The sequence below is a fragment of the Nostoc sp. genome (assembly GCF_036919575.1).
In the GTDB taxonomy this organism is placed as follows: domain Bacteria; phylum Cyanobacteriota; class Cyanobacteriia; order Cyanobacteriales; family Nostocaceae; genus Nostoc.
The window spans coordinates 1-57671 of record NZ_JBALBY010000065.1 but is presented as its reverse complement, the minus strand read 5'-3'; the positions used below and the strand labels follow the sequence as shown (position 1 = coordinate 57671).

At 42.1% G+C, this 57671-nt stretch carries 46 protein-coding genes (1 of these 46 running past the window's edge); 17 read left to right on the top strand and 29 right to left on the bottom strand.

Going from position 1 to position 57671, the window contains the following annotated elements:
• The 5 genes in view from brxL to V7K27_RS17705 are tightly spaced (at most 32 nt apart) and all read right to left on the bottom strand, a layout consistent with a single transcriptional unit that may run on beyond the window.
• Window positions 1-719: the start of a BREX system Lon protease-like protein BrxL gene (brxL, locus tag V7K27_RS17725; protein WP_334949404.1), read on the bottom strand. It extends 730 nt beyond the left edge of the window; the window shows 719 of its 1449 coding nt (coding positions 1-719); it begins with the start codon at window positions 717-719; its stop codon lies beyond the left edge, outside the window.
• Window positions 691-2898, bottom strand: a complete 2208-nt coding sequence (locus V7K27_RS17720) for a hypothetical protein (RefSeq protein WP_334949403.1) — start codon at window positions 2896-2898, stop codon at window positions 691-693. Before V7K27_RS17720 ends, brxL begins: the two co-directional genes overlap by 29 nt.
• Window positions 2899-2903: 5 nt before the next feature.
• Window positions 2904-7223 (bottom strand): hypothetical protein, encoded by a 4320-nt coding sequence (locus V7K27_RS17715; RefSeq protein ID WP_334949402.1) that lies wholly within the window; start codon window positions 7221-7223, stop codon window positions 2904-2906.
• Between the two features lie 32 nt (window positions 7224-7255).
• Entirely contained in the window at window positions 7256-7696 is a 441-nt protein-coding gene (locus V7K27_RS17710) for a hypothetical protein (protein WP_334949401.1), read from the bottom strand.
• Window positions 7686-8510 carry a DUF4007 family protein gene (locus tag V7K27_RS17705; RefSeq protein WP_334949400.1) on the bottom strand — a complete coding sequence of 275 codons (825 nt, stop codon included), beginning with the start codon at window positions 8508-8510 and terminating at the stop codon, window positions 7686-7688. The genes V7K27_RS17710 and V7K27_RS17705 overlap by 11 nt, the downstream gene beginning before the upstream one ends.
• A 447-nt stretch (window positions 8511-8957) precedes the next feature.
• Between V7K27_RS17705 and dndE the strand changes: the two genes are divergently transcribed.
• From dndE to V7K27_RS17670, 7 genes are all read left to right on the top strand, one after another.
• On the top strand, window positions 8958-9344 hold the full coding sequence (gene dndE, locus V7K27_RS17700) for a DNA sulfur modification protein DndE (protein WP_334791110.1): 387 nt from the start codon (window positions 8958-8960) through the stop codon (window positions 9342-9344).
• Between the two features lie 191 nt (window positions 9345-9535).
• Entirely contained in the window at window positions 9536-11014 is a 1479-nt protein-coding gene (locus tag V7K27_RS17695; RefSeq protein ID WP_334949399.1) for a DNA phosphorothioation-associated putative methyltransferase, read from the top strand.
• A gap of 188 nt (window positions 11015-11202) precedes the next feature.
• Window positions 11203-12495, top strand: coding sequence for an AmpG family muropeptide MFS transporter (locus V7K27_RS17690; protein ID WP_334949398.1), 1293 nt, complete (start codon window positions 11203-11205; stop codon window positions 12493-12495).
• Window positions 12480-12887, top strand: coding sequence for an ABC transporter permease (locus V7K27_RS17685; protein ID WP_334949397.1), 408 nt, complete (start codon window positions 12480-12482; stop codon window positions 12885-12887). The genes V7K27_RS17690 and V7K27_RS17685 overlap by 16 nt, the downstream gene beginning before the upstream one ends.
• 237 nt (window positions 12888-13124) lie before the next feature.
• Window positions 13125-13316 (top strand): hypothetical protein, encoded by a 192-nt coding sequence (locus V7K27_RS17680; protein WP_334949396.1) that lies wholly within the window; start codon window positions 13125-13127, stop codon window positions 13314-13316.
• Between the two features lie 18 nt (window positions 13317-13334).
• A complete protein-coding gene (locus V7K27_RS17675; RefSeq protein ID WP_334949395.1) occupies window positions 13335-13871 on the top strand; it encodes a GNAT family N-acetyltransferase in 537 nt (178 codons plus the stop codon).
• A 417-nt stretch (window positions 13872-14288) separates the two neighbouring features.
• Entirely contained in the window at window positions 14289-15047 is a 759-nt protein-coding gene (locus tag V7K27_RS17670; protein WP_334949394.1) for a HEAT repeat domain-containing protein, read from the top strand.
• 192 nt (window positions 15048-15239) lie between these two features.
• Here V7K27_RS17670 and V7K27_RS17665 read toward each other — a convergent pair whose 3' ends face one another.
• Together V7K27_RS17665 and V7K27_RS17660 are read right to left on the bottom strand one after the other, a co-directional pair.
• Entirely contained in the window at window positions 15240-15647 is a 408-nt protein-coding gene (locus V7K27_RS17665; RefSeq protein ID WP_334949393.1) for a phosphomannose isomerase type II C-terminal cupin domain, read from the bottom strand.
• A gap of 163 nt (window positions 15648-15810) precedes the next feature.
• Window positions 15811-17154 carry a PQQ-dependent sugar dehydrogenase gene (locus V7K27_RS17660; protein WP_334949409.1) on the bottom strand — a complete coding sequence of 448 codons (1344 nt, stop codon included), beginning with the start codon at window positions 17152-17154 and terminating at the stop codon, window positions 15811-15813.
• Window positions 17155-17291: 137 nt separating this feature from the next.
• Between V7K27_RS17660 and V7K27_RS17655 the strand changes: the two genes are divergently transcribed.
• The gene (locus tag V7K27_RS17655; RefSeq protein ID WP_334949392.1) at window positions 17292-17477 is read left to right on the top strand and encodes a hypothetical protein; all 186 of its coding nucleotides are present in this window, start codon (window positions 17292-17294) and stop codon (window positions 17475-17477) included.
• A gap of 187 nt (window positions 17478-17664) precedes the next feature.
• Here V7K27_RS17655 and V7K27_RS17650 read toward each other — a convergent pair whose 3' ends face one another.
• The 4 genes from V7K27_RS17650 to V7K27_RS17635 all read right to left on the bottom strand — a co-directional run bounded on the left by V7K27_RS17650 (window position 17665) and on the right by V7K27_RS17635 (window position 25361).
• Window positions 17665-18852: an EAL domain-containing response regulator gene (locus tag V7K27_RS17650; protein WP_334949390.1), complete on the bottom strand. Its 1188-nt coding sequence runs from the start codon at window positions 18850-18852 to the stop codon at window positions 17665-17667.
• Window positions 18853-19824: 972 nt separating this feature from the next.
• A complete protein-coding gene (locus tag V7K27_RS17645; protein WP_334949388.1) occupies window positions 19825-22626 on the bottom strand; it encodes a family 10 glycosylhydrolase in 2802 nt (933 codons plus the stop codon).
• Between the two features lie 311 nt (window positions 22627-22937).
• Window positions 22938-24296, bottom strand: a complete 1359-nt coding sequence (locus tag V7K27_RS17640; protein WP_442947624.1) for a TIGR03279 family radical SAM protein — start codon at window positions 24294-24296, stop codon at window positions 22938-22940.
• Between the two features lie 240 nt (window positions 24297-24536).
• Complete coding sequence (locus V7K27_RS17635) at window positions 24537-25361, bottom strand: undecaprenyl-diphosphate phosphatase (RefSeq protein WP_334949387.1); 825 nt, start codon at window positions 25359-25361, stop codon at window positions 24537-24539.
• Window positions 25362-25963: 602 nt separating this feature from the next.
• Between V7K27_RS17635 and V7K27_RS17630 the strand changes: the two genes are divergently transcribed.
• From V7K27_RS17630 to nadB, 3 genes are all read left to right on the top strand, one after another.
• Entirely contained in the window at window positions 25964-26743 is a 780-nt protein-coding gene (locus tag V7K27_RS17630) for a DUF3120 domain-containing protein (protein WP_334949385.1), read from the top strand.
• Window positions 26744-27224: 481 nt separating this feature from the next.
• Window positions 27225-27653, top strand: a complete 429-nt coding sequence (gene psbU, locus V7K27_RS17625) for a photosystem II complex extrinsic protein PsbU (RefSeq protein ID WP_334949383.1) — start codon at window positions 27225-27227, stop codon at window positions 27651-27653.
• 181 nt (window positions 27654-27834) lie between these two features.
• Window positions 27835-29511: an L-aspartate oxidase gene (gene nadB, locus V7K27_RS17620; protein WP_334949381.1), complete on the top strand. Its 1677-nt coding sequence runs from the start codon at window positions 27835-27837 to the stop codon at window positions 29509-29511.
• A gap of 77 nt (window positions 29512-29588) precedes the next feature.
• On the opposite strand, the gene V7K27_RS17615 is transcribed toward nadB, so the two are convergent.
• From V7K27_RS17615 to btpA, 5 genes are all read right to left on the bottom strand, one after another.
• Window positions 29589-29828 carry a hypothetical protein gene (locus V7K27_RS17615; protein WP_334949379.1) on the bottom strand — a complete coding sequence of 80 codons (240 nt, stop codon included), beginning with the start codon at window positions 29826-29828 and terminating at the stop codon, window positions 29589-29591.
• Window positions 29829-30669: 841 nt separating this feature from the next.
• A complete protein-coding gene (locus tag V7K27_RS17610) occupies window positions 30670-32874 on the bottom strand; it encodes a CHASE2 domain-containing protein (RefSeq protein ID WP_334949377.1) in 2205 nt (734 codons plus the stop codon).
• Window positions 32875-33338: 464 nt separating this feature from the next.
• Entirely contained in the window at window positions 33339-33581 is a 243-nt protein-coding gene (locus V7K27_RS17605) for a hypothetical protein (RefSeq protein ID WP_334949375.1), read from the bottom strand.
• A gap of 192 nt (window positions 33582-33773) precedes the next feature.
• Window positions 33774-34757, bottom strand: a complete 984-nt coding sequence (locus V7K27_RS17600) for a vitamin K epoxide reductase family protein (RefSeq protein WP_334949373.1) — start codon at window positions 34755-34757, stop codon at window positions 33774-33776.
• Window positions 34758-34910: 153 nt separating this feature from the next.
• Window positions 34911-35759, bottom strand: coding sequence for a photosystem I biogenesis protein BtpA (gene btpA, locus V7K27_RS17595; protein WP_334949407.1), 849 nt, complete (start codon window positions 35757-35759; stop codon window positions 34911-34913).
• Between the two features lie 725 nt (window positions 35760-36484).
• Between btpA and rimO the strand changes: the two genes are divergently transcribed.
• Window positions 36485-37804 carry a 30S ribosomal protein S12 methylthiotransferase RimO gene (gene rimO / locus V7K27_RS17590; RefSeq protein WP_334949371.1) on the top strand — a complete coding sequence of 440 codons (1320 nt, stop codon included), beginning with the start codon at window positions 36485-36487 and terminating at the stop codon, window positions 37802-37804.
• Between the two features lie 241 nt (window positions 37805-38045).
• Window positions 38046-39578, top strand: coding sequence for a DEAD/DEAH box helicase (locus V7K27_RS17585; protein WP_334949406.1), 1533 nt, complete (start codon window positions 38046-38048; stop codon window positions 39576-39578).
• Window positions 39579-39889: 311 nt separating this feature from the next.
• Here V7K27_RS17585 and V7K27_RS17580 read toward each other — a convergent pair whose 3' ends face one another.
• From V7K27_RS17580 to dpdE, 8 genes are all read right to left on the bottom strand, one after another.
• Window positions 39890-40837: an aldo/keto reductase gene (locus V7K27_RS17580; RefSeq protein WP_334949369.1), complete on the bottom strand. Its 948-nt coding sequence runs from the start codon at window positions 40835-40837 to the stop codon at window positions 39890-39892.
• A 337-nt stretch (window positions 40838-41174) separates the two neighbouring features.
• The gene (locus tag V7K27_RS17575) at window positions 41175-41399 is read right to left on the bottom strand and encodes a hypothetical protein (protein WP_334949367.1); all 225 of its coding nucleotides are present in this window, start codon (window positions 41397-41399) and stop codon (window positions 41175-41177) included.
• Window positions 41400-42113: 714 nt separating this feature from the next.
• Window positions 42114-43064, bottom strand: a complete 951-nt coding sequence (locus V7K27_RS17570) for an AAA family ATPase (protein ID WP_334949365.1) — start codon at window positions 43062-43064, stop codon at window positions 42114-42116.
• A 304-nt stretch (window positions 43065-43368) separates the two neighbouring features.
• Window positions 43369-44463 carry a DUF4350 domain-containing protein gene (locus V7K27_RS17565; protein WP_334949363.1) on the bottom strand — a complete coding sequence of 365 codons (1095 nt, stop codon included), beginning with the start codon at window positions 44461-44463 and terminating at the stop codon, window positions 43369-43371.
• A 22-nt stretch (window positions 44464-44485) separates the two neighbouring features.
• Entirely contained in the window at window positions 44486-45037 is a 552-nt protein-coding gene (locus tag V7K27_RS17560) for an ATP-binding protein (protein ID WP_334949361.1), read from the bottom strand.
• A gap of 138 nt (window positions 45038-45175) precedes the next feature.
• Window positions 45176-45676 carry a DUF3850 domain-containing protein gene (locus V7K27_RS17555; protein WP_334949359.1) on the bottom strand — a complete coding sequence of 167 codons (501 nt, stop codon included), beginning with the start codon at window positions 45674-45676 and terminating at the stop codon, window positions 45176-45178.
• The gene (locus tag V7K27_RS17550) at window positions 45666-47183 is read right to left on the bottom strand and encodes a GNAT family N-acetyltransferase (protein WP_334949357.1); all 1518 of its coding nucleotides are present in this window, start codon (window positions 47181-47183) and stop codon (window positions 45666-45668) included. Before V7K27_RS17550 ends, V7K27_RS17555 begins: the two co-directional genes overlap by 11 nt.
• A gap of 325 nt (window positions 47184-47508) precedes the next feature.
• Window positions 47509-50811 carry a protein DpdE gene (gene dpdE / locus V7K27_RS17545; RefSeq protein ID WP_334949355.1) on the bottom strand — a complete coding sequence of 1101 codons (3303 nt, stop codon included), beginning with the start codon at window positions 50809-50811 and terminating at the stop codon, window positions 47509-47511.
• 383 nt (window positions 50812-51194) lie between these two features.
• On the opposite strand from dpdE, the gene V7K27_RS17540 reads away from it, so the two are divergent.
• The 3 genes from V7K27_RS17540 to V7K27_RS17530 all read left to right on the top strand — a co-directional run bounded on the left by V7K27_RS17540 (window position 51195) and on the right by V7K27_RS17530 (window position 52397).
• Window positions 51195-51449: an RNA-binding S4 domain-containing protein gene (locus V7K27_RS17540; protein WP_334949353.1), complete on the top strand. Its 255-nt coding sequence runs from the start codon at window positions 51195-51197 to the stop codon at window positions 51447-51449.
• Between the two features lie 47 nt (window positions 51450-51496).
• The gene (gene arfB / locus V7K27_RS17535; RefSeq protein ID WP_334949351.1) at window positions 51497-51913 is read left to right on the top strand and encodes an alternative ribosome rescue aminoacyl-tRNA hydrolase ArfB; all 417 of its coding nucleotides are present in this window, start codon (window positions 51497-51499) and stop codon (window positions 51911-51913) included.
• A gap of 307 nt (window positions 51914-52220) precedes the next feature.
• Window positions 52221-52397: a hypothetical protein gene (locus V7K27_RS17530; protein WP_334949349.1), complete on the top strand. Its 177-nt coding sequence runs from the start codon at window positions 52221-52223 to the stop codon at window positions 52395-52397.
• A gap of 183 nt (window positions 52398-52580) precedes the next feature.
• Here V7K27_RS17530 and V7K27_RS17525 read toward each other — a convergent pair whose 3' ends face one another.
• The 5 genes from V7K27_RS17525 to V7K27_RS17505 all read right to left on the bottom strand — a co-directional run bounded on the left by V7K27_RS17525 (window position 52581) and on the right by V7K27_RS17505 (window position 57109).
• Complete coding sequence (locus tag V7K27_RS17525) at window positions 52581-53135, bottom strand: pyridoxamine 5'-phosphate oxidase family protein (protein ID WP_334949347.1); 555 nt, start codon at window positions 53133-53135, stop codon at window positions 52581-52583.
• Window positions 53136-53236: 101 nt separating this feature from the next.
• Window positions 53237-53758, bottom strand: coding sequence for a DUF937 domain-containing protein (locus V7K27_RS17520; RefSeq protein WP_334949345.1), 522 nt, complete (start codon window positions 53756-53758; stop codon window positions 53237-53239).
• Between the two features lie 166 nt (window positions 53759-53924).
• Entirely contained in the window at window positions 53925-55172 is a 1248-nt protein-coding gene (locus tag V7K27_RS17515) for a bifunctional sterol desaturase/short chain dehydrogenase (RefSeq protein ID WP_334949343.1), read from the bottom strand.
• A gap of 120 nt (window positions 55173-55292) precedes the next feature.
• Window positions 55293-56240 (bottom strand): fatty acid desaturase family protein, encoded by a 948-nt coding sequence (locus V7K27_RS17510; RefSeq protein ID WP_334949341.1) that lies wholly within the window; start codon window positions 56238-56240, stop codon window positions 55293-55295.
• Between the two features lie 245 nt (window positions 56241-56485).
• Window positions 56486-57109, bottom strand: coding sequence for a Uma2 family endonuclease (locus V7K27_RS17505; protein ID WP_334949339.1), 624 nt, complete (start codon window positions 57107-57109; stop codon window positions 56486-56488).
• 72 nt (window positions 57110-57181) lie between these two features.
• On the opposite strand from V7K27_RS17505, the gene V7K27_RS17500 reads away from it, so the two are divergent.
• Window positions 57182-57553, top strand: a complete 372-nt coding sequence (locus V7K27_RS17500; protein ID WP_334949337.1) for a hypothetical protein — start codon at window positions 57182-57184, stop codon at window positions 57551-57553.
• The last annotated feature ends 118 nt before the right edge of the window (window positions 57554-57671 follow it).

Genomic DNA, 57671 nt, shown 5'->3' with positions numbered 1-57671 from the left:
AAGAAGCTTTTTCCAGTACCTTTAGGAGCTAGTTCTATGACATGATAATTAGCTTCCACTAACGATAATAACCTAGCCAAGATCCATGTTTTAGCTTCCGGCTGATAACTGGGATGCTGGGGGTTAAAACCCATTGAGCAAAATATTAAATCCCGCCATTGTTGTGTATTGAATTTTGCCCGACATTCGGCATAGCCTTGTAAATCAACTTGTGAACATTGAAATGGTTCAAAATCCATCACTTCCACTTTACCATCGGGAAGCATAGCCAGAGTAATTTTGCCCCATATTCCTTGGCGTAGCAGTATTTTATAACGTTCAACAATATCAGTCGCAATGCTACATTCAGTCAAATTTAATACAGGAATTTGTGCCAATGGTTCAGGAATTAGTTTTCCTCCCTGTTCTAATTTAATGCGTACCTGCATTAAAGCAATGAGTTTTCGGATTTCTCCTTGAGTGAGGTCAAAAATAATTTCATTCCGGTCATCTTTACGTGGAAAGGCTTTTTTAATAAAGCTATTTATTTTCTCTAATTCTATTGATGTAAGTGTTCCTGAACCGGGTACTATTTTATCTAACAACCATTCAGCCACAAAACTAGGCACGCCAATAGAACTTAGTCCACTAGATGGTAGTCTAGTTTTATCAATACAGAGATTTCCGAAAACCTCACGAACCAAATCGTTATTATAGGTTGTTGCTTCCCAAGAATTCATCTATATCAAATCCACTACTATATATTTGGTTAATAATAATTTTTGAGTCAGGAGTGATGGCAGTGCTTTCAATTTCAGCACAGGCAAATCTAAAAGTTAATTGGCCAATTAAAGATAGGTTATTTCCCGGATAATTTGGGGGCAATGTGGGTACTTCGGGAATTATTATCTGAAAACTGAAGCGCTGATTGGCAGGAATTTCCTCTTCTAATGGTTTTCCCTGCTGAAAATCAGGTAGTTCGTGAATATACAGACAAAGGTCTGTTAGCGGTACTGAGTTAGGATTCTCAATAGTAATTTTCAGTTCTCCTGTCTGTTTGGGTTTGCCTTCACCAAAGCAAAAAACCAGCACAGGAAGACGTTGGATAGATTTTCGGAGAACAGATACGCCAACCACAACTTCTTCGGGAAATAGCCCACCGTGAGAACCGATAATTTTTTTATTGCTAGTGTAGCTAAAAGAACCTAAGCTAGCGGAGCCTTTGACAATACTAATATCGTGAGGAAGACCGTAGCGATCGCCTTCTAAAACCACAAACCTGGTATCATCAGTTTTACCGATCGCCATTCTCCCCTTGGGTTCCAGTTCTGGGGGGCAGTGGGTGATTTTTTCGGAAGTACCCATCATTTGACCATGATCGCTGGCAATAACGATTCTGAGTGCATCTGGATCGGGGTATTGTTGCAAACAGTAATCAATTCTCTTGGCAATGCCTTCTAGGGTTTGGGGACAGTCAAGTTCGTAAAGGCTTTGCCAGTCTTTTTGAGTATGATAAAGACTATCGAATATATCTGTATCCCAACAATACAACTTAGAAGTCTTTTTTCTCAAAGCGCTGTAAAGTTTGTCAACTTGTCTATCTGTATAACGTTTACCCATGCCCATTTTCACAAAAGCTTTGCCAGCATCCGCAACCCAAGCAGAATCACTGGGCAACAATTGAGCATATAGACTCCATTTAGCATATTCTGTTTTAGTGGGCAGGATACTAAATCGAGGCTCAATGGCAGTTTCTACAGCCAGTTTGTAATTCTTCGTGAGTAAAGCCAAAAGTTCTAGATGATCTAACCATCCTAAGCCATCGACCACAACCCAAAAAACAGGACTATCTTGGCAAAGATTTTGCACTGTTGATGCAACGCTGTAATTGAGGTAGGAATTTTCTACTGAGTCTACCTTCATTTGGGGGTAGTGCTGGAGCATCCATTTGACAAAGCTATCCGCCAAACTATCACTAATTTTTGGTGCAACGGCAGGTTGCTTAATAACTTCCCAGCGACGGAAGGGCAGGTAATCTTTTGTTGCCCAAGCTAAAGCTTGCCCAGGAGTAGCATTTAAAGCCAGAGGTTGGGGAGGACGTTGATTAAGACTTAATTCTTGCTTCTGCTGATAGCTAAGATAAGGGGTAACTTTCGCTTCCCTGACTTTATTTATCCAATTAGATTGAGTTCTTAAAACTCTGTAGGCACAATTTGCAATTCGCTCCATACCTACTTGGTTAGCAGGCATTAGGGTATCCAAGACTTTACCTTCGGTGCGGGAGATGAGTTGTTGCCAGTAGCTATCAAACTCTTGTCTGAGTAAGTCGGGAACTGGCAAGGGATACTTGCCAATGTCGTTGAAGACTGGTTCTGCTATACCTAACCAGCGACGTAGGAACAATAATTTATCTTCAGTCTGGTAATAGTTTGCTAACTCATGTTCTTTGAACCGTTGCTGCCAAACTCGCTCTAAGGGTTTGTATTCTTCTGGAACTGGAATTGACAACCAAGCAGCGAGATGTGAAATCGAGGCTTGGGCAAACCATATCTGTTCATTACTGTTAGTGATATTGTCTGCCAAAAAATGAGCAATGGGGTTGTCTTGGGGATAAGAATCTAACTTGGTAGCTAGAATCAGTAGTTGCTCGTCAGTCCAATCATGGGGTAACGGTACATTAGCAAACAATTGCCCTAGTATGTAGCGGGGATGTTGCTTAATCTCCGTGATTTCCTCAGTTCTATTCCACGATCGCAGCCAAGTTTCTGCCCATTGGCATAATCGCTCACCTCTTACCCAGCAAGGATCGGCACTGACACCAAAGAACTGTATCCATTCCACCTCTGTTGTAATTCGGATATAGCCGGAGGGAATATCGTACAATCCAGTCGGGTCTAATATGATCTGTTTATCACTCATCCCTATTACTCCTCCGTCTTTTCTGAGAGAATTTGCCCTAACCTCTCGTACACATTTTGTTGCTCTAAATGGGGAAGTTGCCGTAACAGTACAAAAATTTGATTGGTTATATCTTTCTCCCGTTCCTCAACGCATTGACGTTCTATATTCTCTAATGACTGAGTTTCTGTAACACTAATTAAGTTAATATAATTAGATTTTTCAGATTGAATTTTCTCCAGTAAATTATTTGCTGCTTCAAGTTTCTCCGCATCATCAAACGATTGGTTTATTTGAGTACAACTGTTTTCTAAATCTTTGACCCATTGCTGGGCCGTAGCTTGTTGCTGCTGGAGAATTTGTGATTGTTTTTGTTCATATTCTTGTATTTTATTCCTAAAATTTACTTCTAACTGAGAAATTCTCCCTTGAAAGCGGTCAGCATTATAGATATTCAACTCCCCACTAGCAATTATTCCCAAAGCATCATTACAACTGGTAATAGAATCACTTTGTTGATAACGAGTTTCTAGACTTTGTATTTGCTCTAGGTCATGCTTTAAACTCTGGATTTGTGGTTGTAGTTCTTGATAGTCTTTGTAATCGCCCGAATCTTGAAAAATAACATCAAGCTTGGCATATTCTGTATTAATAACATCTAATTCTGGGAGATTATTTACTGAATGTAATTGAGTGCGGAGATTTGCCAGACTAGAACGATCGCTAGTGATTTTGTTTTGAATTAACTGCACAATTTCAGCAACTTCACGCTGAAATTTATCGGGATAATTGAAGCGAGATTGTAAATTTTCAACTTCTTGAAGTGCTGCTTGAGAAAGATGAATAGTTTTAATTTTCGTTGCAGAATTGCGAATATTCTGCATAATTTGTGTATCTTCAGCTTGCTTTTGTCCTGCTTCTGCCTGCTGCCTAATGTCTGTTAATCTGATGTTGCTGGTACGGAGGGCATTTTGCAAACTCTCAATTAAATGGGGAGGCAAATCTGCAATTTGGGTAATCTGGTCAATAATTCCTTGAATTTCAATTTTATAAGTATTGCAAGCTTGTTCGGTAGATAGTGACTCAGCACGGTTGTTTTCTGCTGCTACAAGTTGGTCAATTTTATTACTGACAGTTTGAAATGCTTGAGAGAAGCGATCGCGTTGTTGTTGTGTTGGTAAAATCGAGGTATCTGGCGATGGCGATCGCAGTTGGGGGTAAAGTAGTAATAGTGCTGCCAATTGTGCCTCATGAGGTAATTTTTCCACAGCTTGCACTGGTTGTAACCACTTGTCAATTTCAGCAACCGCAGCACTAATCTGCTTTCTATTCTTAGTTAACTCTTCTTTTTCTAACTCATCTGGTTCATTAAACTCTAAAAAAGCAGCAACGACCTCTAAATACTCCTGCGCCTGATCATAATAGTTTATTAGCGATGCCGAAATCGACATTTCTGCTTGTTGGCGACGAATCAGTTTAGACTTTTGTTTAATAATCCAGTCGTCAACAAATGCAGTGGGGTTTTGGAGAATATCAGTATTACCCCAGTTTTGCAGAGACTTGTCTTCTGAAGGAATAAACTCTCCCTTTTTAGTAGTAAGTTTGACGCGTCCTCGCAAACAAACTTCTTTGCGATGGATTGCCAACCATCCTGCTAGCAACATAGTAAAGTTATACTCGCTATAACCAAAAGGTGGGGCAGAAAGTACTTGCCAAATTTTTTGTAAGTCAACAATCTTTTGTGGTAATCCTTCTAAGTCAGTTATTTCAGAAATTTCATCCCAGGCAGCACGGATTTTTTCATCAGTTGGTTCTTGAACGATATATTTATCAGATGTTTTCTTGAATAGACCCCATAGCTTGACAAAAATCTGATCAATAACAGTACTGTAAGAACGGTCAGGCAGTGTTTGTTGACTGAGATTATCTTCTATAAAGATTTGTTTGGCAGTCCAGCCGACAATTTTTTTACCTGTGAGATGGCCTGAACGCATTTTATCGATTTCATCCACAGGAGGAACGAAGGGATATAAATCTTGTAAAAGTAAGCTGATTACCCGTTGCGGTTTGCGTTGTTCAGCAGATGGAATTTTCTCGATTTCCACACAATGATAAGTGCAATTATTTAATAACCTCATTAACCGTGTGTTTGCTTCTTCTTCCCAACGCTGAAGCTGTTCTTGATAAGCTTTTCCCGACAATCTTTTATCAGCAGCGTCCGTCTCTTCAAGAGTTTTTATCTGTAAAATTACACGGGCTAAATTTCCGGTTTCTTCTCTAGGAATAGCAACGGCAATGTAATTTTGAATTGGCGATTTAGATAAATAATTAGCTACAGTATTACGAAACTCTTGCAACTCCTCTTGAGTCTCTGTCAGAACATAAGCTAAAATCCCCTTCTCTTTGGTATCTCTCAGAATCCGATTGTTCTCTAGAGCTTTAATGAATTTCTCAATACTGTATATCTTACGCTCAAATCGCCAGTCTTCACTCACTAATTTGTTATCTTTGACAAACTGTGTAGCAGTAATTATATTATTAGATGGATGTTGTCTAAGAATATTAATTTTATCACAATAGGCGACAACATCATTAATAGAGGTTGTTTGAAATCTGATTTTTTCTTCAATTTCTTCTTGAATAACTTTAGGGTTAATTCCTTCCCAGAACCGATAAAGCTTAATTTCTGGTCGGTGGTAAATTAAGTCTCTTTCCTTTTCTAGTTTATCTAGTGCTGTCTGGAGTCTCAATTTAGTTAAACCTGTTAAAGCTACTAAAATCTCTTGATGTTCTTCTTGGTCTGCTTTGGTAAGTTTTTCTCCACTAGCTTCATATAAAAATAAAGCTTTAATAACCATTAATTCATCGTCATTGTCAGAACCTGCAACCAAATCCACAGCTTTTTTATAGTGATTATAAACCGAGGAATTAGAAAAGTTTTCAATAAAGGTATCTACTAAAGCAATGGGATAAATGTAATTAAGTTTTCCAGCCTTTTCTACAGGCTGAGTTGCAATGAAATTTTTGACATAGCCTTTTATAAACTGAATAGCAGTCCGATCTTGGGTAAAATCAAGGTTGCATAGCAGATATGCTGTAAGAGGATGTAGGGGAAAACAACCCTCAGATAAGTGGGTATAAAACTCTTGGAAAGACCAGCCTTTGTGTTTATAAATTTTAATTCTTTCCTCGAAGGCGGTTTCAGCTTCTCTTATCAGCGTGTTATGCCATTGAGAACGAAATGTTTGCCAACTGGAGTTATTTTTTGGCAACAATAAGTTTTCTATTACTAGTTCCAAGCTAGAGGTAGGATTATCGTAGGTGGTGCCATCTTTTGGTGCAAGACGAGTTGCTATCTTTTGGTACTCTGGTATTACATTTGCAGAAATCCCCAATGCCCTACCAGGATGAATTTGGGTGAAACTTAGTAAAGCAATTTTCCCTTTGTAGTTTTCGCAAATGTTAGTAATATTTTGCAGCGCAGTACCTCCAGCACCTATGTCATCTGCTGCCCAAGATTTCAGATAGTAATTTAACTCATCAAATAAAATTAAAATCCCTTGGAAGTGAGTATTTTCACCAGTGCAATGATTTTTTATCAGGTCTTCTAAAATTACTTGGATATTTACATCAGCAGCAAAGTCAGGAGTAAATCCCGTGATTTGAAAGGCAAGTTTTTTAACAGTCGATAGAACACCAGAGTTATTTTCTCTGAGTAAGCGAATGAGAGAATTTAAATCACCATCAGGATTCCCAATACTTTGTAAATATTGTTCTGCTTTTGCCCGATTCTCTATATTCAAATTTTCCAAGTAGCGTCGGGGTTCGCTGCATATATCTTGTGCTAAGGAATCCTGAATACCTGCTTCTTCCAGATTTTTGACGAGTTGTTGCAGAAATTGCTTCCTAATGTCGCCGCCTTGATCTCCACTAAGACAGATAACTAAATGTTGGTGGCGTTGGTTTTGTTTAAAAAGCTTCAATCCTTCAGAAATAGCCTGATTTTTGGCAGATGTCGCCTTTTCTACTTGTGACAAAATCCCTTGCACTTCCTGACTCTGGAAGGGTTTTTTGAAAAAGTTGGCTATAGCGATCGCAAAATGAGACTTCCCCTTACCATATTGTTGAATCATCAAATGGATATTCGGCTGATTTGGACTATGATAGCTACGGCGCACCGCATCCAAAATACCAACCGTCGATAACTCAGGTTTTATTAAGTCGTAGTTAAAGATAAAACTCTCACACAGAGGCAAATTCTTCTCTAAATCATCCAACATGCCAAAGTTCACAGAACTGGCAATACTACCCTTTTCGTTGATTTCAACAAGTTGGTTGAGGAGCATAATCAATTAAAATAGCAAATGCAAAGTGATAATTATCCTGAAGGAATACGCTTAATTCTCTCTGACGACCAATTTTTGGGTGCTAGTAGCTGGGGTAGCAGTATCCACAAAAGTTTTTCTAGCTTGCGAGTCTCTTCCAGTTGCTTCCAGAAAAGGGTAATGTGACTGCCAGATGTCACCTGTAAATAAGTAATCAGACAATCTAACCCTTCCAGTAAAACTACCTGCTTGTTAACCCCAGAACACATTGACTTGATCGCATCCAATTCCAGATCCAGATCGTGATGAAGCGTGAGAAAGTTTTCTCCCGGATGAATCCTTTGTAACAAATTTTTTCGGTAGTTGACCCGTTGAGCATTATTGTCAAAAGCGATACGTACTAGTTCGTTTTCGTCAGGTGTATCCCACAGTAGCAAGTGAATTCTGTCATCGGGCCTGGCATCTCGTAGCAGAAAATCAGCTTTATCCGTCATAGGCTTTTTCCAGCAGTGCCAAGGGTTCATCCCAACGGGGAATCACTTGGAAAGGAGGTACTGCCCGTCGCTGTTCGATGATGCCGTAAGCTTCTAGTGCATTTAGCTGTTCCTGTAGTGCGTCTGCTTTGATACCCAGTACAGCAGCAATTCCCATTTTCTGGTTCAAGATGGCCTCGGTAAGAACAGAACCTTCGCCTTTAAAGTCACGTTCCCACAGCTTTGCTAGGAAATATCCCACCAGGTAAGAGTTAGGTAAGTGGGCATTTCCAGCAACATATTTATCCTCTTCTTGAGTGATAAACTTGCAGGATGCTAAAGCTTGAAACTCAGTGTATGCCCGCAAGATAAATTTGATTCTGTCAGCAATCACTTTGCTTTCTTCTTCAAACTCTGAAGCGATATGATACAATAATTCCTCGCTAGTAAATTTACTATAACGAGGCAAGAACTTATATATAAAGTAAGACCATCCACCCCAATCAGCAGGATTTTCTGGTGTTTGTTGTAGTCCTTTATCACCAAAACTTAAGTAAAAGTGCATCAACCAGTCTGTAATATTTGACTCCAAGCCTGAGTCTAGTCGCAAGACAATTTCCCCTTCCCGACTGGGGCGATTATTCTTAATTAACCCTGCACGTACTGCCCAACTTTTTACTCGTCCTACTTTGCCATTACCTAAACTTGTTTTCTCCATCAAATTAGGCAAGCTATCATTTAAGCCTTTTTCTTGGGCAGAAGCATGAATAAGTCTATTGATTTCGTCTTTTTTAAAGGCAAAAGAGCCATTGAAATGTAATTGCAATTTAGCCATAATATATTATTTTTCAATGCGAAGTTTAATTAAATATATTTTGCTGGTACTAGTTAAATTTACAAAATATGTATGAAATGTTTAATGCCAGGATATAGACAACTATTAAATTGTATCTTATTAACTAGTATATATAGCAATCCTATCTGAGTTGTGAATTTTTTTTTTAACGAACCACTCCAGACGCAGAGGGCACAGAGAGAAACAATAGAGATGTTCACAAATGATTTAGGACTGCTATATGGCATTGATATTAGTGGGCGTAGACTCACGGCAGCAAGCTGCTAGACATCGCTAATTATCTAAACATGATTATTTATCTCTCTAAGTGATAAAAGAAGGAATAATTAAGTAGCTCAAATTAATCAACCTGCTGTTAAGTATTGTTAATTATGTGAAAGGATAATGTATAGGATTCCTTTTACTTTTTCCCTTTTAGCTTTAGTTATGGAATCACCAATCGAACGTATTCGCCTATCCCAAACAGCCAAAGACCAACTGCTCAAACTCAGACGCAGCACCAAAATCGACCAATGGAATATCTTATGCCGTTGGGCGTTTTGTCGCTCTCTCGCAGAACCAACCACACCCTCACCCGTCCCAATTCCCCAAGATAGCAACGTCGAAATGAGTTGGCGCGTCTTTGGCGGCGAAATGTCCGATATTCTCCTTCTCGCCCTCAAGCAACGCTGTCACAATGACGGTTATCCCACCGATAAAGAAACCCTCGCTACCCAATTCCGCCTGCATTTGCATCGCGGTATTGGCTACTTAGCTGGCGATCCAAATATCAAGAAAATTGAAGATTTAATTGAACTGGCCATTAAACCTTGAAACAATATAGTAATCCGCTTTGATTATTGAACTTATTTGCGTAGGCAGGGAGTAGGGAGTAGGGAGTGGGGAGTGGGGAAGAAGCCTTTTCGGGGTGTACTGAGTTTTTTCAAAAATCAAATAGGAGTCCTATATATTAGTTACTGGTGTTTTAATTACGAATTACGAATTACGAATTACGAATTATTCTTATGCCTGAAGCGCTAGAAATTGAGCGTCACAGAGCTGCGATCGCTCGCACTGATTTATCTCGCCCTGTACGATTGGCTATAGAATGGGCAATTCTGAATCAAGACACCACTTTTTTTGACTACGGTTGTGGCTACGGTGGTGATGTGCAGCGAGTAGAAAATTTAGGCTACACCAGCGCAGGCTGGGACCCTTACTACCATCCCGATGTCCCACGCACACCCGCCGATGTAGTCAACTTGGGCTACGTCCTCAATGTCATTGAAGATCCAGAGGAACGCCGTCAAAGCCTAATCCAAGCCTGGGAACTCACTGGAAAAGTTTTAATTGTCGCGGCTCAAATACTGATTAACGCTCCCAGCAAAACCCAACTTGCTTACAATGATGGCATTGTGACGCGCCGCAATACTTTTCAGAAATATTACGAACAAGAAGAACTCAAAACTTATATTGATCAGGTGCTAAATGTCGATGCAATCCCGATCGCGCTAGGCGTATACTTTGTTTTTCGAGATGAGACCCAAAAAGAAAGTTACAAAGCTATCCGCTTCTTTTCTACCTCTTCTACACCGCGAGTCCGCATCCCCATTAAGCGGTTTGAAGACTATCAAGAACAGCTGCAACCACTCATGGCTTTTTTTACCAAGCGCGGTAGACTACCTGTAAAAGGCGAATTGGAAAATGAACAGGAATTACTGAGCGAATTTGGGAACTTTCGCCGCGCCTTTGGTGTAGTTTTGCAAGCTACCGACGAAGCTGAATGGGATGCGATCGCTTACCGTCGTTCTCTAGATATCCAAGTTTATCTCGCCCTGACCCACTTTGATCAACGCCCTGCATGGCAAAAGCTAGCAGCAGAAATGCGTCACGATATCAAAGCCTTTTTTAGTAGCTACGAGGAAGCTTGTCAAGTAGCCGACCAAAAGCTTTTCAGCTTAGGTAAACCTGGGGTGATTCAAACTGCTTGTGAAAAAAGCAAAATTGGTAAACACACGCGCGGTGCGCTTTACGTCCATATTTGGGCACTTGCTGCACTTGACCCCGTGCTGCGAATTTGTGAAGGTTGCGCTAGTCGTACCATTGGGCGTGTAGATGAGGCGACATTAATTAAATATCACACTGATAAGCCGCAAATATCCTATCTGTCTTACCCCGAATTTGACAGTGATCCCCACCCAGCATTAAAAGCCAGTATAGGTATTGATTTAAAAACCCTATTCGTTACTCACCGAGACTATGAAACTAGGGCAAATCCGCCGATTTTGCACCGTAAGGAAACATTTGTTACCAACAACTATCCACGCTACGAAGAATTTGCTAAACTCACCCAACAAGAAGAGGAATTAGGATTGCTTAAACACAAAAGCGACATTGGTACCCGTGAAGGTTGGGAGAAATGCCTCGCCGCACACAGAGTAGAAATCAGGGGACATCAGGTTTATAAGAAGAATTCAGAATTCAGAACTCAGGAGTCAGAATGAGCATATGAATTCTGTACGAGTGGGTGATGAATATTGGTCAAAACCTCGCCCCTGGTGGGCGAAAAAAATTAAAATATTCTCGGCTTAAAACTCTATCCCTTCATGGGTAGAGTATTCTGAATTCTGAATTCTGAATTCTGACTCCTGTTTTATTGAAATTTCCTTAAAAGAGGCAAAAACTTGAAACTATGAGGAAAATTAAATCGCTACTGGGAGTTTTCGGTAGCCGCAAGATGGCGGCTTTATTATTTTTAGGTTTTTCATCGGGTTTACCGTTATTGTTAATCGGTAATACCTTAAAAGCTTGGATGACCGAGGAGAAGGTAAATTTAGCTGCTATTGGTTGGTTTAGCCTCGCTAGTTTGCCTTATTCCTTAAAGTTTTTGTGGGCACCGTTGGTAGACAGATTCACTTTGCCAGTTTTGGGGCGGCGACGGGGTTGGTTAATTTTGACGCAGATTGCTTTGATCATAGCGATCGCAGTCATGGCTTTCCAACAACCCAAACAAGCATTACAGCTACTAGCCATCAACGCCATAGTCATTGCCTTTATCAGTGCGACTCAAGATATCGCCGTTGATGCTTACCGTACCGACGTTTTAGAAAAACTAGAAATGGGGGCTGGTGCAGCAGTTTTTATCTTAGGTTATCGAATAGCCCTATTAGCCGCAGGTGCTTTAGCCTTGATACTTGCTGAAAAACTGCCTTGGTCATCGGTTTACTTGTTTATGGCAGGAACGATGGTAATAGGTATTTTTGCCACCTTGTTTGCACCGGAACCCAAGGAAATTAGCCCTCCAGCTTCTCTAAGTGATGCTGTAATCTTGCCTTTTAGAGAATTTTTTCAGCGTCAAGGGATTATCCAAGCTATTCTAATGCTTGGATTCATTACCCTATATAAGCTAGGTGATGCTTTGTTAAGCAATATGAGCACGCCTTTTTTGCTGCAAACTGGTTTTACCAAAATCGACATTGGGGCAATTCAGGTGGGAATGGGGTTAATTGCTACGATTGTTGGCGCTTTAGTAGGTGGTTCAATTTTGAGTGCTATTGGCCTCAATCGATCACTTTGGGTTTTTGGTATTCTACAAGCAGTAAGTAATTTAGCTTACTTTTTTCTAGCATACATCGGTAAAAACTACCAAGCTATGGTACTTGCTATCAACGTAGAACAATTTTGTGGTGGATTGGGGACAGCAGCCTTTGTTGCCTTTTTGATGAGTCTTTGTAACCAGCGATTTTCTGCAACCCAATATGCTTTGCTCTCCAGCTTAATGGCTGTCAGCCGCGATATTTTAGCGTCCCCTGGAGGCGCGATCGCCCAAAGCACGGGTTGGCCGATATTTTTCTTAATTACCATCGCCGCCGCTATCCCAGGACTACTTCTATTGCCATTATTTGCCCCCTGGAACCCTCAGCCAGTGGCAGTATCCAGACCAGGACTTGAGGACGAAGAAGAGGATATATGGGGAATCAAGTAGTTCTTGCTGTCGGCACATTCATCCTCTTACTCACCGGTTTATTACTTGGCTATGTTCTCTCGCAGTTAGTTCTGGGATATCTAGCATTTAACCTCCTAACTTTTTTCGGAACACTCAGCCTAATTTTAATTTTTGCTACACTTTATTACGTTTTATTTTGGCAGTTGCGAAGAGAACAATCCCGACCATCAACTATAAATGAAGGGATACCAAACCAGGTAGAGGAGGGTTTATCTGATAGCTATCTCAAAAATAGGCTAATCGATAAATTATCCGGTGACGCTGCGGCTGCCGAACGGTTAATTGAACAGGCAAAGGAAACTTATCCTGGGATGCCGGAGAATTGGTATTGCGAAAGAGTGCTTGATGACTTAGAGCGCGATCGCCAATAGTGGGGAGTGGGGAGTGGGGAGTGGGGAGTGGGGAGTGGGGAGTTAGGAGTTAGGAGTTATAAGAATTCTTTCCCCAATGACAAATGACAAATGACAAATGACAAATGACAAATGACAAATGACAAATGACAAATGACAAATGCCCAATGCCTAGAAAATCGCTAAAATCAATTAAGAATACTTCACAAATCTTCAGCTAGATTCTCATAAAGTTGATAGCTCCTTGCAATCTAAAATATGGCTATTTTTCGTCAGTACATCGCTCCCCTGCTCGCGGTATTAGTATTTCTCTTTGCTCTAGTTGCAGTCAGCGCCCGCATCTTTTTACCTTCCGATATGGCAGCACCCGCACCAATTGAAGAGGTACAGGTAAGTTATCAACCTACTGCTGCTGATTTCCCACCAGCAGCATATAACTCAGCTAGCTAACGTCAATAAACATCAGAAGTGTCTGAGCAACTACTACCTGGGTATATTATTCGCCGTGGCTCCGCTTTGGATCGATCGCTGCTGCTTAAATTCATGCAGCGAACTTACCAGGATCTCTTTCCCAATGAGAATTTTTCTCACCTAGAACAAACAGTTAAGCAATACTTTTCTAGTGATACGCCCTTGTGGTGGGTTGATTTTTTGGGTGATGGAGATGAGGGGAGAAATAACCAATGCCCAATGCCCCATGCCCAATGCCCAATGCCCAATGCCCAATGCCCCATCGCCTGCCTCTGGGTGGGCAATGCCATAGATCAAGTGCAGGGAAACCGTCATGCTCATATCTTTATCCTCTACGTTCTGCCAGAACATCGGCGACGGGGTATTGGTAGAGCGTTGATGCGATATGTGGAAAATTGGGCTATTCAAAGAGGCGATCGCCAGATTGGATTACAAGTGTTTCAATCCAACAAACCCGCATTAAATCTTTACAATCAGTTAGGTTATCAAACCCAATCCCTCTGGATGGTAAAATTCCTGAGTACAGAACATTGAAGAAGAATTCAGAATCCAGAATCCAGAATTCACCAATCTTTCAGTCGGGGATTCAGCGCTGCATTGCGGTCTTGGGGTCTCCCCTCTTGTGCAACTTTGTAAGAGAGACCCGCGACTTTCTTGTTGACCACCAAAAATTCTAGTTTTGTGGGGGTGCAAAAACTCCGATTATTCATCCGCTTTTTCGTTCAGAATACCCTTCTTGTATTCTGACGACTGGCGCCAATATTGCTGTTCGATAAACTAAAAGGATAGCGATAACATACTGTAGCGTCTGAGTTATGGAGGTTCTCGTTTGGATAAAACTCAACGAGGGAGCAGTGAAAATGTATAAGAACCCAACTAATATATATAAAGCTTTAACTGATTGGCGTGGGGGATTATGTGTTAATCCCTTTTCGGGATTGAAATGAAATTATGTATGACAAAGACGATCTAAGCCTACTTGATGTTGAGGAGGAGCTAGAAAGCCCCTTAGATAAAATAGAGCCGCTAACTGCCGATTCAGTTGTGGCAAAGCCTGATCCAGAAGTGATGCTAGCCTTGCTGGAAAATCCCCAGCCCCAGCAAAGAATGTTAGCAGCGCGTGCTTTTTGTGATATAGAAGATGCGCGTGCTACCCCCCATCTGATTCGCCTATTAACTGATACCTGTCCCTTAGTGCGGGTGAGTGCAGCCTATGGCATCGGACGCAATCCTAGTTCAGAAGCAGTGAGTCCGTTAATTGCTCAACTAAACAGTGATTGGAATGGCTATGTGCGTAAAGGTATTGTTTGGGCTTTAGGAAACTGTCGCGATCGCCGTTCTTTACCACCCTTAGCAGATGCCTTAAGAACTGACATTTCCGCAGTGCGTTTGTGGGCTGCTAGCGCCTTAGCACAGATGGCAGAAGTGGGTTATGAAGCAGTCATAGGGGCAATACCACCATTAATTGAAGCCTTAGTTCAAGATCCCGTGGCAGCAGTACGGAGTAACAGTGCTTGGGCAATTGGTCAACTGTGCCGCGAACTGCCTTCTAATGTAGTTTATGCCACAGCGATCGACGCCTTAATTCAAGCCTTTGCCGAAGACCAAGATTTGGGAGTACGGGAAGACGCCAAAGCCTCACTGTTAGGAGTGGGTGATCCCCGTGGCTTGCAGTTGATTGAAACCCTGGAACAAGAAGGGTGGTTTTAATTGGGCATTGGGCATTGGGCATTGGAAAAATTCTCCCTTGTCCTAAGCTGTCGCTCATCTAAATTGTACTTTTTGGAGCCTAAAAACCTTGCTGTGAGGTTTTCAGCTTGAAAAATTAAATGCGTCTCAGCTTACTAACTCCTAACTCCTAACTCCCTACTCCCCACTCCCCACTCCCCACTCCCTCATCCCCTACTGACCTTCAGCTACAGGTTTGACCAAATTTAAGTCATAAGGACGCTCAGTATCATCCTCACCTAAATATTCACCATTTTGAATTTCCAGAATAACTAGCGGAATATGTCCAGGATTTTCTACCTTATGTAGGGTTGCTGCGGGGACATAAGTTGATTCGTTTCGATTCAGTAATGTTTCCACATCGCCACAAGTCACCTTCGCCACACCAGAAACTACAACCCAATGTTCATTGCGGTGATAATGAATTTGTGGTTTAATGCCGTGTCTGGGCTTGATTTCAACACGACTAATTCTATAGGTTTCTCCCTCCTCGATCACCTCTACCTCACCCCAATATCGTGTACCGGAATGTGGAGACAATTCGTTGATATTTGACTGAGTATTATTGTCATTCTGAGCCATAACTAATTTTTCAACCAAATGATTATCAGTATTTTTAAGTAATCTAGCGTAAAGGCAACAAACCTGGGAAGGGAATATGGTAAGAGCATTTCTATTGGTACAACTGCTCTAACTTGACCCCAGGTAATGGATTTTACCTCTGAATTTTGGAATTTGGAATTGCCTAACCCCCGGTATACTGAATCCTATAAATACGATTATTGACTTCTTCTGTTACTAAAAGACTACCATCTGGCAGGACAAGTAAACCTACAGGTCGTCCCCAAGTGGTTGGTACAGAAGGATTTAGCAAAAATCCTGTGAGAAAGTCTTCGTAGTAGCCAAGCGATCGCCCTTTAGCATCGAAGGGAACAAATACAATTTTATAACCAGTGCCGCGATCGCGGTTCCAAGAACCACGAAAAGCAGCAAAAGCACCGTTACGGTATTTTTGTGGAAACGTTTTACCATCATAAAACTGCAAACCCAATGCTGCTGAATGCGCCTGGAACAGCACATCTGGCGTTTGGGTACGGGCTACTAAGTCGGGGCGTTTACTTTTGCCATCCGTCTTTTGGCGGGGATCGAGGTTGTTTGGTGTCAGATAAGCATAAGGCCAGCCATAAAATGCCCCTTGTTTAACGCGTGTCAAATAGTCTGGCACCAAGTCATCACCGATTCCATCCCGTTCGTTGACAGTGGCATAAAGTTCCTTAGTTACAGGATGAAAGTCTAAACCAACAGGGTTACGCAAGCCGGAAGCAAAAGTCTGCTGCTGGGAACCATCTAAATTCATCACCTGTATGGAAGCCCGTGGTAGGCGTTCTTCATCCACATTAGATTGTGAACCAACAGAAACGTATAGCTTGTTACTATCGGGTGATACCACTACGTTACGCGTCCAGTGCTGGTTATAGCCACCACCAGGAAGGTCAGCAATTTTTTCACCGGTGCCAGTTAGTCGCCGTTGACCTTTGGTGTAAGGAAACCGTAAAACCGCATCAGTATTACCCAAGAAAAAAGAATTACCTGCAAACGCCATCCCAAAAGGAATATTGAGTCCGTTGTCGCCACTTGCAAAAGTTTCTCGAACGTCGGCTATGCCGTCAGCATTGCTGTCACGCAACAGACGAATCCGATTTTCCTTAGTTTCAGTCACCAGGACATCACCACTGGGGGTTAAAGCTAGCCAGCGTGGGGCATCTAGACCTTCGGCAAAGACGTTAACTGTAAAGCCTGGTGGTACGCGCAGCACCGGGTTTTGCGGAATCGGCACAACCTCTGGTTGCTTAGAGGCACTTTTTGTTGCGAAGGGTGCTGGTAAACTCTTCAGATTGATTCGGATGGGTTTAGGTGAAAGTGCTTCAGTACGCACAATATTTTTTGGCTGTGTACGATTCTGTGTCTGTTGAGCAGAAGGTACAGATGTTTGTGGTGTAGGATTATCTGAGAAAGCGCGAGTCTGGTTACAAGCTGCTGTCAACGTCAGTAAAAAAACTGGCAGCAAGAAACGCGCAGGGACTTTCATGGCGGTAGACACTATACACATTACACATTTTTCCTACTCTAGACTTGAGACTTTATAATTGTCGCCAGTCGAAAGTTTGATTTTTCTTAATTAGTCAACCTAATAAAGTACTATAGGACTAGTATAAGATTAGTGAAATGCACGTAGTAGACCCTCATGGCTTTAATAGTGCATTAGAGGTAGACGTAGGTTGGGTGGAGCGGAGCGCAACCCAACTGATTATCAGGATGTTGGGTTACGCCAAGCCTCCAACGCCACTTGCTACAACGCGGGAAACCCGCGCAACGCAGTGGCTCCCCAACAAAGCAATTTTTTTAGCCTAGACAATCCACTACAAGACTACCGAGATTTTTTCAGAAATCAAATATGATTCTTATATAAAGTACTGGGGACTAAATTCTCTTCCCAATGCCCAATGCCCAGTGCCCAATGCCCAATGCCCAATGCCCAATGCCCAATGCCCAATGCCCAATGTAGTAGAAATATTCACACATATAAGCATTAGTTAGTTCACAAAATATTTTCAAATTCTGCTACTGGCAATGGACGACTAAATAGAAAGCCTTGCATAGAATTACAGTTGTGTTGCCTCAAAAAAGCCAGTTCTGCTTCCGTCTCTACACCTTCAGCAACTACATCTAGATTGAGATTGTGAGCCATTTGAATTAATGCTTTGGTAATGGCTGATTTCTGGGGATCGTTAGCAACATTATGGATAAAATAACGGTCTATTTTTAATGTGTTAATTGGAAAGTTTTTCAGATAAGTTAAAGAAGAGTAGCCCGTACCAAAATCATCGATCGCAATTTTTACACCCAAGGATTGCAATTTGCTCATAGTAGCGATCGCACTATTTACATCTTGCATAATCATACTTTCAGTCAGTTCTATCTCTAAGTAATCTGGTTCCAAATCATTGATAGCTATTAAATTGACTATTTTATCAATCAAATCGGGTTGATTAAATTCAATTACTGACAGATTTACAGTAACAATAAAGGAGTAAATTCCAGCATCACGCCAGCCTTTTATTTGTTGACAGACACTTTTTAATACCCATTTACCAATGGGAACAATTAAACCTGTAGACTCTGCTAACGGAATAAATTCTGTTGGGTAAATCGTCCCCAATTCTGGACTTTTCCACCGCAATAAACTTTCAGCAGCTACTATTTTCCCAGAATCAATATCGACTATTGGTTGATAATAAATTTCAAATTCTTGAAAATTATGTTGTTTGATAGCCCGGTGTAAGCTAATTTGTAATAACTGCATTTTCGGAGACAAATTATTAATTACAGTCTGAGGAGATAAATACCTTTTTAAAGTAGCGTACTTTTCTAACCTATTCATGATGGCGCTTAATAACTCAGACCGAGTGAATGGCTTAGTTATATAGTCATCAGCACCCATATCCATACCTTGACGGAAGTCAGATTTGGCAGATTTTGCAGTAAGAAAAATGAAGGGAATTGTTGCCGTTGAAGTATCTTCGCGTAATGCTTTTAGCACACCATAACCGTCAAGTTCTGGCATCATAATATCACAGAGAATTAAATCGGGAACTTCGGAGATCGCCAAATGTATCCCGATTCTGCCATTAGCCGCAGCAAGAGTTTGAAAACCCTCAGCTTCTAGTAAGTCTAAAATGTTTTCACGAACTGCTTCTTCATCTTCTATTATTAGAATTTTCGGCATAATTTACCTCAATTTATGTTTTATTATTTAATGACAAAATGACAACAAACTTTGTATTAAATCCCAATGTAGTTGTGATAAATGCTTCACCTTGGTAGATATCTATACACTTTTTTAAAATGTACTATCCACACAAACTCCAATGAGGCAACTTGGTTTGTCGTGTCTGTCAGTACCAGATGACAACACCAACAACTTGATCTTGGTTATCTACAACTGTCTAAACATATAACTACTGCTGCTACAACAGTGATAGTACTGAGATTACACTTAGAAACTATCATACTTTTAATGTCATTACCGAGGTATGCATAACTTCAGAAATATTGGCTGTTTGCAAGCTAGCTCCTGAAGCTACAAGCAGTACCATATCATACTTGGTGAAACACGCCACTACCTGCAAATAGGAAGAAACTTAAGATACTCTTACCTCGTACTGTCATCAGTGCGTAGGTGTAGCCCATCGTAGACATCCTATCTAATAGGAGTATTAGTAGTGTTTCCGGCACAACGATCCGTAGCGAATGGTCAATTATTCACTCTAAGCTTTGTGCCTTATAAGTTGAGTAAGGGCTGCATAGATTTTTACGATCGCTATTCTTAAAAAAGACTTATCTCAAGCTTATTACTTAAGTATTTTTCCATATTTTGACACCAAACAAGTAGTAATATTTGGATTATAAAAAATATTAAGAAAGTGTGTTAAGAATTACAAACTAGCTTATATCCAGCTAGTTGAAAATTCGGCATGGGGAACAGACAAGGAAGAAACTTGTTCAATGAAAATCGGCGGGAATCCCATCCCAACAAGAGGCGTGGGAGGAATAGCCCCCCGCCGATTTAGTCATTTGTCATTGGTTATTGGTACTAATGACAAATGACTAATGACTAATGACTTCCATTTTCCCCCGGTTTCAAGCCGGGGGATGAGTTAATAATTCTCCCTAGTCCCCCTGCTCCCTTGCTCCCTCACTAAGGACGCAACTGCCCCCGCCGTTCGCCGTAACGTAATAGCCTTTCTATAGTTACAAGCCGATTTTCCCAAACCTTAACTTGATAGGAATTTGACTTAAGCTCTTGGCTCATCAATACCCGAAATTGAGACTGGAACCGAGTTAGAGAGGCTCTCGCCACTATTAACTTACTCCCAGAAGGGGAAGCAGCAAGCTGATTTAAAGCACTGCCTAAAACTTCTGCCTGGTTGTTAAAATCTGATATTGTCTGAGCAGGTCTTTGTAGTTGGTCATTTTGGAAAACAAACTTCCATTCCCGTTGCAGCGCGGTGTAACGGATGGCGGCAGTTTGAAAAGGCTGGCGATGAGGAATCGGTTCACTTTTTGTGGATTGAACCCTACCTTGGGTGCTACTAAAGAGTTTTTGTAGCTCGTTGTTAAAATTATCTGCGGCAAAGAGTGCATAACCACTAACTGGCAAATCCCTTACCAACTGGAGTTGATCGAATGCCCCGATTGTTGGCAAAGAAAGTAAGCGAATTCCCGGCACCAACAATGTAGCTCCCAATTGTTTAGAGGTAATCCAGGGTTGGGCTAGTCGTTGAAAGCGAGAAGTATCGAGAGCATAAGTCATGGGAACGATTAAATCTACATCTCCCCGCCTAGCCCAAGTTTCCCAATTTTGTTGAATTTTTTGAATCCGCTCTAGTTCTGGCAGAGGAAATACTGCAACCGACAAAATCAAATTCGGTCGTTTTTGTCGCAACTGCTGTGAAACTTGGGCAACAAAGCTATCAACTTGCGCGGTGCGAAATATCGTCCACTTTTGCCACAGTTCTGGTTGGCTGGGAGAAATATTTATCGGATCTACACCAGTAAGTTGCTGAAACTGCGCTCTTGCAGCTTTGCCATAGCCGTAGGTTCGACCTGCTGATGGGTCTTGAAAGGGGTAGCGAATGTAGTCTAGCTGTAGACCATCAACGTTATAGTGAGTGACGATTTCCTCATACAGCTTAAGTAAGTACTGCCGCACTTCGGGGTTGGCTGGGTCGAAGAATGGCTTAGTCTGCCCAACCGGAATCATGTTACCCAGGTTATCGTAGTTTGCCCAATCGGGATGAGCCGCCAGTACTGGCCCTGGATAATTAGGATTAACGTTGATAATTTCATTGTGCCGTTGGTTCCCAGCAGCAAAAGTCCAAACCCAAGCGTGTAATTCCATGTCTCGCTCATGGGCTAATTTCACTGCTTCTGCCAGTGGGTCCCATCCACGAATTAATGGGTTTTGCTCTTTGGCGACTTGGCTCGGATAAATGGTATAGCCAGCATTAACAGTTTCAAAGAAGACGGTATTAATCCCAGCTTGGGCTAGGCGATCAAAAATCTGTGCCAGTCCCGCCTTGCTACCAGCACGAACAATCGTCCCCCGATCTAACCAAACTGCCCGAATTTCTGGTTGAGCCTGCCTCCGATTAACAGGAAACTGCTGCCACAAAATCGTCTTCGCTACTAGCCACTGCTGACGAGCTAGAGCGTAGTTTTTTTGGGCAATCAATATGGGTAAGTTTTTAGCAATTACCCTTACCTGTGCCAAGGTTTGGTCTTTACTTCTGACTAGCCCTCCCAATTTAGTTGAGGCCAATTGCGTCGGCTGCTCTTTGACAGATTGGCGGGTGTCGGTGCCCAGATTCCTAGTAGAGGACTGCTTTTGCTCAGATATCCCAACACCTTCATTAGCCGCATCAGCTAATACCGCTAAATTAGCACTTTCCACCCGACCAATCAGATTTTCTAGCTCTTGCTGAAGAGCGATCGCTTCGTTGTTGTCAATGGGATCATTGGAGTTAGGTGCAACATCTAGACGCACCGCTTGTTCCAATTGGTCTATAGCCTCCTGAGAAGTTGGGGGTTTGACTGTAGTTAGCGCTCTAGGTATGGGAGCGGTGGCAGTTTTCGGAGGAGATGAGGGGGATGAGGGGGATGAGGGAGATGAGGGGGATAAACTGCCTCTCTGCTCCTCTGCCCTTGGTGCCGCCGCCACGGTTGTCGAGCAGTTTTGGGAACCTCCTGCTACTTTTTTCATGCGATTTGATGGCGCTGGTGCTGTCAAATAGTGATTGAGGGCAGCTTTTAACCAGGCATTATCTAACTCGGCTGCGGAGGCTGCATTTGTTCCCCAGCGCCAGCCCAAAAGGGTGGAACGCTCAGTTGTCACTACTGCGGCGGGATTATCTTTGGAATTCCAAACAGCAGGAGCTTCAGTGCCCATATCATTAGGAATCATCACGCCGCCGCGCACTTTGCCAAAGAGTTCAGTTTGATTTGCCCATTTTGGGATATTGGTTTTTGGGGGTTTAATCTGTTCTGTGTCACTGAGGCTGAATCCCCAATAACCTCCCAAAAGCGATCGCAATAACTGGCGCACTCCTGGCGATGACAGATTACCTACAGGCCCACTGGCAATCAAGCGCCCTCCATTACTCATCCATTCTTCTAGGGCGATCGCTTGGGTTGGCGTTAATGTCTCGACATTTGGCAAAAATAATACCCGGCGATCGCCCCAATCTGCCGCACTCTTGACATCATTGAGGGGAATTACACAATATTTCACCCCGATTGCCTGTAAGCGATCGCTTATCCCTGTCCATTGATTCGCGTTTTCTTGGCCATACACTACGCTCAATACAGGTTCTTCAGTCGCTGCCCTGACTGGCAAAATACTAAAACTATTTAAAATTAAAAAATTAAAACTTAAAACGAATAATCCGGCTTTTTTTATTTGTAATTTTGCGTTTTTCTGATACTTTTCCTGATACTTCACTCCTGACTCCTCAGTGGATTATTGATTAAGCATTATCGAAGAAGAATTCAGAATTCAGGAGCCAGAATTCAGAATGAGTTCTGTGCGACTGGATGATGAATCGAGGTTTAGACCAAGCATTTTTAATCGTGGAGAAGAAAAAATTCTTTCCGTGACTGTTACCCCTGACTTGACTGCTGGGGTATTCTGAATTCTGAATTCTGAATTCTGAATTCTGAATTCTGAATTCTGTCTTCTGACTCCTTCTCATTTCTTATTTATCATCCAGCATCACCATAAATTACCTCCGAGAAACAACTGAACTTTGATAACTAAATCTGAACAGAATTTAAAATACATTTTTTGATTAAATCTTCAACTCCTGCTACTGGGAAAATTATTGTATTTAGTCTACCAGCTAATTCCTCAATACTCATATCATCTAAAAACACTAGTTCACCATTTTTTAACATGATATTCGGTAGCAAAATCCCATCGCCTAAATCTTGTCCTTCTAAATTTAAAAGCAAATCATGACCAGTTAATAATCCGGTTACACTGATAGTTTGTCCCCAATAATCACTAGATAAAGCACGCATATTGACTTCTAAACCTTCAACACAATTTAAGCGTTTCAAAATTGGTTGAAATGCTTTTTCTACGGCGTTGCCTACTACCCAAGTTAATCTCCTTTGAGGATATACTTTTGGCGGTAGTAATTCTGCCGCAACGGTGGCAAATTGCTTGATAAATAATTGAATCGAACCAACTCCGTTATCAATTTGGGGATATTCTTCATATTCAGATTCGCTGGGTAATTCCTCACCTGCAATCAAAAACCACTCATCGGCTAACCAAACAACGCTAGAATCGAATTGTTGGCGAAATTGCCGCGAGAGCGATCGCACTTGAGAAATCACTTCTTGGGCTTTTTCCCTAGTTACAGGTATGAGTTCATCTTCTTGGGGACGAAACCGTGTCAACCCAACTGGCACAACTGCCACCGATGCCACCGCAGGCACTTCACTAGTATGAAAGGACGCTAAATCTTTGAGAGTTTGTTCCAGATGTTTGCCATCATTTATACCAGGACAAACAACTACTTGAGCATGAATTTGTAGTCGCCTTTCTTGAAACCACTTGATTTGTTGCAAGATTTGTCCCGCACGCGGATTTTTTAGCAGTCTAATTCTAACTTCGGGTTCGGTGGCGTGAACAGAAACATACAACGGAGACAAGCGCATTTGCTCAATGCGCTGCCATTCTCTTTCTGGTAAATTGGTCAGGGTAAGATAAGAGCCGTACAAAAAGCTCAGACGATAATCGTCGTCTTTTAAATACAAGCTGGTGCGCTTACCCGGTGGCTGTTGGTCGATAAAACAAAATGGGCAACGGTTATTGCACTGAATTAAGCCATCAAATAGGGCAGTTTCAAATTCTAGCCCCAAGTCTTGGTCGTAATCTTTTTCGATTTCCAGGCTATGAGTTTTACCAGTAGCATCTAAAACTTCTAGTTCCAAAACCTCATCAGCACACAAAAACTGATAGTCAATTAAATCGCGGGGACGTGTACCATTGATCGCAACGATCGCATCCCCGGACTCAAAGCCAATCTCTGCGGCTATTGAGTCTGGGAGAACCTTGGTAATTTTGGCAGGATGAATAGTCATGGGGAATTGGGCATTGGGCATTGGGCATGGGGCATGGGGCATTATAGCGCTTCTGTGTTGAGTCCAATACAGACCTAACCCCCAGCCCCTTCCCTACAAGGGAAGGGGGGTAACATTCAAAGCCTCTCTCCTTTTAGGAGAGAGGAATGGAAGTGAGGTCAGATTGTATTGCATACAAACGAGCGTAGGCGTAGCCCGTCGTAGACATCGCTATAGTCATTTGCTTTGGACTAATGACTAATGACTAATGACTAATGACTATTATCCTTTCCAACCTGCTGCGATCGCCAGTAAGATGGCACTACCGAATGCTAATCTATACCAAACAAAAACTAAAGTGTTTTTGGTTGCTAAGTATTTGATCAAAAATGCAATTGATAGGTAGGAAAAAATAAAGGTTGAAATAATCCCGACAATTAACAGTCCAACAATGTTATCTGGCAACTGGTGGGCTTGAAACAACTTGAATATTTTCAGACTTTTATACAGCGTCGCAATGGTAAGAGTTGGAAACCCTAACAAAAATGAGAATTTCGCTGCTGTATCGCGTTCTAATCCTAAAAATAAGGCGGTCGTCAACGTCGAACCAGAACGAGAAACGCCCGGAATCAAAGCAAGTGTTTGTCCCAATCCAACTAAAATACCATCCCGAATCTGCAATGAGTCAAAACCTCGCTTGCGAGTGCCAATTTTTTCTGCCAAAGCTAATACAAGTGCCATGATGATTGACATAATGGCAATAATTAATGCACTCTCCGGTAGAACATCTTTCAAAAGAAAGCCGAAAATTAAGGCAGGCATTGTTCCTACTACAATACCAACAAGAATTTTCCACTCCTCACGTTGCCAATCTTTGTCTTTTACTGCTTCAATTCCACCCTTGACAATACTGTAAATCAGTGACCAAAAATACCCCAAAATTGCGATCACACTGCCAAATTGAATTGCATCAACAAAATCTTTAGAACCTAGTTCTTTCCAACCAAATACCTTTGTCACAATCAGAAGATGTGCAGTGCTGCTGATTGGCAAAAACTCTGTAATCCCTTGAACAATACCCAAAATAAAAGCTTGAATAAACTCCATATACAATTAATACCTTTTTCCGGTTCTAGAGATGATTATGAACATTGTTTTGCTGATGATGTTACTTTATATACTCTTTACTGCACCCAAACTCAAGAGAAAATTTAATTTTACGGATCAATAACATCATCGAAGACGCTGACCATGTTCTTACACCCACCTCAATAAGTCAACGCAATTTTGGGAATTCATCAAACTTTAATATTTAGCGGACTGATGCCAGTTCACTTTTTAACCTTAAATTTTACCCTCACGTCTCTGTAGTACCCCATTTACAAGGGACTACAGAGGAGTCATACGTGTCAACTTAACGTGAAAGTTAGTCTAGAAGCAGCTTTTAGAGATTATCTCGTTCCCAGTCTCCGACTGGGAATGCATTCCGAGAGGCTCCGCCTCAAGACTTGCGGCAGAGCCGCGATGAAGTGCATTTCCAGCCAGAGGCTGTAAACGAGGTTTTAAGGGATTTAGGAAGAGCGCAGAATGTTTAGTTTAGTTTGCACCAACGATCCCCGAAATTTCAGTATAATTACAATGCCCCTGGGGGGGATTTTAAAATGTGATATCTTAAATAAGATGAAGTTTAGTAACAAATATTAAAAACTTTGATTAATAATACACTATCCTCCTACAGTGCTTCTACCCCTTCTATTGATACCGAGTTGGATTTAGCTGAGATTGGGCAGAAGGGGATCAGGCAATTGGAATCTACACTTACCTCTTCTGTCTCTGTTCCGTTATCTATTTCTAAGAGACAAACTTGGTTAGTGTTTGCGGCGGCGGTGTTTTTGGTAACAGTGCCAGTATTTGTAGAAGCGCCAATAGTGCGATCGCTACCAAGTCTAAGTTTAGCGCTGACAGGATTTTGGGTGTGGCTAAGTTTTAGCTTAATGTCACGTCCTGCAACTTATGTCTGGGGGGATTTGCTCTTCGGGTTTAGCTGGAGTTGGTTAGCAGGAGCGATTTACTGGGGCTGGTTACGTTGGGAACCTTTATGGCATCTGCCAATCGAGTTTATCGGTTTACCGTTTGCTTGCTGGTGTTTAGCGAAGAATTGGGGCAAGGTGGGTAACTGGTTTTATTTAGGTTCTTTACTCGGTACAGTTTTAACAGACGTATATTTTTATATAGTAGATTTGATACCTTATTGGCGGCAAATCATGAGAGTAGATGCAGATTTAGCACCACAAATCTTACAAAATGCCCTGATGCAAGTACAAACGCCTTGGGGACAAACTTGGGCGATAATTCTTGCCTTAGTGCTGTTAACAATCGGGATTTTACCTTTAAGTCGAAATCAAAAACACTGGTATGCCTTTAGTGGCGCAGTTTTAAGCACAATTTTGGTAGACAGCCTATTTTTGTTAGCTGCGATCGCGGCCTAAATATGAAAAAATTGTGTAACTCACATCTTGCACCTAGCCCTAGCGATTAGAAATCGATCTACGGCACATCAAGAATGATGCTGTAGATGATTAATTAGTTAAGAAATATTACATAACAGTCCATCAGCATCAAGTCTTTTTTGGTAGGGTTTTCGGTATTAGAGCCAGAATCAACCACCCCGAAAAGGTTTCGTTTAACTGGAAATGCTAGCAGGATCATTGATCCAACGCTATTGCAGCTATGCAGGCACTCTTACCACGATGAAAATTTTTGGCAAAACTACAGTCAAACCCAGTAACGGCAAATATTGTGGATATTAATACGCTGTATATTAGTTTTTGATGACTGCTGTGTTGATTAAGCTATCAGGTTTTGTCCAAAGTCCAATTGTCTTTGGCGCTCTGACTAATGACTAATGACTGCTGACGGCTGTTAGCTTAAAACTTTTATTTCTGTTTGATGGAAAGAGGTAGAAAAATCGTGAAAAGATTAGCGCGTTTATTAACAGTGTTTAGTTTGTTACTTAGTTGCTGGGGATGGTTGGGAACAACTCAAATAGCCCAAGCTGCTAGTTTCAACAGTTTTGCTTTTCCACAAGTCCCAGTTCTAGCAATTGAGCGGCAGAATCGGGCAGACGCTAAACTAGGAACGGAATTTGGTAAAAAAATTGATTTGAATAATACCAACGTCCGAGCTTTTCAACAGTATCCAGGGCTTTATCCTACCCTGGCTAAGAAAATTATCACCAATGCTCCCTACCAAAATGTAGAGGATGTATTGGATCTTCCAGGATTGAGCGATACCCAAAAACAAACCCTGCAAGCTAACTTCGATAAATTCACCGTGACAGAAGTAGAGCCTGCCTTCAATGAGGGAGACGATCGCTTTAACAACGGCATCTACAGATAACTGCACTTTCCAGTTAATGTAGCAAATAGCAGCCCACTCCTGATTCTAGGGAGTGGGACACAATTATAAGTTAGGAGTTATGAGTTAGGAGTTATGAGTTAAAAATTCAAAATTCCTAACTCCTCACTTCTAACTCCTCACTTCTGATTTCTCACTTCTCACTCTCCCCTGTGCTTTTACCTTGCCTCAGATAGATATTCCTAGCCAATTTGATGTCTTAGTAGTCGGCGCTGGTGCTGCTGGACTATACACAGCACTGTGTCTACCAGAGTCCTTGCGAGTCGGCTTGATTACCAAAGAAACTGTTGCTTTGTCCGCCAGCGATTGGGCACAAGGTGGCATTGCCGCAGCTGTTGACCCGGAAGATTCTCCCAGGTTGCACATTGAAGATACGATCCGGGCTGGTGCAGGTTTATGCGATCGCACCGCCGTCGAATTTCTCGCCCAACTTGCTCCTAACTGCATTCAATCGCTAGTTAACTTGGGCGTTGCTTTTGACCGTCATGGTCAAGCCTTGGCTTTAACTTTAGAAGCTGCCCATTCTCGCAACCGCGTTCTCCACGCCGCCGACACCACAGGGAGGGAAGTTACCACCACCCTCACCAACCAAGTATTACGTCGCCCGAATATTCAAGTCATTCAGCAAGCTTTGGCTTTGAGTTTGTGGATTGAACCCGAAACTGGTCGTTGTCAGGGAATAAGCCTGTTTTATCAAGGTAAAATCACCTGGGTAAAAGCTGGTGCTGTGGTATTGGCAACTGGCGGCGGTGGTCAGGTATTTGCCCAAACCACTAACCCGGCTGTGAGTACGGGTGATGGGGTAGCGATCGCAGCTCGTGCTGGGGCGATCCTCCGCGATTTGGAATTTGTGCAATTTCACCCCACAGCCCTGACTAAACCTGGTGCCGATCGCTTTCTGATTAGCGAAGCTGTTCGCGGCGAGGGGGCGCACCTTGTGGATAACGAAGGGCGGCGTTTTGCCTTTGACTACCACCCTGCGGGTGAACTTGCACCTAGAGATGTGGTCAGTAGAGCAATTTTCAGCCATTTACAACGTACCGCCCTTGATCTGGCGACTGCCCATGTGTGGTTGGATATGCGCCCCATCCCTGCCGATAAGATTCGTCATCGCTTTCCCAACATCATCAAAGTTTGTCAGCATTGGGGCGTTGATGTCTTCCATGAACCAATTCCTGTAGCGCCTGCTGCCCATTACTGGATGGGTGGAATTGTCGCGGATCTGATGAATCGCACAAATATTAAGAGTTTGTACGCGGTGGGTGAAACCGCTAGTACTGGTGTACATGGGGCAAATCGCCTTGCCAGTAATTCCCTGCTGGAATGTATTGTGTTTGGCGCCCAGATGGCTAATATTGAGTTGGAAAGTATTGGGCTGTCATCAGAAACACCAGTGCTGCCATTACGAAAATTTAGTGTTGATGCCAGTGAGTGGCACATCCAGCAAGCACAGCTAGAAGCACTCAGGGAGAAGTTACCGCGTCTAGTGTGGGAAAGTGCTGGTATTTGTCGGCAGCAATCAGGGTTGGAAACTGCGATCGCCACTGTTGAATCTTGGCAGCAAGATTTCGCTATCTTGCCTTTAAGTCAATTCTTGCTTGCTTTACGTCCCGCAGAACCAGCTAGTTTTGACATACCAGATGTTGAACGGCAATTGGGGCTTTGGGCAGAAACCCGCAATTTATTAGATGTGGCTGATTTAATTCTCAAAAGTGCTGCTTTTAGAACCGAAAGTCGAGGCGGACACTACCGTTTAGATTATCCTCAACCAGACCCAAATTGGCAAGTCCACACACTTGTACAAACAGATCATTGGTGGAAATCTCCACTATTGTCTTGATTCAAGTTCCCCCTACAGGTTCTAGTAAAGGCTGCTCACTGCGCTGCTTCCTCAAAATCTCAAATCCAAAATTGCGATCAGCGAGTGCCGCTACCATGATGACTGTCGGGACCACCATAATTTGGTGGAATATATATGTCGTCTTTTAAATTTTGAAAATTGACTTTACGAGCGATTAAGGTGTTAGTGCTAGTAGCGCCAAAAGCATTAGCACTTGCACTACTGAATATACCTGTGCAAGCGGCAATTTGCGGCATTAAGATGTAAGCACCTATGCAGAATATCATAAACTTTGTGATTCGGAAGTTACTTTTCATAGCTTTCAGTAAATTTACTAATTTTTAATTGAAAAGTGTATTTTTTATTTATTAACGTATATTTACTGGCTTTTTCGGAAAATAAATTTCAACTTTATTAAATCTTTGCTGCTAGTCTACAAGTAATAGTGGTATGTACTTCTAGATTAACGTTAATTTGCTGGCATTAAACACTCTTTATACTTAAGTAATATTCTTAAATATGTTATTTTCACATCAGTCTAAAGTTAGATATGTTGATAAATTACTGTGAGCATCGCGCCTACTTCATAATTTATTAATAGTATCTTATAATATTTTAATTCCCGTAAGTACAAACACTATCTTCAGTGAATAATCATGATGATAAAAATATCAAATAATACTTATTTTGTTGTCTAGTTAAGATTTAATTACCGTAAAAATACATAAATATAAAATAACGAAATTGCGAGATTACAAAGATTTTAAAAATTATATAACTATGAAATACCGTAATCAGACTAGTAAGTATAAGTAGATTTTTGGAAAGTAAAAATACTTAATAAGTTCAGTTAGTTTCCTAATTACCTCTGATGACTAATTCTTTTCCTACCTATGTTCTTAGGTTTAGTTTAATAATGATACAAATACGTTGGTAGGGGCACAGAAAAAGCTTATTGGTGTCAACTTAAGCCAAAACCCTTTTAAAACCTCGTTAAAACCTCGTTTCCAGCCTCTGGCTGGAAATGCTAGCTCATTGCGGCTCTGCCGCTAGTCTTGAGGCGGAGCCTCTAATAGGCATTCCCAGTCTCCGACTGGGAACGAGACAATCTTAAAAGCTGCTTAGGGATGGGATTCCCGCCGATTTTCGTTGACTAAATTAAGCAAACTCATAGCGATTTTTACCCAGGCGCTTGGCACGGTACATTGCTGCATCAGCTTGTTTTATCAAAGTTTCACTGTCTTGACTGTTGTCTGGATAGACACTAATACCAATACTGGCAGAGACTCGGATTGTATCGCCGTCCAAAACAATTGGCTTGTTAATGCTGCTTAAAATTTTTTCGGCGACTTTAGCAGCTATTTGAACATTAGGAATTCCCCGTAAAATCACAGTAAATTCATCGCCACCCAAACGAGAAACTGTATCACTAGCGCGTAAAGAGTTGCTGAGTCGTCCAGCAATAGTCATTAGCAAGCGATCGCCCGTCTCGTGCCCTAGAGTATCATTGATCTGCTTAAAGCCATCTAGATCAATAAACAGCAGCCCCAGCAACAAGTTGTTGTGTTGCGCCCAATGTAACGACTCATTAAGTTGTTCGGCAAAAAATTTGCGATTGGATAGACCTGTGAGGGGATCGTGATATGCTAAATAACGCAAGTGGTCTTGTTTGAGTTTTAATTCGTTGTTAGAGCGGAATAGTTCAGCAGCAGTACGTTTGAGATGTTCCTCGGTGAGCTTGTGCTGAGTAATATCTCGGATGACTCCAACTAAAAAGAAATTGCCAGCTGCGTCTTTGTGGAGCGATCGCTTAGTGGCAATTTGATAAGTCTGACCATCGGCATTTGTAAATTCTTCTTCATGTTCTTGGGGTTGCTGAGTCCGCAAAACAAGCTCATCCTGTTGTCGAAACACATCGGCTTCATGTTTAGGGAAAAAGTCATAATCTGACTTTTCAATTAACAACTTATTCGGATAACCGATAAATCGACAATACGCCTCATTTAAAACAATCCACTGGTGTTTTTGATTTTTCACAAAAATTGGATCAGGAATCGTATTGATGACGTGATGCAAAAATTCTTTGGAACGTTTCCACTCTTCCTGCATCTGGGCAATATGACTGGTCATCCAAATAGCTGAACTGCCAAAGCTAAACAGTGGGGGAATGAGCGGTATCCACCAACCATACAAGAAAGCAAGGTATGCACCCAGAGTTAATACAAAACAAGAAACTAGGATACTGAGCAGGCTTATAGTTGCGTGTCGTATCCGCCATGTAGTAACGGCTCCCAGATAAGACCAGATAAAAATCCACAAGTATTCCACTAAATCAGGCCAGACTTTGAGTAATGGTCGTCCTTGCAGAGCCGCGGAGATTAACTCACTAATAAAATAAGCTTGCAGTTGAATACCAGGTACAGGCTTTGCCGTACCCATTAGACTGCTGGAGTAGGGAATGAATACAAAATCCTGGAGACTGGGTGCAGTGGAGCCAATGAGTATAATCCGATCTTTGATTAAGTTTTCTTTGACTTTATCAGCCAATACATCTCTTATAGATACCTGGCGAAAACGATAAAATTCTCCCGATGAACTTTGACATTTTGGTTTGGGAAAATTGGTCAAAATTTGGTAGCCTCCAGCATCAGCTCGCACATAGGCACCATCATTAGCCTCAAAACGAGTAAATGTTGCCTTACCCAATTGCAAATATTCAGGGTTGTTTTTTGCTTTGGTGGGAATAATTCCCTTTGACTTTAAATACAATAAAGCCAACTTCATGGAAAAACTTTGGTGTACCCGATCATCAATGTACCAATACAACAAACTGCGACGTACTTTACCATCAAGATCAAATACGACGTTGTTAAAGCCCACTTGATCCTGATTCAGTCCCGGTGGAGGCGAAACACTAACGTTTTTGTTTTTGTCATTTGTTAGGAGTTCAATACCAATCAAGTTGGGCATTGACTTATAAGCATTACGCAGTTCTTCATTACCAGTCTTTACTGGGAAATTTCTGTAGATATCTAAGCCAATAGCACGAGGTTTGTGGACGTTTAATTTTTGCAACAACTGGGCAATCTTCGTATCTGAAATCGGCCACAAACCTACTTCGTTTAAATAGGTTTCATCAATCACTACGACCGTAATACGCTCTTCTGGCGGTTCATCTGGACGTAAGTGAAAAAATTGATCCAAAGCTGCCAATTCCAAAGATTGCAATAATCCGATGCAGTGCAAAAGCAGGACGCAGAGTGCAACGCTGGCGGCAGTAATCAATTCTCTGTGTCCTCGACTAAGCGATTGTTTCAGTCTAAAGATTAACTTCACAAAACGCTTGCCTAGCTGCTGATTCATAAGAGTTTTTTCAACTCAGCAAGATTCTTCAAGACATCGTGGTATTTGTGATGTATTACCATATATTCAGACCAATTATCTGACCAAACGGCAACTGGGACTTTTGTGGCTAACAGCACAAATTAAGTATAAATATTGTTGAAAGTGAGTTCAGCCAATTTAACGCCCAAAGCCTTGCCTGGTAAAAACAAATGAAATTATATACCCTTAGTTATGCTTTTATTCAATTCCCCTACTTAGGGACTGACAACAAATACAGCAGAATTCAGAATTCAGGGGTCAGAATTCAGAAGTAAAACAGCTTTTACACAAGGGTTTGAGACTTTGGTTGTGTACCTCACTTTCCTTGAAATGCGCTGTAAATTACCCAATCTTGTGGGGTGGGCATCTTGCCCTTTCTATACGGGCGCTCATGTTGCCCACCCCACAAGAAGTAGTTGAGTATTTTTTTATTTGTCAGTCCCTTAACCTTGGGGGCGATGGCAATGGTAAGGATAAAGCCACTCACACTTGAAAAGTCCGTGGGTATGTTTTTCAAAAAAGGTTCCAGCGTGACGTTCAGGTAATATGTCGATCCCAGCCTTGGTTTTAATTTCGTACAGCCAAGGAAAGGCTACTACTAAAACAGCGATGACAGCGAAGATGTAGAAAATCGTGGTTCTAATCTTGGGCAATCTTCGGGAATTGCTGTTGTGGTTTTGAGACATAGTAGAGGTGAAAAACTAATAATCGATCTTAGCCTAAAGCTGAAAATGTCGCCGGAACTTAGGTATCATGTTGTGTGTTTTCTGTTGATTGCATTTTGGGCAATCCATCTGTCGCAATCATTTCTCAAATTGGTATTAGTTTCTCCAGTGGTTTTACCAACAATATTGTTTGTCATGATTTGTCGTAGTCAATTACTTGAAATACTTGAAGTTACGAGGACCCGTGTAACCAGAAACTTTCGCTAGTTCCTCTAAGCTTTGGACTCCGCTATAGCTTTTACCATTGATGATCCAAGTGGGGAAGCCTTCAATTTTTGCGGCTTTACACAAATCTGGTTGAGCTTTGAGTCCATCGGGAGCGCACTCTACCCTAATATCATTGTTGATTATTTCCTCGGCTTCTTTACCAAAAAGCAGCTTTTGTTCATGGCAGTGAGGACACCAATAAGCAGTGTATTCCTTAGCACCTACCTTCACTAGCTGGCGTGCTAAGGCTATTTCTGCCTGACCAGAAGTAGTGGTAACTTCCCAACCGAATGCTGGGTTAGGGTTGTCTTTGGGAGTAAAGGAAATGTTTACGGGTTGTCCAGGAGTTCCACCTGGAATATCTGATTTATTCACGCCAGCATAGATGCCTAAAGTACCAATCAGCGTCACCATCCCGACAATCAGAGCGGTAAATAAGATTTGTCCAATATCCTCCCAAGTCCGACCGATAATCGTCAGTACCAAAAGACTCAGAGAGAACAAAGCTGAACCGATACAGTAAGGACAAATAGCTTTAATTTGAGATGCCAGCACATACATTAAGTAGCCGCTAAAGACAGACATAGCGATCGCACCCGCCAGTAGCAGCCACCACGTCCAATTTTCCAATTGTTTGCGGCGATTGTTTTCCCCTGAGTTAAATACCAAGGGAGCCAAAGCAAATATCACCATACTGGTGTATGCCAAAAACCCAAACAAGGCTAATGGCTGGCCAAAAACCGTTGCCCAAGGACTGGAAAGCACATCATTACAGCCCTTGACACCAGCCTGTGCCACACAAGCTGCATTGCCTCCTGTTAACTTTTCTATGGTGAGATAACCTGTTATCAGGGCACCACATCCAGCGATCGCGGCAATCAATGGACGTGACCATTTATGAATCCAAGGAGTAGAACGGCGGCGAATCATAAATATTTATTAGGGAATGGGGAGTGGGGAGTGGGGAATGGGGAATGGGGAATGGGGAATGGGGAATGAGGAATTGGGAATGGGGAATTGTTGGTTTGCTCCCCCTACTCCCTACTCCCTACTCCCTACTCCCTACTCCCCACTCCCCATTTTCTAAGAATGTAACTTCACTTGTTCTGCTGATTTGCGTTCATTTTTGGAGTTCCAATTGCGACGGGCGGCTTCCACAAATTGACTGACGCGAATTGGGTCAATTGGTTGCTCAATGCGTCCGTGTCGTTTCAGGGAACTGGAAACTATTACACCATCTGCTGCTTGCATCAATGTATCAATATTTTCCCAATTAGCTCCACTACCGATGAATACTGGTGTACCATTTGCTGCACCACAAGCTAGTTCCAAATCTTCTAAGTTAGGAGGACTACCAGTAGCCCAGCCGGATAAAATAACTCCGTCTGCTAAACCCCTTTCAATGGTGTCTTTGACGGCGACTGTGAGATTTGGAGAACTCAAAGGACGGGCGTGTTTCACCAACACATCGGCGAGGATTTTAACATCGCAGCCTAACTCCCGTCGATAGCGGAGTAGTTGATGAGCTTCTCCCTCAATTAATCCTTGGTCGGTTGCCATCACTCCTGTGAGAACGTTGACGCGGATAAATTGCGCCTGCACACAGCTAGCGATCGCCATTGCACTTTTGCCATCATTTCGCAAAACATTTAAGCCTATGGGCAAAGTCACCAAATTTTGTATCCGTTGCACCACAATGGTCATGGCACTCACAACCACTGGATCGACTTGGTTTTTGGTAAACGGCGCGTCGAAAAAATTCTCCACAATCAGCCCGTCAACCCCTCCACTTGCTAGGGCTGCGGCTTCTTGTTCGGCACGGTCAATCACCGCTTTTAGGCTACCTCCCCAACGGGGTGAGGTAGGCAGTGGTAGCAGGTGAACCACGCCAATAATCGGTGAGCGAGTTTTAAATATCTGATATAAGTCCACTTCTTTAATCCGCCTCGCGGAGTCCAGAGTCCAGAATTTTTTGACTATTGAACGCCAGTTCAACGCTACTCCCCTTCAGGTCGGGAAAATACGCACACGACTGGCTCCTCTTAACCCTTGACTCTTGACTTTTCATTAATTAGTCAAATGTGTTTTATGATAGTTGGTCTACTGCCTCCTTCCTCAGATGGAAATTGGCATGAAACCTCCCATAAGATATGTTAAGATAAAACTTGGCTACAAGAGGAGTTTGCCACTCACTAGACGCAAGGCAGCTTTCCGTGGTTTAGGCGTCTTGTCCGCGCACAGTCGTAGGACTTGCCAATCGCCAGGGTAGCATTACTGCTTTATAGGCGTAGTCGCTTTCGTCGATTTCCCTGAGGGTAGCGACTTCTCACAACAAGCCCTTTGGGCGGCTTCCCGATGGGTAGGTTAACAACGCACACGCTGCGGTAATGTAAAATATCAATAGGCGAACTGTTAAAAAACATTACAAGTGTCAAATGTACCCAAAGACACTTCAATTTACCCTGGGGAACAGATTGATAAAAATATCATAACATGACCTCTATTTTTATTATTGATAGGGTCATAAATCCACGCACAGTTAATGACAGTGGGAATTTGCCACTGTACTGTTTTCATGAGGATGCTGATAGCAAAAAAGCAAAAGTTAGCGCCAGAATGTTTGACTAGAAGAAAAAAAATGAAGATATTTTCCAAATATGGGTGACAAGCCAACAATTGCCATTTCTCACTTGGGCTGCGAGAAAAATCGAATTGATACAGAACACATGCTAGGACTGCTGGTAGAAGCAGGCTACGGTGTAGATACAAACGAAGAGTTAGCAGATTACGTTATTGTTAATACATGTAGTTTTATTGAAGCGGCGAGACTTGAATCTGTCAGAACTTTGGTAGAACTGGCAGAGGCAAACAAAAAAATCGTAATTACTGGCTGTATGGCGCAACACTTCCAAGAACAACTTTTGGAGGAGTTACCCGAAGCAGTAGCGGTGGTGGGTACTGGCGATTATCACAAAATTGTAAATGTAATTGAGCGTGTAGAACAAGGCGAGCGGGTCAAACAGGTTAGTATTGAGCCAACCTACATTGCCGACGAAACTACACCGCGCTATCGCACGACAACCGAGGGTGTAGCTTACCTGCGGGTTGCGGAAGGATGTGATTATCGTTGTGCATTTTGTATAATTCCTCATCTTCGAGGGAACCAGCGATCGCGTACTATAGAATCTATAGTCGCCGAAGCGGAGCAGTTAGTTAGTCAAGGGGTAAAGGAAATTATTCTAATTTCCCAAATCACCACTAATTACGGTCTAGATATTTACGGCCAGCCAAAATTAGCCGAATTACTTCGCGCTTTGGGGAAAGTAGATATACCGTGGATCAGAATGCATTACGCTTATCCCACGGGACTGACCCCAGATGTGATCGCGGCGATTCAAGAAACACCTAACGTCTTGCCTTACCTGGATTTGCCCTTGCAGCATTCTCATCCAGAGATCCTCCGCGCCATGAATCGTCCTTGGCAAGGACGCGTAAATGATGGGATTATAGATCGCATCAAAACGGCGCTACCAACAGCCGTATTGCGGACAACATTTATTGTTGGTTTCCCAGGAGAAACAACCGAGCATTTTGAGCATCTACTAGAGTTTGTGCAACGGCATGAATTCGATCATGTTGGTGTCTTCACCTTTTCCTCTGAGGAAGGAACCCCAGCTTACAAGTTACCAAATCACTTGCCCGAATTGGTGATGGACGAGCGCCGATACCAACTTATGGAAATCCAGCAACCGATTTCTCAAAAGAAAAATCAACAGGAAGTAGGCAAAATAGTTGATGTCCTGATTGAGCAAGAAAATCCTGAAAGTGGTGAATTAATCGGTCGTTCAGCTAGATTTTCCCCAGAGGTTGATGGTCTGGTCTATGTCAAAGGTCAGGCAAAGTTAGGAACCATCGTGCCAATAGCGATTCACCACGCTGATACATACGACCTCTATGGTCAAGTAGTCAATAACTAAATTGTCATTTGTCATTTGTCATTTGTCCTTTGTTAAATGACCCTTATAGATTCAACCTTATTCTGAGGTCAACGCTGCAATGGCAGTTTTCATGAGGGTTTACCTGAAACGCTGGCGGACTGGCATAGCCTCTCCAATAGTTGAGGCTGCGCCACTGCCCTTGGCTCACTAATAGCCAATGACTAATGACTAATGACTAATGACTAATCCAAAAATCCTTACAAAAAATTTAGGAGAATTAATGACTCTTTCATTTCAAGAATTAGGCATTTCCCAAGAACGTGTCGAACAACTAGAAAAAATCGGTTTTACTGAACCGACTAACATTCAAGTACAGGCAATTCCCCAATTGCTAGCTGGTCGTGATGTGGTAGGCCAATCTCAAACTGGAACAGGTAAAACCGCAGCATTTTCACTGCCAATCATAGAGCGGCTGGATATTAATCAAAAAGCCGTGCAAGCCATAGTTTTAACACCAACTCGTGAATTAGCAATGCAAGTTCACGATGCGATCGCTCAGTTTATCGGCGATGAAGGATTGCGGGTGTTAGCAATCTACGGTGGTCAATCAATTGACCGCCAAATGTTACAACTCAGACGTGGCGTTCACATGGTCGTGGGCACACCAGGACGGGTGATCGATTTGCTCGATCGCGGCTGTTTAAAGCTGGATCAAGTGAAGTGGTTTGTGTTAGATGAAGCTGATGAAATGTTGAGCATGGGCTTTATTGATGATGTGGTGAAAATCCTCTCTCAAGCGCCCGTAGATCGCCAAACAGCTTTATTCTCGGCAACAATGCCACCATCGATTCGGATGTTGGTGAATAAGTTCTTGCGATCGCCTGCAACTGTCACCGTTGAGCAGCCAAAAGCCTCTCCCAACAAGATTAATCAGGTAGCTTACTTGATCCCCCGCCACTGGACAAAAGCCAAAGCTTTACAGCCGATTCTGGAAATGGAAGATCCAGAAACAGCTTTAATCTTTGTCCGCACCAGACGCACAGCCGCCGAACTCACCAGTCAGTTACAATCTGCTGGTCATAGTGTGGATGAATACCACGGTGACTTGTCCCAACAAGCGCGGGAACGCTTATTACTCAGATTCCGTAACCGTCAAGTCCGTTGGGTGGTAGCAACTGATATTGCTGCACGAGGGTTAGATGTCGATCAACTCTCCCATGTGATCAATTACGACTTACCCGATAGTGCAGAAACCTACGTCCATCGCATTGGTCGTACTGGTCGTGCTGGTAAAGAAGGAACGGCAATTTCTTTAGTACAACCATTTGAGCGCCGCAAGCAGCAAACATTTGAACGTCATAACCGCCAAAATTGGCAAGTGCTGACGATTCCCACACGCGCCCAGATTGAAGCAAAACACATTCTGAAATTGCAAGAACTGGTGCGAGAAGCTTTGACAGGTGAGCGTTTGGCTTCATTCTTGCCAATTGTCAGCGAACTGATTGAAGAATACGATGCTCAGGCGATCGCCGCCGCAGCACTACAAATCGCTTACGATCAAACTCGTCCCGCTTGGTTGAACTCAGACGTGGAAATTCCCCAAGAGGAATCTTCTGCTCCCAAACCCAGAGTGGGCAAACGTCGTGAATCTTCCAGCGATCGCCCTCGTTCTGCGTGGAAATCAGATAGCAGCAATGGAGATGAAGAAAGACATGCTTCTCCTAAGCCCAAACTGCGGACAAGTGGTCGTGAGTCTTCTGCATCCCCTAGTAAAAAGCTAGGTTCACCTACAGCTAGAGAATCAGCTTCTTAGTCAACAGTTAATCAATTTTGGATTTTAGATTTGAGATTTTTTCTTCAATCCAAAATCCAAGTTTTACTGGAAGCGCACCAAAGATGCGACCCAAAATCTAAAATCGGCAGAGTTGAGAGTTAAGAGTCAAGAGTTAAGATTTTGACTTTAGACTCTTGACTTTTTGGCTTTTTTGGTAACTTCTTCTACCAGTTTGTAGAAAGATAAATTAGAATAGGCTTGGGTTAAGGCTTAACTCTTTGTCAAAGTCAATTTTTTTTAACGAACCGCAAAGGACGCTTGGCCGCCTGTGTTTGAGTAGTTCAAAAATACTATAGCCAAGGACGACTAACTTGTTCTAATTCTCCAATTTCATCATCGCTCAATCTCCAGCCCAAAGCACCAGCATTCTGACGCACTTGTTCGGCTGTCTTCACCCCAGCAATCGGAATAACGTTACCCTGAGCAATTAACCAGTTGAGAGCAACTTGAGCAGGAGTGCGATCGTATTTTTCCCCGAAGTTGCGTAGCAAAGATATGACTGGGGCAATTTTTTGCAGACCTTCTTTCTTAAATCGCGCGTCTATTTTCCTCGCGCCACTGGGGGTTTCAGCACCATCAATACTGTACTTGCCAGTGAGTAATCCTTGTGCTAAAGGACTATAAGCCAAAATAGTCACACCCAAATCACGGGCAGTTGTGATAATACCTTGACTTTCAACTTGGCGACTGAGTAAAGAATAGCGTACTTGGTTCACAGCCAAAGGTACTCCACGGACTGCCAATATTTGATGCGCGTCTCGCATTTGCTCTGCTGAGTAATTACTCACACCAACTGCGGCAATTCTACCCCGCTTCACTTCATCCGCGAGGGCATTCATCAAGGTTTTTTGACTTAAAAAGAAGGCAAAAGGCCAATGCACTTGGTACAGGGCGATTTGCTGTAATTGTAGGCGTTTGAGGCTGGCTGTTAAAGCATCAGAGACGGATTGGGCTGTAAATCGCCACGGTAGGGGGCCAAATTTTGTGGCAATTTGCACAGATTGTTGTGTCTGTTGCAGAAATTGCCCCAAAAATTTCTCGCTTTTTCCCATTCCGTAGACTTCCGCAGTATCGAAGAAGGTAACACCAGCTTCTAAGGCTGCTGTAAAGGCTTCTTGTAACTGTTCTGGACCGTAGCGATCGCCATAATTCCAAAAGAATTTATCACCCCAAGCCCAAGTGCCTATGCATAAGGGTGTAACTGCTGGGCCATTTTGCCCCAATGTGATGGTTTCCACGGTTGCAAAATTTAATTTATATTTCTTTACTTTTATAGTGTATCGAAATGGTTGATGCAATATCTTCACAGTGCTGCATCTACGCCCGTCGTAGCGATCGCGGCTTGCATAAAGATTTACAAATTACACTTGACAATATATCTATTCTCAGAATTACGGGAGGCTAATATAGCGTTTCCTGGTACAGCTTAACCTCACCCCGATAAAGCTGTGCTTCATCTCCCCTCTCCGAACTCACGGAGAGGGGTTGGGGGTGAGGTTTTGATCTGATGTACTTCATGCACCTGGGAACCGCTATAACCTCCTTTTTATGAAAGTTAAGTGTATTTACTTATATTTAGGAATTAGATGATTTCTCCTGCTTGGCTTTTTTGATTAATTCCATGTAGACATTAATCTCACTAATTTCTAAATCATGCTCAACTCTAGTTACTCTCCATTTCTCCTTTTTGAGGTAAACTTCCTCTCCTATTCTGGGAGTAAATTGGAGATCATAGAACTTTTTTAGAAAATCTTTTTGGTTCTCTTCCCATAATATTACTTTGACTACTTCTTTACTCATTGGTAATCCCTTTTTTGTTCCTAAATGAAAGTCAGTAGTTTGATGACATACATAAGGCAAGTTTATCTTACTAATTTAATCGAATAGCGTAGTTAAAACCACATTCTTTACATTAATATTTTTATCGGAAAATTTGGGTCTAAAACCCCGTCCTTCTAGGACGGCTTTATATTACAATATGGATGGTCACTGACCCACCCGCGACGCAGACGGAACAGACAGCCTAAACGTGACGAAATCTGGTTTAGACCAGTGGCGCAGAAAGCTCGGTAGACCGGGAAAAGAGGACAGGGCAATGGACAGTCCAACCCTTGAATCAAGCAACAACAAATATTTTTTTGTTGAGGAACGACGCATAAGAACCGCTCTTCTCTTGCGGGGATAGTCTGTGGAGCGACCATAAGACCATAAACTCCTTTCTTGGTGGAGGCAGGTGCTAAGAAGCAGAAACCTAAATCGTGAGGTTTGGGAATCTTCGCCGTAGAACGGCGGAGAGGATGTCAAGTGGCTTGATTACGTCCGATAAAGTTATAGCGCAATACCATAACTCTCAATTGAACTGATCGTGATTGAACATCGCTTGCACCAATTGATCTGTAGGCAATGCAGTAGAAATACTCATGAAAAGCCACCCGACGACGTGAACCCAAGTAGTTACGGAGTAAGAGTTGTAGCGATGTTAAGTTATGTATTAAACTCTTACAAAGAATTTTTTCACCTGGGAACTGGAACTTGATTAATTACCGACGCAATTACCGCATCAATTTGTAAACCATCCAGCATCGCTTCTGGTTTCAAAATCAGGCGATGACGTAGCAGTGGCGATGCAACTGCTTTAACATCATCTGGTGTGACAAAATCTCTTGCAGCTAACCACGCTAGGGCTTGAGATGTCTGCAACCAAGCACCGGCGGCGCGAGGCGATGCACCCAAAGTTAAATCAGGATATTGACGCGATGTTCTCACCAACGCTAACAAATAATCAACGATCGCTTCTGATACTTTAACTTCTTTGACTGCTTGGCGGGCTTGCAAAATGTCGGCTACTGTTGCGATTGGTTTCAACCGGTTAATATCCAAACGCCGTGCTGCAAAACCCGCCTGACGATTAAGTAACATTTGCTTTTCGGCAGCTAAATCGGGATAATCTACCACCAGCTTAAATAAAAATCTGTCCAACTGCGCCTCTGGTAAAGGATAAGTCCCCTCAAATTCCAGGGGATTTTGGGTTGCAATCACCCAAAATAAATCTGGTAAGGGTAAACTTTCACCATCCAGTGTTACCTGCATCTCTTCCATCGCTTCCAATAGCGCCGCTTGTGTCTTGGGAGGAGTACGGTTAATTTCGTCTGCTAACAGTATTTCGGTAAATATTGGCCCTTTTTTCAAAGTGAAATTGCGGCTATTCAAGTCAAAAATATTTGTACCAGTAATATCTGAAGGTAAGACATCTGGTGTTAGTTGAATCCGGCGAAACTCCCCTTGGATTAACTGCGCCAACACTTTTACTAAAAGGGTTTTACCAGTTCCCGGTACTCCTTCCAAAATTATGTGTCCACCCGCTAGTAGTGCTACTAAGACTTGTTGTATTAGGCTAGATTGTCCGACAACTACTTGATTAAGACCTTGACCAAGGCGAATTAAGATAGGATGGGTTTCGCTCATATTTTTTTATTGATAAGGGATTTCTAAATAAACGAACCACAGAGACGCAGAGAACACAGAGAGAGGAGAAATAGAGAGGATTTTTGCGTCAGTTTGGGGATATTTTTTTATTTAGAAGTCCCTAAATAACCAACGCACAAATATTATGCAGGACTTACGCACTCAAAACCTGAAACCTAGATCCCCCCTAACCCCCCTTAAAAAGGGGGGAACCTTAAAAGCCCCCTTTTTAAGGGGGTTGGGGGATCTCTTGTGCGTAAGTCCTATTATGCATAATTCCAAAAAATTAATTACGAATTACGAATTACGAATTACGAATTAATCTAATGGTTCGCCATTTAACCAACCAGCTTAACAGCTCTTGTTCACTGATGGGTTGTTTGCGAGATTGTAGCTTTAAAACTGCATTTAGTTCTGCTGCACTTGCGCCTGTTTTTTCTATCCAGAAATTGATTAAGGCTTGAGGTTCTAAAAGTACTTGCCCTAATCCCAAGGCTTTTTGGAGTTGTAGTTGTTCTTGTTTACCCACCATCTGTACAACAAAGTCGGCGGTTTCAGCTTTCTGCAACACTCCCGCTAAAGCTTGGATGTATGCCTCGCTGTTATCTACAACTGGTGTATCTAAAGCTACTGGCTTACCAAAACGGCGATTCTGCGCCCAAATTAGCACCAATAGCAAGATACCTACTTGCACTAATATTGGAAATAAGGGAGTTTTAGCAAAAAAACTAGATAAATCTCCTTCGCGTTCTTTCTTCCTGACATCGGCATCTTTATAGCCGTGGATGTATTCATCGACAAATACTGTGTTACCTTTTTCAGTTACTAAATTGGCTAGATACTTGAAATTACTTAAATTATCTTGGTAGGCGTTGGCGGCTAAATAAGGAGTGGTAGAAAAAATCACCTTTCCTTGTTTGTAATTTTCTTCCCAGACAATAGCACCAAAGCGATCGCCTAAATCAACTTGCTTAGAGTTAGCTTTCTTATATCGTCTACGTGTATCAATTTTGATATCACCTTGGGCGGATTTTTGCATCGTGCTAAACTGCGCTTCTGTAACCCGCGCCCCTGTACCCAAAATTACCAAAGTATTCCCTTTTTCTATCCATTCACGCTCTTGACTATCGAGTATAGTCTCCCTTGGATAGCCGCCTACCTGTAGGATGGTAATTGGGCTGTTCTCTGGCTGAATCTCACTAAAAGGCTTTTGCCAGCGCTTGATAGAAATTCCCTGCTGTTGCATAAAAGCATACCAAGCACCATAGCCATCGGGGGCGCGGTTATAAGTAGAGCCACTGTTAATTTTAGTATTATTGGGAGCCGCGAACAAACTAAGTAAAACGATCGCAGCGAGTGCGATCGCTCCCATCCAAGCAAGGCGATTTGAACGTTTCATTATACTAAGGCTGAGGAAATTCTCATTCCGATACTCCTTGAGCCACTAGACCTTCAATAAAAGTGTATATTTTGTCCTCGCACTTACTAGCATTACACATTAGATAGGGAATGTTTAATTTATCCCTGATGTACTCAGCGTAATAAATTTCTTGTTCTTGAAAAGAGCGGAGCAGAGCTAGATTATGTTTAATACTATCTCTTGAGCTTAAACGAGTATAAATATTTTCAGGTTCGTCAACTAAAAGAATAATAGCACTAGGGCAAATGCCTTCATATGTTGAGTATGGAATTTTAGTGATTTCATTATCCTTGTTTAAGAGGCAAAAATGCCCATCAATTAAATACGTGTTGTCATTCTTTAAATACTTGCTTATCGCTTTTACTAGAATGTCTTGATTCTCAGCAATATTCTCAACTTGTTTGTTACGAACATGTTCCTCTGCATTTTCTCTGGCAATCAGATTGCTCGCTGAAAAATGTTCGATATTAAATCTTGATTTTATCTTTTTACAAAGGGTTGTTTTACCAACACCATGCACTCCACCGACGAAAATTATTTTCCCTTTTACCATATTGTTTATTTATTAAAAAACAACAAAAATGATGATTTTTAAATTTACACAACGATTTACTGACCCGTCAACTTTACACACTTGACCACGCAATCATTTTATTTAGCGCCGAAAGTCGAATAAAATTAATAGGCTCTCTTATTGCAATGCAAATAAACTCAACTGTTCACTTAGTCTCCCTTCCTGCATTAACTGATTTCTTCCCTTATTAAGTGCATCAATCCATTCGGACTTAATGTACCAATCATGACGCCAGTTGATTGTGGCTTGTGGTGGTGTAAAATTAGGACAAGTTTCGTGTATTTGTTTCAGAGAAATTGAAGGGAAAAGAAAGCTTTGATATATAAAAGTACCGTATGCAAATTCACAGTTTTCAAAATATATATCATAGAACTCTTTGTCTACTCCCAGAATGTGGTGATACTTACTCCACATCTTCGAGACAGGTAAGGATATAGTTTTATCAGCAACAAAACCTCCCTTTATAATAGAATCAGGTGTTGTTTCGTACAAAAGAATTAGATCACCTAATTCAATCCCAATTGAACGTTTTCGCAACTCGATTTTTTTACTACCATCAATAATACGTTCAGCGTAAATTCGCTTGATGCTTAGAGCTTTGATGTGTTTAACCTGCATAAAGACCTCCAAGTTTAACGGCTATTCTATAACGTTCTATACGAAGGCTGTGCATTGTTTGCGGTGGCCCATTGAGAACACCATTGCTAAGTAAGTCATTTAGATGAACTACTTGACTAAGTGGCATTAGGAAATCGAACTCAACAGCGTGCCGTTCTTGTTCCTCACTACCGATCTCTTCTAAGGTGAGAACACCCTTCATACCTAAATCACTATACAGTTTAGTGGGTGTTCCAATGTATCGATTAACAATTCTGGCGATCGCTACTATACCAGATATAGGACGGCTGGCATAGAACAATATTAATGATCCTCTCATGTCATCTTGTTTACAACTACATCGTCCATAGTAAACCGTCTTGCCAGCTTGAAATATCTGAATCAAGAATTGAGGGCGAATTGGTATAACATAAGCTGTTTGAGGAGTGTAGACTGACTCTGCTGGATAAGTCAAGTTGAGCCAAGAATCAAGAGAGAATTGGTTAATTAAACTACCATTAGAAGCACTTAGCCGAACTGTTGCATCGTTAAACTGAATTTGTTCAACTTCTTCTCTACCCGCAGGATTATAAGAAGTCGATATTATTGATGGAAATAGAATCTTTGCCTTATTTATTGCGTCTAAACTACTCTTATCAGATTCATAAAAGAATAGTTTCGTTAAGAACCATTCCGGTTGATGACCTTCACGTTCGTATATTTCACGCCCTATGCCTTCTACCCAGAACCCGTAACGTTCAAAGAATTTAACGAGTTCGACTCTGGCTGTGGTAACAAAGGCTCTTCTAATACGTTCTGATTTCCATTGCTCAAAACAAGTTAAGATTAAGTTTCTTCCGATACCACTACGTCGATAATTATCAGTAACAAAAAGAGTTGATAGTTTAGCTATTCCATTCCCTTTCGGCTTCCAAATAGCAACTCCAATAGCCTGTCTATCTCTATAAGCTACGTTAAAAACAGCATCTGAACTGCTCATTGTTCTATCGAACCATTGAGGAAAGCCTGGATAAAGCGGAGATAGTTCATCATCAAGGACTTTGACTAATTCGATCTCACGCCTAAACTCGCTGCCACTAAGCTTTCTTACCCCAAATGCAGAAACGATAGAATCGAATGAGTCTCCTTCAATATCTCTTCGTCCCCCACCTAATTCTGAGAAATCATCAATGATTACAGCTCGATAAATCCTATCTAGGAAATCCTGTAATTCTTTTTGATTGGGAAACTTAAACCACTCGATCCCAGGTGCTTCTGAAATATGATATCCCTGATTTTTCAATTGGGAATGAATTGTTGTTTCCACCCACTCGCCCGGAACTTTGACTGCACCTAACAATTTAGGTTCTTCTGGATGTGAAGTTCTAATCTGTCCACGTATACGCTGCAATGCTAATTCTTTAAGATCAGCATCAATACTGCCAGAAGTTCTGCCAATTTTAACTCGTGGCTGTTCCCGCAGATACGAAGGAAATGAATAAATGTAAAGAACTATCTGAATCTCCATACTTTATGCATGACTAACATAATGCTGCCTTCCTTTACTGAGTAGAAATAAGCAAAGGCGTTAGGCTACATATTATAACTAAATCACGAGTTTCAGCTGCAATTGTCAACTGCTTACACTAATTTAACCGCAAGCGCGAACGATAACGAGAATAAAAACCCACCTCACCCCTTTTTGCCGGTGGGTTTAGCGCGGATATTATGGCCATTTATCCGCAGATAATAAGTTGATGTGCAGCTAAATTGTATAACACGAAAACCCAAAAATATTGTAGTGCGGGCATCTTGCCCGCGTCCAATATACAAATTAAATACGCAACAGCTTATCACTCAAATTGCCCAAGCGATCGCCCCGATACAATAATGAAACCGACAGAATCAAGCCTCAGAAGCGGCTGACGAATTCCCTCTAGAATGGCTGCATTTAAAGCAGTTTCTATCTTCAATTCTTCAGCTAATGCATTATCCCAACTTTGCTGGTTCAAGCGCAGGCGTAATTGTTCTACTCGATTGTCTAATTTCTTTTGGGCAACCTCAGCACAACTTTGGCATAAGTCAATAAAATCTGGACGATTGGAGAGCAATTCCGAAGAAGTGTTACGCACTTGATAGCAAAAGTTTTGCCATTTACTAGGGTCAACAAAATCGTCAATAATTCCTAAGCGTTCTTTTGCTAGATTGTAATCTCGTCCTTGATTATTGTTTTTATCTTTATATGGACGTTGCAGAATACTTAAGAGTGCTTTATCCTCAACAACACGTATTTGCTCATTGCGACCATCAACATAGATAGTTTCTATAATTGGCGGAAATAGAGCATCAACACGTCGCTGCAAGATTTTGAATTGAGAATTATCTAGTTTGTAATCGATTAAAACTTGTTTGACATTTTTTAAATTTGTTTCGACTACATAATTGCATTGGAAACCGAACCACTCCTTCCCTTCTTTAGCATCCCAAGATGCATCAGTGCGCCACATCGCAAAGGCTTCACCTCGGTCATCCCAGTTTATATAGTTCAAGAGCGCTTCTACAAATCCTTCCCCAATCCGAAAAAGTTTAATCCCAGAATTCTGATTTGCTACCCGACGATTATAAGTACCAAATTGGTCTAAAGAACTATCAGCAAAACGGTTTTTTAACTCATTTATGGGCACCAAAGTACGCGTTGTCGGTTGATAACGTCGCATCTCTGATGAATCTGGGTTATTTTGTCCCCTAAATCCTAGCGCGTCACAAATCCAGCCTTCAATTGCTCGCTTAATTTCTAGATGACGAGCATCGTAATTATCTAAATCTTGAAAATACTGGGTTGCAATTTCATCGTTAGCGTCAATTTCATCTAGAGTATTTTGTTCGCTAATTTTCACTATTTCCGCTTCAATTTGCGACTGAATTGGCTCAATCATCTCTAACAATCCAGCCGCACCTGATTCAAACAAAACTGTTTCTAATTCTGCAAGTTTCTCATCGACATAAAACTGTAGACTGGCAATTGATTGTTGAAAAATACCAAATCCATCTTTTAATACTTTATACCAAGCATTGTGAGGGCTATCTTCTAAATAGGGGCCAATCAAGGCACTAGATTGGATACCAATTTTGCTGCCAATGCGGTCAAGTCTGCCAATTCTCTGTTCTAATTGATTCGGCGACCAAGGAAGGTCAAAATGAATTAACCAATCGGCAAACTGGAGATTACGTCCTTCTTCTCCAGAGCGATCGCATACTAAAATAAAGCAGTTGGGGTTATTCTTGAACCTATTTATGCCTTCTTCAACCTTGTCTGGTGATTCCCCAAATTGATGGCTGGCTACTGTCTCTACACCAAAGATATTAGACAAATACCGGACAATTTCGGCACAACTTTGCACAAAACTGGTAAATACAATAAATTTGGGCAGAATATCGCCAGTAATTGGCCTGCGAATTCTCTGCTGTATTCTGGTGAGGAATTCGTTTTGATTCTTCCGAATGTTTGCGGGAATTTTGAAGTAAGTACCTAGCTGATTCAGCAGCAGAGTTTTCAAATTTTCCGTCCGTTCTCCGTCCTCTTGAGGTTGACGAATAACTTTTAGTAAGGATTGTAGAATCTCTTCTTCCCCTGAAAATTTGGGGGTTGTAGTTAATAGGCGAAGATCATCTTCTTTAAACTCCTCGATGAGTTTAGAATCAGGTTTACCACTTAAACGGGCGGCAATTACCTGCTCTAAAATGCCTAACCAAGTACCAGAAGCTAGGAATAACAAGAGAAAAATTCGCTGATACTGCTTTTCATGAGGAGCAACACTACGCCATTGATTGATCAGTTCGTGAATATCAGGCGATCGCTCGTCTAAATCATACTCTTCTTTCGGCGTAAAATTGCGGTCAAATATCACATCTTCCACCGCAGCGCGACGGTTGCGAAGCATTCGCCGATGTAGTCGATAAGTATCGCTGACGTGGACGCGAATCGCCTGGACGATTTGCTCTTGGTTACTAGAATTTGCTTTTTCTAAATCATCCGCCAGCTTCAGTAAATACTTATCCTCAGCAAAGAGGTTTCGCAATTGCTGCAAGTTGCTTTTGAGAACCAGAGGCTCTGCACCTTCTTTAAAAGAAAGCAGAAGTTTACCAATTTCCTGACGGCTTTCAACTTTGGTGCGAAAACCTGCTAAATCATCAAGTTTATAGGTTGTCGGGTCGAGCAAGTGCAACATCGCCAGAAAATCTTGCTCATGATTGAGAACTGGAGTAGCGGATAATAAAAGTAAGCGATCGCTCTTATGAGCAATATTTTTGCAAGTCTCAAAACGCTGGCGAACTGCTGCATCCTTAGAGGTTGCCATTGCTGCGATGTGATGGGCTTCATCTAAAATTAAGCAGCCTATCTTCGCTTTCAGGTTGATTTTATGGATATCTTCAACCGCCAGCACCGCTACCCGTTTGGGAAAATGGGAGATGTAAAACTTGTTTTCTAACTCAGTCCGCCATTGTTTGAGCAAATATTGCGGAACTATGACCACCGCACCTTTTTTTGGTTCATCGAGGAGGAATTGACGCAGAATCGCACCCGCTTCGATGGTTTTTCCGAGTCCCACCTCATCTGCTAGCAAGTAGCGTTGAATTGGGTCTTCCAGTACCCGCCGCACTACTTCAACTTGGTGAGGATAAAGATTAATATTTGCCGAAATCAGTCCCGTCATCCCGCGACTGACAGCGCGTTGCTGAATCAAGGATTTCACGAAAGCCAATCTTTTGTCGTGGAAGTAGGGCGTTTCGTGACCCTTCATCGCCAGAGTTTGGATGGGGTCAGTGTTGGGTAAATTGCAACGAACGTAAATTTCTTCTTCAGTAACAATTGCAGTTTTCTTATCTGGTAAATCAATTTGATACATTTCTGTATCTTCATCCCAGATGAAAATTCTGCCAACTAGCCATTTATCCTGAGTTTGGGACTTGATATAGCATCGAGCTTGTGGTTCAAGCTTGACTTGAGAGAGTGAATTTAAAGGTAAAGTTTTTTGGAGACGTTGCCCGATGGAGCAGAAATACTCAACGTTTGCATCGGTATCAGATATTTCCGTAACTTTTCCGATACCCAAATAGTTATTCTGGGACTGTACCAATAAACCAAGCTTAATCATAGATCCAGTCACCTGAACACACTAAAAGAACCTTCCAGACTAGTTTGTTCACCTATATCTGGCAGTTTTGTCAATCAACATTATAGATTAATAAACTGGTATTACAGTTTTTGTGAGAGCGATCGCTATGACGGACTATTCCAATACAGTTCAGTTAAGCATTTCTTCCTTCTCTCTGTGTTCTCTGCGCCTCTGTGGTTCGTTGTCTCGTTCCCAGTCTCCGACTGGGAATGTCCCTCATTGAGGCTCTGCCTCCCTTACTCGCGGTAGAATCGCAATGAGCAGCATTTGCTAGCCTCTGCCTGGAAACGAGGTTTTAAAAGAGTTTTGGCTTTGCCTTGATAACGCCACGATACAATTAAGGTGATGTAGTTCTATTTACGATGAAGAAAATCAGAGACAACACAATTAAGTTAAATCAATTTTTAAAGTTGATGGGTATAGTACCAACTGGAGGCCAAGCCAAGCTGATGATTCAAGGTGGCGATGTCCAAGTAAACGGTATGCTGGAAACACGACGAGGGCGGCGACTAGTACCGGGTGATAAAGTAACAATAGAAGGACAGACTTTAGAGGTGGATTTAAATAACAATGAAGACCAAGATGTAGTAAGAGATTTTCCCGAACAAACCGAGTAAAGGATTTTTATCCCAAATTGAAAAGTTCCTCTTTTGCCTTGTGAGTAATGCTGCAAATTTCCAACAAAGTTATTATCACACAGAGTGATATTGAAATTAGTGCGATTCGTTCGCAAGGAGCGGGAGGCCAAAATGTGAATAAGGTTTCCACTGCGATTCACTTGCGTTTCAATATTGTGACTTCATCATTACCAGATTATTATAAACAACAGCTTTTAAAGCTGAATGATCGACGCATTACCCAAGAAGGAGTTGTCGTAATCAAAGCGCAGGAACACCGAAGCCAAGAGAACAATCGGGAGTCAGCGTTGAGACGACTTCAAGAACTGATTCAAAGCGCAGTTGTAGTGACGAGAAAACGCAAACCCACTAAACCGACTCGCAGTTCTCAAAGAAAGCGCCTTGACTACAAAAGTAAGCGCGGACAGATTAAGTCTAACAGAGGGCAGGTGACAGATTGTTGATTTAGAAATTAAACTATGGCACTCAATTTGCTTGCAAAATCTTACCAGAGAACTAAGAGGGTGTTTGAAAAGTATTTAGTTGTGATTTTAGGCACTTCTAGATCCCCCCTAACCCCCCTTAAAAAGGGGGGAACCCGAATCAAAGTCCCCCAATTTATCGGGGGATTTAGGGGGATCTAGAACGTTTTGCTACCAAGAAGAGGACTTTTCAAACAACCTCTAAGACTAATTCCTTCTATGGACTGTGGTCAAAGTCATGACTTAGTTGGTTAGCTTGTAGTATAGCAACTATTAAAGGTGAAAAAACATGAATAAGACATTACTAACGATTTTGATGTTTGCACTCTTACTCTTATTCATCATCTCTCCCTTTGCTGCCCTTGCTAGTTTAATGCTGGTAGTGTTAGTTTCGGCGTTTTTCTTTTTACTAGGAAACTTGTTCCAAGCAATAATTGGTGGTGACACCAACCCGAAAGGGTCTTAACAATTCAAAATTCAAAATTCAAAATTAAATTTTGAATTGTTAACTCTTAGGCAGTGGGTTAGGCTTAATATCATGTTCGGGCAATTAAGCATAATACCCGCAACCCCAAAGAGCCAAAACTACGCTTTAGCTCCCCTCCCGAAGAGCGGGGAGGGGTTGGGGGTGGGGTTCTTTTATTCAAATTTAAGGTAATTTACTCAGTGGTGTCGCTAAACCGTCAATGCTGACGAGATTTTTCTGCTGTTGATATTCTCGAACTCCCTCTTCGCCTTTTTTACTAGCCCAGTTTACTAGAGTCTGGCGCTGACCTCGATATTCATAGAGTGGTACGCCAAAACCACAGGAAGTCTGTATTTTTTCAATATCAGCGACGATAATTTGACGAGTTCCAGGTATCGGCAAAAACATCGAGTACAAAGAGTTCCAGTCTGGAGAACTCGGTAAAATCGTGCTTCCTTGACCGTAAAGACGCAAGATACACGCGGGTTCCTCAAAGGCGCAAAACATGAAGGTTATCCGCCCATTTTCTTGCAAATGAGCTGATGTTTCGTTACCACTGCCTGTAAGGTCTACGTAACCTACTCGGTGGGGAGAAAGGATGCGAAAGCAGCCTAAACCTTTAGGAGACATGTTAACATGACCCGTAGAACTCAAGGGTGCAGAGCCAACAAAGAAAAGGTGTTGGGCTGCAATGAAGTCTTGCAGTTCCTCAGTAATACAGTCAAAAAATTTAGACATAGACTGTCTGATTTATGTGGGGAGTGGGTAGAGACGCGATTAATCGCGTCTGTAGCAAGTAGGGGAGTTAGGAGTTAGGAGTTAGGAGTTAGGAACTGTTACTATCTTATATACCGACTAGCCATCTGGATGGCATCAGCGATATCGACATCACCATCGCCATCAGCATCCAAGAAGGAATTCAATACTGGATTTGTGCCAGCTTGGGGATTCTGAGCATTTGCACCTGATTGTAAAAAATTCAGCACCAAAGGTACTGCTAAAGGCAGCAATTGTTGAACTATACCAGCATCCAATCCAGTGCGCTGGGCAGCAACTTCAGCTACCTGCTGTTGTGTGTCAGGAGAAAACAGCGAATCGACGGCTTCGGGGTTAGGTGAAGTACCAGCATATTGATTCACTAGAGTTTGTGTGGCTTCATTACCATCTGTAGCTTGCTTGTCTTGTAAAGCAGAACGCACTTGACCACCTACAATTGACAAAACTGATTGGATGGTAGACGGGTCTGCGCCAGAGCGATCGCTCAACTGCTGTACAGTGTTAACAATACTTCCTAGTTGACCTAAGTTGCCCTGTTGATTAGGATTAGCGATCGCGCCAAGAATTTGATCGAAAAGTCCCATAAGTTTGTTTCTCCCTTTATTCTCAAAAAGCTTGCCAAAACCTACCTCGATTTAACTCACATTAGCAAGTAGATTTACCCTGATGTTTTTCTACCATAATCTGATATCCGTCACCGAACAGCCCAACCCAGGCATCGCTAGCCCTAAACCAGTACCATAACGCATCTTAACTTTTCACTGTTCGGCTAAAAACTCGATAGTATAGCCATGTACTAGTTTCCTTTAAGGGAAACAGCAGATAGGTAAGAGGATTTATCGTCACAATAATATTTCGGAAGTCTCGCCGTGCCAAAAATAAGATACCACGAGCAACTTGCTGTGCAGACATTACTCCATAAGGATTAAGTTGACTCTTAAAAGGGCCAAGAATTAACTTACGAATTACACAATCCCCGTCCAATCGCTTCAGCGTCACAATATCTCCTAGCGCTCGTTTGCTGAGTTCATAAAGCGGACTCAGCGCCGGAGAAACTTCAGCCTCAGAAGTGTTTACCCAAATTTCCTTCGTTGCTTTTGCTTGTGGCCCTATTACAGTTGTCAAAAATATATCCATCAACCGCAATGCTGAAAAGGTATTCACCTCATAGGAGGAGTTGATAGCCTCTGGTGTGCGGCTGGTGTAGACATTCACTCCGTGGTTGATAATTAAAATATCTACTTTCTCTAAACTATCCCTCAGATTGGCTTCATTGCCCAACTGCCAGGGAACCACCTTCACGCCAACTTGCTCTACTAATTTTTCTGGATTAGTGGTTAATGCGACAACTTTAGCATTATTTTTTACCAGTTCAGCCGCTAACGCTTGTCCCAACGCTCCTGATGCTCCGGTTAAAGCGACGGTTTTGCCCTTGAGAGATAGTCCTGTGCCAAGAATTTTATCCACTAAGGGAAAGACACCACTGTAGTAAGCGTTGACATCATCAAAATGATGCCGCCAATGATAAGACCGATTCACCCACCAAATAGATGGAATTGTCTCTAAAGGTCCCGGTAGGTGGTTATAGTCTGTATCAATTTTTCCCTGGAAATACCGCACAGATGCGCCATACAAGAAGGTGCAAGCATAAGCTACTCCCAGCCATAACCCCATTTGTTGGACAATTAAGGCAATGACTACCAATACCACCAGCAGTAGACTCGACTCGAAAATGTCGTGATAGAGCTGGGATTCTTGATAAACTTTCAGGGAAACTATCGATAAATCCCGGCGATAGGCCATGTGGTGCTTGTTGTGCCATTTAGCAAGCCAATTGACTTGGTGACACAAAGCATGGTAACTGTCTCTCAAGACCTCAGCGAGTAAAAGTGAAAAGAGTCCCCAACTAGCAAACTGTAAGCTGGCATTTAGCCAAACCCAATTAATTTGTAATCTTGCTTCAATTCCCATCAAGTTTTCAGTTAGCATTTTTATCATGTCTATATTGGGGAGTGGGGAGTGGGGAGTGGGGAGTGGGGGGATGAGGAAGATGAGGGGGATGAGGAAAATAAGCAATGCCCAATGTCCAATGTCCAATGCCCAATGCCCAATGCCCAATTACAAATTAGTCAAGATATCCCTGTTGACTTTCAGATAGCCAGGTTCAATGTGGGTAAAGTGTTTGCTCAATTGCTGATGTGATTTTGGTAGGGCATGGAACGGAATTGATGTGTACAAATGATGCTCTGCATGAAATGGCATATTCCACATGAAAAATCGTACAGGCCAGAGTGTGAGCGTTGTGCGGGTATTTGTGAGCAGATTTGCGTCAAGAGTGCAACCTGTATGTTCTGCCAGTAGAATAAAACGGAGAATTGGCTGACCGACAAACAGGGGCAGCAGCCAATAGAGGAAAAACCAAGGCTGACCAACTAGAATTGAGATAGCGATCGCACCTGCATAAATACTTAATTGCCATCGTGTAGAACGAATAACTTCGGCTCGTGCTGCTTCTGACACAAATGGACAATCGTCAAATTGACCAGTTGCAATCTGAAAATGCCCACTTACTTTACCCCACCACCACGGTAAACCGCTAATTATCAACAAGTATTTACCCAGGTTACTCGGTTTGAGATCGGTTAGTTCTGGATCTTTGTCAGGAACGCGAGTATAACGGTGGTGCCACTTATGATAACGACGAAAAAAAGTGCTGTTATAAAATGAGAGCAAGCCGGAAAACCAAGCCACAGCATCATTCAAACGATTGTTAGCGAAAGCCGTTCTGTGAACGCATTCATGCATCGGTGCAAACATCGAAGCCAGACTGAAGCCGTAGATTACCAGTGCTGGTATAGCTACCGACCAATTACCAAAGTTTGTTGACCACAAGTAGCCACTGCAACTCATAACAGTGAGATGAAAAACTAGTTGAACTAGCCCCTTGGTGTTGGAGCGATCGTTTAGAAGACTTAATTCTTGTACAGTGAGAATCTGACCGAGGTTTTGCTCGTTATCCGCTTTGTAATCCAATAATTCAGATTGAATAATTGCGTCATTAGACATAATTTTAAGTAGGTCGGCGTGAACAATTGCGCGTGGGTTCCCTTCTGATATCATGTCCGCTAGCATACCCATAATAAAAGAACCCCACCCCCAACCCCTCCCCGCTCTTCGGGAGGGGAGCTAAAGCGCAGCTTTGGCGGGGTGGGGTTCCGGGTATTATGCTTAATTGCCCGAACATGATATGACTCCTGAATTCTGACTCCTGAATTCTGACTCCTGATGTAATTTTAATAGACACCGTGAATTTAGCTGACCACACCAGCGCGAAAAATTTGTTCTGCGGTTAAATTCAACTCTGGGAAAGTTGGTGATTGGATACGCTCATTACCTCGAAATTTACTAATAAGATACTCACCTTCTTCCAAACAGTAAACCAAGATAGTAGGTTGTTTTGGCTTGCCAATGAATTCCCTACCGCCCAATGCGGCATAGTCCACAATCCAGTATTCAGGAATTCCCATTTGTTCATAGTCAGCGTATTTTTTATGGTAATCATCACGCCAATTAGTACTCACTATCTCCACCACTAAAGGAATAGATGCGGCAAAGCTTACAGTAGATGCTTTTTTCCATAGAGGTTCGTTTACTAAATTAGGCTGATTTAATATAAGGACATCTGGTGAATAAGCTGATTCGTTTTCAAGTGGTTTGACGAATGCTGCTTTTGGGATGAGATAGGGAAGATTTAATCGGTCTAATTCAACACTAAGTTTTCTAACTAAAAATCCAACGACCTCTTCATGGTCGCCTACTGGTTGTGCCATCTCAACAATTACTCCATCATGCAGTTCATAACGCCGTTGTGGGTTGTCTGGGTATTGAGCAACAAATTCATCGAATGTAACTAGTTTGCGTAAGGCTTGAGTCATGGCTTTATTCCTCAAAGCAAAACTGATATGAGCGTGAAGAAGGCAGGAGGTAAGGAGATCGGGGCGATAAAAATGACTTATTCTAAGCGTATTGCAATTTTAATGCTTGTTCATCCTTTGAACTCCGTTAACGAGTCTTTGAACTGGATGAATCCACCTTTGAACTCCGTTAACGAGTCTTTGAACTGGATGAATCCACCTTTGATACTCGTTAACGAGTCTTTGAACTGGATGAATCCACCTTTGATACTCGTTAACGAGTCTTTGAACTGGATGAATCCACCTTTGAACTCCGTTAATGAGTCTTTGAACTGGATGAATCCACCTTTGAACTCCGTTAATGAGTCTTTGAACTGGATGAATCCACCTTTGAACTCCGTTAACGAGTCTTTGAACTGGATGACGAGCCTTTTAACTCCATTACAGCTATTTTCAGGTAAATAGACCACGCGGTAGGGGCACAGCATTGCTCATTGGTGTCAACTTAAGCCCAAACGCTTATCCCACAGGCGTTTTACCCCCCTTAATCCCCCCTTATAAAGGGGGGAAAAAAATCCAGTTC

Bases quoted from the DNA above. Each gene is read 5' to 3' on its own strand.
- V7K27_RS17720 (WP_334949403.1), bottom strand. From the start codon at position 2,898: ATGAGTGATAAACAGATCATATTAGACCCGACTGGATTGTACGATATT.
- V7K27_RS17715 (WP_334949402.1), bottom strand. From the start codon at position 7,223: ATGCTCCTCAACCAACTTGTTGAAATCAACGAAAAGGGTAGTATTGCC.
- V7K27_RS17710 (WP_334949401.1), bottom strand. From the start codon at position 7,696: ATGACGGATAAAGCTGATTTTCTGCTACGAGATGCCAGGCCCGATGAC.
- V7K27_RS17705 (WP_334949400.1), bottom strand. From the start codon at position 8,510: ATGGCTAAATTGCAATTACATTTCAATGGCTCTTTTGCCTTTAAAAAA.
- dndE (WP_334791110.1), top strand. From the start codon at position 8,958: ATGGAATCACCAATCGAACGTATTCGCCTATCCCAAACAGCCAAAGAC.
- V7K27_RS17695 (WP_334949399.1), top strand. From the start codon at position 9,536: ATGCCTGAAGCGCTAGAAATTGAGCGTCACAGAGCTGCGATCGCTCGC.
- V7K27_RS17690 (WP_334949398.1), top strand. From the start codon at position 11,203: ATGAGGAAAATTAAATCGCTACTGGGAGTTTTCGGTAGCCGCAAGATG.
- V7K27_RS17685 (WP_334949397.1), top strand. From the start codon at position 12,480: ATGGGGAATCAAGTAGTTCTTGCTGTCGGCACATTCATCCTCTTACTC.
- V7K27_RS17680 (WP_334949396.1), top strand. From the start codon at position 13,125: ATGGCTATTTTTCGTCAGTACATCGCTCCCCTGCTCGCGGTATTAGTA.
- V7K27_RS17670 (WP_334949394.1), top strand. From the start codon at position 14,289: ATGTATGACAAAGACGATCTAAGCCTACTTGATGTTGAGGAGGAGCTA.
- V7K27_RS17665 (WP_334949393.1), bottom strand. From the start codon at position 15,647: ATGGCTCAGAATGACAATAATACTCAGTCAAATATCAACGAATTGTCT.
- V7K27_RS17660 (WP_334949409.1), bottom strand. From the start codon at position 17,154: ATGAAAGTCCCTGCGCGTTTCTTGCTGCCAGTTTTTTTACTGACGTTG.
- V7K27_RS17655 (WP_334949392.1), top strand. From the start codon at position 17,292: ATGCACGTAGTAGACCCTCATGGCTTTAATAGTGCATTAGAGGTAGAC.
- V7K27_RS17650 (WP_334949390.1), bottom strand. From the start codon at position 18,852: ATGCCGAAAATTCTAATAATAGAAGATGAAGAAGCAGTTCGTGAAAAC.
- V7K27_RS17640 (WP_442947624.1), bottom strand. From the start codon at position 24,296: ATGCCCAATGCCCAATTCCCCATGACTATTCATCCTGCCAAAATTACC.
- V7K27_RS17635 (WP_334949387.1), bottom strand. From the start codon at position 25,361: ATGGAGTTTATTCAAGCTTTTATTTTGGGTATTGTTCAAGGGATTACA.
- V7K27_RS17615 (WP_334949379.1), bottom strand. From the start codon at position 29,828: ATGAAAAGTAACTTCCGAATCACAAAGTTTATGATATTCTGCATAGGT.
- V7K27_RS17610 (WP_334949377.1), bottom strand. From the start codon at position 32,874: ATGAATCAGCAGCTAGGCAAGCGTTTTGTGAAGTTAATCTTTAGACTG.
- V7K27_RS17605 (WP_334949375.1), bottom strand. From the start codon at position 33,581: ATGTCTCAAAACCACAACAGCAATTCCCGAAGATTGCCCAAGATTAGA.
- V7K27_RS17600 (WP_334949373.1), bottom strand. From the start codon at position 34,757: ATGATTCGCCGCCGTTCTACTCCTTGGATTCATAAATGGTCACGTCCA.
- rimO (WP_334949371.1), top strand. From the start codon at position 36,485: ATGGGTGACAAGCCAACAATTGCCATTTCTCACTTGGGCTGCGAGAAA.
- V7K27_RS17585 (WP_334949406.1), top strand. From the start codon at position 38,046: ATGACTCTTTCATTTCAAGAATTAGGCATTTCCCAAGAACGTGTCGAA.
- V7K27_RS17575 (WP_334949367.1), bottom strand. From the start codon at position 41,399: ATGAGTAAAGAAGTAGTCAAAGTAATATTATGGGAAGAGAACCAAAAA.
- V7K27_RS17570 (WP_334949365.1), bottom strand. From the start codon at position 43,064: ATGAGCGAAACCCATCCTATCTTAATTCGCCTTGGTCAAGGTCTTAAT.
- V7K27_RS17565 (WP_334949363.1), bottom strand. From the start codon at position 44,463: ATGAAACGTTCAAATCGCCTTGCTTGGATGGGAGCGATCGCACTCGCT.
- V7K27_RS17560 (WP_334949361.1), bottom strand. From the start codon at position 45,037: ATGGTAAAAGGGAAAATAATTTTCGTCGGTGGAGTGCATGGTGTTGGT.
- V7K27_RS17555 (WP_334949359.1), bottom strand. From the start codon at position 45,676: ATGCAGGTTAAACACATCAAAGCTCTAAGCATCAAGCGAATTTACGCT.
- V7K27_RS17550 (WP_334949357.1), bottom strand. From the start codon at position 47,183: ATGGAGATTCAGATAGTTCTTTACATTTATTCATTTCCTTCGTATCTG.
- dpdE (WP_334949355.1), bottom strand. From the start codon at position 50,811: ATGATTAAGCTTGGTTTATTGGTACAGTCCCAGAATAACTATTTGGGT.
- V7K27_RS17540 (WP_334949353.1), top strand. From the start codon at position 51,195: ATGAAGAAAATCAGAGACAACACAATTAAGTTAAATCAATTTTTAAAG.
- arfB (WP_334949351.1), top strand. From the start codon at position 51,497: ATGCTGCAAATTTCCAACAAAGTTATTATCACACAGAGTGATATTGAA.
- V7K27_RS17530 (WP_334949349.1), top strand. From the start codon at position 52,221: ATGAATAAGACATTACTAACGATTTTGATGTTTGCACTCTTACTCTTA.
- V7K27_RS17525 (WP_334949347.1), bottom strand. From the start codon at position 53,135: ATGTCTAAATTTTTTGACTGTATTACTGAGGAACTGCAAGACTTCATT.
- V7K27_RS17520 (WP_334949345.1), bottom strand. From the start codon at position 53,758: ATGGGACTTTTCGATCAAATTCTTGGCGCGATCGCTAATCCTAATCAA.
- V7K27_RS17515 (WP_334949343.1), bottom strand. From the start codon at position 55,172: ATGATAAAAATGCTAACTGAAAACTTGATGGGAATTGAAGCAAGATTA.
- V7K27_RS17510 (WP_334949341.1), bottom strand. From the start codon at position 56,240: ATGTCTAATGACGCAATTATTCAATCTGAATTATTGGATTACAAAGCG.
- V7K27_RS17505 (WP_334949339.1), bottom strand. From the start codon at position 57,109: ATGACTCAAGCCTTACGCAAACTAGTTACATTCGATGAATTTGTTGCT.
- V7K27_RS17500 (WP_334949337.1), top strand. From the start codon at position 57,182: ATGACTTATTCTAAGCGTATTGCAATTTTAATGCTTGTTCATCCTTTG.